Genomic DNA, 57,671 nt, shown 5'->3' with positions numbered 1-57,671 from the left:
AACGTATTGCACGAGTCTTACATAATGACCCGGCAACTGGTGTGATGCGTCATGCTGATGCGGGTTATGATATCGCGATTAATTGTGCGCAAGAACAAGGCCTTAATCTACCAATGATTGCCGCAACTCAAGGGAAGAAAGCATGAAAACAACAATGATACTGCGCCCTGGCCAGATGACTCTGGCTGATTTGCGACATATTTATCAGCATTCCGTACAGATAACTTTGGATGAAAGTGCTTACGCACCTATTCAGCAAAGTGTGGATTGCGTGCAAGCCATATTGGCAGAGAAGCGCACAGCTTATGGTATCAATACCGGATTTGGCCTGTTGGCATCGACACGTATTGCAACGGAGGATTTGGAAAACCTACAGCGCTCAATTGTGCTTTCCCATGCCGCAGGTGTTGGGGAGCCTAATGACGATGCCATTGTACGCCTGATTATGGTGTTGAAAATCAACAGCTTGGCTCGTGGTTTCTCCGGTATCAGACTTAAAGTGATTCAGGCATTGATAACATTAGTTAATGCGCAAGTTTATCCACATATTCCACTAAAAGGCTCAGTGGGTGCTTCTGGTGATTTGGCTCCGCTGGCACACATGAGTCTACTGTTGCTTGGTGAAGGTAAAGCTCGTTATCAAGGAGAATGGCTGGATGCACCTGCGGCATTGGCTAAAGCCGGTTTACAGCCGCTAACACTGGCGGCAAAAGAAGGTCTGGCGCTCCTCAACGGTACTCAGGTGTCCACCGCTTATGCTTTGCGCGGTTTATTTGAAGCTGAAGATCTTTATGCTGCGGCCTCTGTTTTTGGCAGCTTGACGGTGGAAGCTGCGTTAGGTTCTCGTAGCCCATTTGATTCCCGTATCCATGCCGTTAGAGGACAGCGCGGGCAAATAGATGCTGCCAGCACTTATCGTCATTTACTTGGTGAACGCAGCGAAGTCTCTGAATCTCATCGTAATTGTGACAAAGTTCAAGATCCATATTCTCTGCGTTGCCAGCCACAGGTCATGGGGGCTTGTCTGACCCAAATGCGGCAGGCAGCCGAAGTTCTGGCGATTGAGTCGAATGCGGTGTCAGATAACCCACTAGTGTTTGCTGATCAGGGCGATGTGTTGTCTGGCGGGAATTTCCATGCTGAACCGGTTGCTATGGCGGCAGATAATCTGGCGCTGGCGCTGGCAGAGATAGGTTCGTTAGCAGAACGCCGTATTTCGCTATTAATGGATAAACATATGTCGCAGCTACCGCCATTCTTGGTGGAAAATGGCGGCGTAAACTCTGGTTTTATGATTGCGCAGGTTACGGCGGCGGCACTCACCAGCGAAAATAAAGGGCTGGCTTTCCCCTCCAGTGTCGATAGCATCCCAACCTCGGCGAATCAGGAAGACCATGTTTCTATGGCTCCTCGAGCAGGCAAGCGTTTATGGGAAATGGCTGAAAACGTGCGCGGCATTCTGGCTGTTGAGTGGTTGGCAGCATGTCAGGGGCTGGATTTGCGCAAAGGCCTGAAAACATCAGAAACTTTAGAGCCCGCACGCATGTTATTGCGTAAACATGTGGCCTACTACGAGAAAGATCGATTTTTTGCCCCCGATATTGAAGCTGCAAGCCAGCTCATTGCTCAGCTTCATATGAATGAACTGATGCCTCCGCATCTACTACCTAGCCTTTAATAAATAATAATCAGCATTCAATGTATTGATCTATAGGTGATTCCGCTTACCGGAATCACCCTCTCTGAACCCCTGCCCGAAAGGGCACAAATCTTGCGAGAATGTACCATGAAGAATGATTCATCCACGCTCAAACGCGGGCTTAGCGCCCGGCATATCCGGTTCATGGCGTTAGGTTCCGCCATTGGCACTGGCTTATTTTATGGTTCCGCTGAGGCCATCCGTCTGGCTGGCCCCGCGGTATTACTCGCTTATCTGGTTGGTGGCGCTGCTGTATTTATGGTGATGCGCGCATTGGGTGAAATGGCGGTGCATGATCCGGTTGCCGGCTCCTTCGGCCACTACGCCAGCCGCTATCTTGGCCCATTGGCAGGTTTTCTGACCGGCTGGACATATACCTTTGAGATGATCATCGTGGCGCTGGCCGATGTCACGGCGTTCGGTATTTATATGGGGTTGTGGTTCCCAGATGCGCCACAGTGGGTTTGGGTACTGAGTATTATTTTCTTTATTGGTGCGCTAAATCTGTGTTCAGTCAAAGTTTTTGGTGAAATGGAGTTCTGGCTATCACTACTAAAAGTGACCGCGATTATTGTCATGATTGCGGCAGGGCTGGGCATTATGATGTTTGGCTTTGGTGTCGGTCATGAGAGCACTGGGGTCAGTAATTTATGGTCTCATCAAGGGTTTATGCCAAACGGTATTACGGGGGTGATTGCTTCATTTGCTGTAGTGATGTTTGCTTTTGGTGGTATCGAGATCATTGGGGTGACGGCCAGTGAGGCGAAAGACCCGGAAAAGGTATTACCGCGTGCTATCAATACTGTCCCAGTGCGTATTTTACTGTTCTATGTTTTGACCTTATTTGTTTTGATGGCGATTTATCCGTGGAACAGTATTGGACAAAACGGCAGTCCTTTTGTTGAGATCTTCAGTAGTTTAGGAATAAGTTCTGCCGCAAATATTCTGAATCTGGTGGTTATTACCGCGGCTATTTCAGCGATCAATAGTGATATTTATGGTGCTGGTCGCATGATGTATGGCCTGGCACAGGAAGGGTTGGCACCTAAGTGCTTTAGCCGTTTAACCCGCAATGGCGTACCATGGATGACTATTTTAGTGATGGCGATAGCGCTGTTATGCGGGGTGGTTTTGAATTATTTGATCCCGAAGAATGTGTTCTTGATTATTGCCTCGATTGCGACCTTTGCGACGGTCTGGGTATGGCTAATGATACTTATCTCACAAGTGGCTATGCGTCGCTCAATGAGCAAAGAAAATGTTGCCCGCCTGGCTTTCCCTGTGCCTTTCTGGCCAGTGGCACCGATTCTCACTATTATCTTTATGGCTTTCATTATCGCGGTTCTGGGGTATTTTCCTGATACTCGGATTGCCATGTATGTTGGTCTGGTTTGGGTAACATTAATGACACTTGCCTGGTGGGTTTGGTTGCGTAAAGCACCCGTTCATATTATTGCAGATCAAGTGGAAAACAGCGAAGCATAGCCGTGATTACCTCAAGTCAGGCTACTGATAACACTATTATTATCTTTAGCCTGAGTTATTTTTAGATATGGGATCGCGGTGGTGTATTGAGCACCAACTTTTGGTGCAGCTCCAACGCCATACTCTCAAGGCGAGTGGTTAATTGGTTAGTCAGAGTCGTTAATTCGGTATTTTGGCGTAGTAATTCCAGCATTATCTCGGAATTTTGGGCTGCTATCTTTTGTCGTTCCTCATTTGCGATAGCCAAGGCTTCACGGTGTTGTGCAACGGCATCGGAATGGGCTTTATCGCGCTCCGCTTGGCGAGTTTGAGCTAACAAAATAAGCGGTGCGGCATAGGCCGCCTGTAAACTGAAAGCCAAATTAAGCAGAATAAAGGGATATACATCAAACTTGACCACGCCCAGTACATTCAACCCAATCCATATCACGACAATGAGTGTTTGTGCTCCGAGGAAGACCGGCGTGCCAAAAAAACGTGCAAAGGCCTCTGCTTTCAGCGCAAACCAACCATTACCGAAAGGATTAGACAAATGCTCATGAGGGCGATGGAAACGAAGATAATCCACTTTTCGCTGATGCGCGGGTTGTTGTTTGACCATCGGTTCAGTCGTTTTCATAGAATCCCATCCTACAAATGGGCGGTTCTGGCACGAAAGAACCGCAATAAAGTTAAACGGAGTCATTTAATACTATAGTGAAATGAGATGGATAACGGGGAATTAAGCTGTTTAAGGCTATTTCTTTGACAGTAAGAACTGGATGTTAATTTTATTAATATCGCGCTATATACCAAGTTAATACTTTGCGTTTAAAGTAACAGCATGACAGGTGGTGATAAAGTGACCTTAATAATGAAAATTATATATCTACGGAGTAATTACCCATGACAGCTCTAGCCATTAAGCGGTGGATTAAACGGATTATACTGGTCTTGGTGGTCATGTCAGTGACCATACTGGCGATAAGAATTTATGATACACAACGTGGTCCGAAGCTTGAACTTTGGCATACGTTTGTCCCGCATGACATGCGCGCAGCTGAAATTGATAAAGCCAATTGGGCCGATTACATTACAGCTGAAAACAAGATTTTCGATGAAGTTCGGACCAATGTTACCGAGAAACTGGAGCCAAGCACTCAGGTTCCATTAAACCGCTATTATTCTGGTAGCTCGATTTATCCACCTCATTTTAAAAATGACTGGAACCGTTCTTATATTCTACAACCCGATGGTAAACCTAAAGGTGCGGTCGTATTGCTGCATGGCCTGACTGATACCCCTTACAGTTTGCGTCACATTGCTGAAAATTATCGTCAACGTGGGTATGTTGCTGTTGGTATTCGTTTACCTGCACATGGCACTGTTCCTGGCGCCTTGACCGATGTTGAATGGCAGGACTGGTTAGCAGCTACACGGCTGGCTGTTCGTGAGGCCAAAGCGCTGAGCGGCCCCGATTTGCCACTGCATGTTGTTGGTTTCTCTAACGGGGGAGCATTGGCAATGAAATATACGCTGGACTCCCTGGAGGACCCAAAACTGGCAAAACCTGAACGGGTTATCTTGATATCCCCAATGATTGGTGTAACAAGCTTTGCACGTTTTGCCGGTGTTGCGGGTTGGCCAGCTATCTTCCCAGCCTTTGCAAAAGCGGCTTGGTTGGGGATTGTGCCTGAGTTTAACCCATTCAAATATAACTCATTCCCGGTTAATGCTGCTCGTCAGTCTTATTTGCTAACGTCTGTGTTACAGCAGCAAATAGCACGTGATGCCAGAAACAATAAAATGGATGAACTACCGCCAATTTTGACCTTCCAGTCATTAATGGATTCAACGGTCAGTACCCGTGCTGTTGTCACAGCCCTCTACAACCACTTGCCGAAGAATGGCAGTGAGGTGGTGCTGTTTGACTTAAACCGTGCGGCTAGTTTCGGTCCACTACTGAGAACATCTTCTTATACGGCTTTGGCCCGTTTATTGCCGCCGCCACCGCGTAATTACAGCGTAACTGTTATTAGTAATGTTTCGCCGCAGAGTAATGAAACCGTGGCATTAACTACACTGGCGGGTCAAACCAATGAGACTTCAACGCCAACCGGGTTGATTTATCCACCGGATATCTTCTCGTTATCTCATGTGGCGTTACCATTCCCAATGAGTGACTCACTTTATGGACGTTATCCTGAGCCACGTGATCAATATGGTATCAGCCTGGGGACGTTCGCTGCACGCGGTGAGCGGGCCGTCTTGGTGGTTGGATTGGATTCACTGATGCGTATTTCATCGAACCCATTCTATTCATATATGTTGCAGCGGATAGATGACAAGATAGACGCTCCAGCTAAATGATTGTTTTTATAAATGACGGTTTTTCCAAAGAATAGTGTTTCTAAAGCCCCCAATTTGGGGGCTTTTTCATAATGAGTGCCATACTTTCAAATCATACATGCTCTTCATGTTTATTGACCCTGAAAGGAAAGCACTATGTCTATCGAAAAAGTGGTATATCGTGCCAAAGCCAAAGCGACGGGTGGCCGTGATGGTCGGGCAACATCCTCGGATGGCGTATTGGATGTAAAATTAGGTGTCCCTAAAGAGATGGGCGGAGCAGGAGGGGCCGTGACGAATCCTGAGCAGTTGTTTGCTGCGGGATATTCTGCTTGTTTCCTTGGAGCCTTGAAATTTGTGGCATCAAAAGAAAAGGTGAAAATACCCGATGACGCCAATATCGAAGGAACTGTTGGCATTGGTGCTATTCCGACGGGATTTGGCATCGAGGTTCAACTGGATATTAGCTTGCCGGGTGTTGAGCGTAGCGTAGCAGAAGATTTGGTGAAAAAGGCCCATGTTGTTTGCCCATACTCCAATGCAACCCGTGGCAATATTGATGTCACATTAAATATCAAATAAATCATCACCCTCACTCGCCAGCCCATGAGAGTTATCTTGTGGGCATATACTTTTTTCCCATATTAATCGATAAATCAGCAGATATCTCCTGCCTAGACTCTGTGTTAGCTCGAAGACTCAACCACTAAAAATGGTTAAGATAACTCTTGTAGCTGAGATCAATAGCGTGCTTATTAGTTTTGCACTGAACCTGAGGAGGGGTTCACTGTCTGATTGATTCACACCGCAAATAGTGTCTTTGGAGACCTTGCGTTATATGGACAGAGTTAAATTTTTATCCCAACAAAGTATTTCTTTGTTGTTGGCAGTTTATATTGGTGTTTTCCTGAATATCTCTGTCTTTTATCGTCGTTTTGACACCTTTAGCCAAGGTATTCAAGGCATAAAAGTCGTGTCTGCTATCATCGAAGTGATGGCGATTATTCTGTTTACTTTTTTTGTCATGCGCGTTATTTCCCTCGGTGGCCGGTGGTTTTATCGCGTAGCTGCAACCCTTTTGGTGCTGATTTCTGTTGCAGCTAGCTATTACATGACTTTTTTCAATGTCGTGATTGGCTATGGCATCGTCATTTCCGTCTTGACCACAGATACCGATCTTTCGAAAGAGGTCATCGGGTTACATTTTGTCATCTGGATGATTGTGGTCAGCGCACTACCTTTGTTGCTTATCTGGAAAAATACCTTGCGGTTTACCTTACTGGAGCAATTTCGCACTCCGGGCCAGCGCCTCAAACCCCTATTATTGATGGTGGCGGTTGTCGCATTGGTTTGGTTACCGATTCGCTATCTGGATAAAGTACAGCACGCAGATGAACAACTGAAAACTGTGGACTTACCGAGTTATGGCGGGGTGGTTGCTCACTCTTATCTGCCCTCTAACTGGTTGGCTGCATTGGGTTTATACGCTTATACACAATACGACGAAAAGTATGATGCAGCGACATTGTATGATCCCGCAAAACACCATACTTATGTTGCTCCCGCTGGTATTGATGACACTTATGTTGTCTTTATCATTGGTGAAACCACCCGTTGGGACCACATGGGGTTGCTGGGATATTCACGCGATACCACCCCGCGCCTAAGTAAAGAAAAGAATTTAGTCGCTTTTCGTGGCACATCTTGTGATACCTCTACCAAACTTTCATTGCGCTGTATGTTTGTGCGGGAAGGGGGAACAGAAGAAAATCCACAGCGCACACTGAAAGAGCAAAATGTGTTCGCAGTGCTGAAATCCTTGGGTTTCACGTCTGAATTGTTCGCGATGCAGAGCGAAATGTGGTTCTACAATAATGCGAACGTCGATAATTATTCGTTCCGGGAATTGATTGCCTCTGAGAAACGTAACGATGATAAGCCAGTAGATGACATGCTGCTGGTCGACGAACTGAAAGAGTCACTTGGGCGTTATCCCGTTGGTAAGCATTTAGTAATATTGCATACCAAAGGTTCACATTATCTCTATTCTCAGCGTTACCCCCGCAGCTATGCCCGCTATCAGCCTGAATGTATGGGAGTTGATGATTTTTGCAGCAAGCAGCAATTGGTGAATGCTTTTGATAACAGTGTGTTGTACACCGATTCCTTTATTGCGAATGTGATCGATGAAATGCGCGATAAGAAAGCGCTGGTGTTCTATGCCGCAGACCATGGGGAGTCTATCGACGATAACTCCCACTTCCACGGTACGCCACGGGAGATGGCGCCGCCGGAGCAATTCCGTGTGCCATTGATAGTTTGGGCCTCAGATAAGTATCTGGCACAACCGGTGAATCTCACGGCTTTTGAGCAACTGCAAGCCGAACAGCGTATCGGCAAAAGTCACCGTCAGGTTGAGTTGTTTGACTCCGTCCTCGGATGTTTAGGTTATACCTCACCCGATGGCGGAATTAATGCAGAAAATAACTGGTGTCAGGCTCCGGCACGGCATATTCAGCCTAATTAATAAAGGATCATCTGATATAGGGTGATTTTTGATACCAATCGCAGTGTTACCCTAATGTTACGGTATACTTCAGCCTAATTCCCCCGCCGGCTGGAGTCTTCCGTGACTTATCGTGTTGCCTTTATTGATGATCACGACATCGTGCGCTCAGGTTTTGCTCAATTACTTTCTCTGGAGGAAGATATCCAGGTTGTGGGTGAATTCAGCTCCGCGAAGCAGGCCAGAGCTGGATTACCGGGCTTACAGGCGAATATCTGTATTTGTGATATTTCCATGCCTGATGAGAGCGGGTTAGATTTACTGAAAGATCTCCCCTCAGGAATGGGGGTTATTATGCTTTCGATGCATGACAGCCCGGCGTTAGTTGAAATGGCGCTAGAGCGCGGCGCACGTGGGTTCTTGTCTAAACGTTGTAAGCCCGAAGATTTGGTTAATGCTGTTCGCACGGTGGGCAGTGGCGGGGTGTATCTGATGCCGGAAATTGCCCAAAAATTAGCACGCGTTGCGGTTGATCCCTTAACTCGTCGTGAGCGAGAAGTTGCTGTGCTGTTGGCGCAAGGTATGGATGTGCGTGATATTGCCGAGGCACTCGCTCTGTCACCGAAAACAGTTCATGTCCATCGCGCTAACTTATTTGCCAAACTCGGTGTCAATAATAATGTTGAGTTAGCCAAGCAGGTATTGAATCTATGATGCAGCGTGTGATTATGCTGCTGGCATTATTATTTATTTATACCACTGCCGCTTTCTGTTTATGGTCCGTTGGTACTCAACTGGTTGATAGGCCGCTACAGGCCATGCTGTTGTTCCCTTTTGGCCTGCGTATGGGCATTTTATTACAAAGCCCACGGCAATACTGGCCCGGGATTTTGTTGGGTGACGCACTACTCTGGTGGCTGCTAACCGATCAGTTTGGCTACCCCGAGTTATTGTGGTTCTCTATTCCTCTCCTGTTGGCGACCACCTTGTTGGCCGTTTTCACCTCCCCTTGGTTATTGCGTAATCAGAAAAGTGACAGCGAATGGAAATGGCCCTTGATGCAGGGCGCTGTTATTTTTAGTGCGGCGTTGATACAGGCCTTGGGGTGGCAAATTGCCAGTCAGCAGGGGGCGATGGCATTATTATTGGGGTTGGTTGGCGGTTTTACCATCGCACCTATTTGCTTGTTATTGTGGCATTATCTGGCGCGCCAGATCTGGGCTCCATTGGAGCCTGGGTTAATACATAAACCAATTAACCTGCGTTTGAATCATATTATGTGGTACTTGCTGTTGTTTGCCCTGAGTATTTGGCTGCAATATCATATTACTGAGTCGGATTTATATTTATTTGCGCCTTTCTGTCTGGCGATTCCCATTGTATTTATGTCCTACCGCTATGGCTGGCAAGGGGCGGTAGTGGCCACTCTGCTTAATGGCATGGTGTTATTGATTATTACTCCGGCAGAGTTAGATTCTCACCGTGATTTGTTGTTATCACTATTAGCACAAAGCTTAACGGGTTTATTACTCGGGGCTGGTATCCAGCGGCAGCGGGAATTGAATGAACAATTACAAATACGGCTGAATGAAAACCGTGAACTCGCCAAAGCGTTGGTCGTAGCTGAAGAGCATGCCCGGCGTGATGTCGCGCGCGAGTTACACGATGAGGTTGGGCAGACTGTGACGGTTATTCGTACCCAAGCCAGTATTATCAAGCGGTTAACCACACAACCCCAAGTTTCGACCAGTGCCGAAATGATAGAAACTCTGGCTTTGCGAGTTTACGACGGTGTTCATGATATTTTGGCGAAGTTATGGCCCGCAGCATTAAATAACCTTCCTTTATCCGCTGCTGTTGCGACATTGATACGAGAGCTTATTCCACAGGACCAGTCGGTAGTCGGAGTGCTTAATTGGCAGCTCGATGATTCTCCGATAGATGAAACCCTGAAAATTACGCTATACCGCATCTGTCAGGAGGGAGTCACTAATGCCTATCGCCATGGGGGCGCGAGTCGGATTGAGATTAATGCTAAGCAGGATAAGCAGAAGGTATATTTGACCATCCGCGATAACGGTAAAGGCATAGATTTGGCGACATTAACGCCAGGTTACGGCTTGCGCGGCATGCAATCGCGTGTAAGTGCATTAGGGGGAAGCTTTAGTCTCAGTGTGGATCATGGCACCTGCTTAAGTGTGATCCTGCCCACAAATTCTTTGCCAGCTAAGGAAAACTAGGAAATATTCTCGTTTTCTGCAGGTATTTTTCTCATTGGTTTTGTATGCACGAGGAACATGATGACTCTACTTGATAAATTTTCTGAGGTTCACATGTGGTCTTTCCTCAAAAGTCGCGATAACGTACCAGTGGTAACGGATCAAGCGCAAATTGACTCGTCTTATAAATACTGGCGTATTCAATTAATGTGGACGATGTATATCGGCTACGCTGCTTTTTATTTTACCCGTAAAAGCTTCAACTTTATTATGCCGGCCATGCTCAGCGATTTGGGTCTGACAATGTCAGATGTCGGGATTTTAGGTACGCTGTTTTATATCACCTATGGTTGTTCCAAGTTTATTTCCGGGATGATCAGCGACCGCTCAAATCCACGTTACTTTATGGGTATCGGGCTGGTCATGACTGGGATTATTAATATCCTGTTCGGGATGAGCTCTTCATTACTGGTATTTGGCACTTTGTGGATAGTTAATGCATTCTTCCAAGGGTGGGGCTGGCCGCCATGCTCTAAAATATTAACTAGTTGGTATTCCCGCTCAGAACGCGGTAGCTGGTGGGCAATGTGGAATACATCACATAACTTTGGTGGCGCATTAATTCCCTTGCTGGTTGGTTTTATTTCTCTGCACTTTAGCTGGCGCTACGGCATGATTATCCCCGGCATTATCGGGGTGGTCGTTGGTTTACTGATGTGTTGGCGACTGCGAGATAAACCCAGCACCATGGGGCTACCAAGTGTGGGTAAGTGGCGTAATGATGCCATGGAGCTGGTGCAAGAATCTGAAGGCCAGGGGCTTTCAAATAAAGAAATTGTAAAGCGCTACGTGTTAACCAATAAATATATCTGGTTGCTGGCGGTTTCCTATGTCCTGGTTTATATCGTCCGCACCGCGATCAATGACTGGGGAAACCTCTATTTGACGCAAGAGAAAGGCTATTCATTAATGACGGCCAACTCGGCAATTTCATTATTTGAAGTGGGCGGATTTATCGGTTCACTGGTCGCGGGTTGGGGGTCAGATAAGTGGTTCCGTGGGAACCGTGGGCCGATGAACTTAATATTCGCCATTGGTATTTTCCTTTCTGTCGCCTCATTGTGGATTATGCCTGGGGTCAGTTATGTCTTGCAGGCCGGATGTTTCTTTGCCATTGGTTTCTTTATTTTTGGCCCACAGATGCTTATTGGTATGGCTGCCGCTGAATGCTCACATAAAGATGCTGCAGGGGCTGCTACCGGTTTTGTTGGGTTATTTGCCTACTTAGGTGCAGCCTTATCAGGCTACCCTATTGCTCGCATTATGGAGATTTGGCACTGGAATGGTTTCTTTGTAGTTATCTCCATTGCTGCCTGTTTATCTGCTTTCTTCTTGTTGCCATTCTTGCGGGCGCAATCACCGCAGTTGAAACAAGCTGAAGCTTAAAGTATGACGGGTATAACCGTGGGTGATGCTTTTAACAACAGTCACCCGCGAGTTGTTAAAAAGTGATTGACGGCCCAGACGCGTAGCAGTAAGATGCGCCCCGATTCGGCGAGTAGCGCAGCTTGGTAGCGCAACTGGTTTGGGACCAGTGGGTCGGAGGTTCGAATCCTCTCTCGCCGACCAAATTTAAGAACTCTGATAGCAATGTCAGGGTTTTTTTTCGTCTCTATCTTTTGTCTCCCGGCGACATCTCATTTAATCTCATTGCATTCAATTTAAAATTATATTTATATTATCAATAATCTTATTTTATCTCATATGTATTACCAATTTCTGACGATACATGTTTTTTATTCTTCTAATATATTATATATATTTCATCGTGTTGACTTTGTTTTATTTAAAACCGCTAATTGATATCGGTTTCATCGGTGATGTGACCAATATGATAACCACGAGTAACTAATATAATAACCATATTAACTATTCTATAAGAGGAATAATATGATTTTCATCAATGAGAATAACAGAAGAAAATTATCCGCATTACCACTTTCTATCATGCTGTCGTTATGTGGAATGTCCGTATCTCATGCCGCTAATATTATTGCTGATGAGGCCGCACCTGCTGGACAGCAAGCGGATATAAAAATAGAGTCCAATATGTCTTTGTCAGTCCCCTGTCGCTCTATCATGGGTTGTGGTGAAACCACCACAATAAATATCCAGGCACCAGATACAAATGGATTATCGCATAATAAATATACTAAATTCGATGCGCCTCATTTTCAGGATGTTGTTATCCTGAATAATAACTTAATCAAAGAGATTAATGGCAACCCGAATCTGGAAAAGACAACGGCGAAGATTATTTTTAATGAAGTAAGATCCTCGCATGCAAGTCAATTAGCAGGAAATATAAGACTCTCAGGTCAAGATGCCCATGTTATTATTGCTAACCCTTCGGGTATTAATTGTAATGGGTGCTCATTTACCAGTATGCCTCATCTGACCCTAACAACAGGAAAAGCATATTTCAGTAATAATAAGCTACAAGGTTTTAATGTCATTGGTGGAGACATTACTATTAATAACGGAGTATTAAATAACCTCGGATTAAGTCATAAAGGGCAAGATAAAGATCCCGCCTATCTTGATTTGTTCGCTAACTCATTAAAAATAAGAGGTAAAATACAGGCGGATGATCTCTTTATTATTGCGGGGAAAAATAAAATAAGAGTGGCATCCCCGGGTGAGAAAATGGGGTTATCACCGCTAGTCGCTTATTTGAGCACCCCTGATTATTTTGATAGTGTTGATGTCCGTGAGATGGGAGGAATGTATGCTAACAGAATACGCATAATTGCTGAAGGTAATATAAACAATGGCAAACATATCGAATCAACTGGCGCACTCCAAATGGTCACTAGAGGGAATATCAACAATTCTCTGGGCGGGGCGATTACCGGCAGGACAGTACAGCTATACAGTGGTGGCATAGTCCATAATTTACATGGGAAGATAAAAGCTAATATCTCTAGTAATACGTCAGGTGTTTATATAAATGCCGCAGGTTTGAACAATGATGAAGGGAGGATACAGACGCATGGTGGAAGTATAAATATAGTTCTTGATAGCCCGATAGAAAATAATAATGGTGATATATCTATTGTCGGTAAAACAAAAACAAAACAGTTGAAAATTTAATGTTAATCGCCTTGTATTAAAGCCACCTTAAATAATTACGTGGATGTTTTTAAATTAGCCACTCCTCGTGGCTAATTTTCTGTTGGCATTATTCAGTCATGGTTTAATTTAAATGGAGTTTACTGCATGAGATTGATAACAATAAATGAGGTCATTTCAAAACACCATAATAATGCATGGATAATTACCGCCTTATTTATTCTTTTGGTTGTGATATCTAATTTCCCCCTCGCTGCTTATGCGAATATTAACCAAGCTCAAGCCGCTATATTAGAACAACAACACAGAGATTTAAAAAAGAGTCTTATACCACCACTGAAGCATGCACAGATGGATAACCGACCTGTTGCAGCAACAGAAGCAGGTTATTCAGATGACTCGTCATGCTTGGTTATTCAGCGCGTAAAACTGATTAATATTGATGCCTTCCCTAATGCAGGGCGTTTAATGCAATGGGCAAAACAGGTTCAGGGCAGTTGTTTGGATGAGAAAGGGTTATCGTCATTGCATAATACACTCCAGTGGCAACTGGTTGCTGATGGTTATATCACTTCACAAGTGACTTTCACTGAAGACAGCTATGTGGAGGGTACTCTATTCCTGACCTTAATTCCTGGCAGACTAAGCGATATTGGTCACCATGAAGATAGCGATAGCTATGCTCAGTTAAATACCGTATTCCCTGGTAGGCAAGGTGATATGGTTAATTTGCGTAACCTGGAGCAGGGATTAGAAAACTTGCAGCGCCTGCCTTCAGTGAATGCGACGATGGATGTGGTGTTAAATCGTGAGGATTTAACGAGCCGAATTGTGGTGAAACGCCAGCAATCGCGATTTTGGCGGATCAATACTTTTCTCGATAATGCAGGGCATTATGCCGTCGGGCGTTATCGTGCGGGAGCAACACTATTTCTAGATAACCCATTATCTTTAAGCGATTTAGCTTATTTTTCTGCGGGTCGTGATCTGGATAATCATCATGATAAAGGCAACAATAATTTTGCCCTACATTACTCTGTCCCTTTTGGTCATTGGCTATTGAGTATGACGGGCAGTCAAGGAGGCTATTATCAATCTTTGTTGATAGACAATAGTGCGTTTAAATATCACTCACGTTGGCGAACACTGGATATACAAACTCAACGGTTGCTAACGCGAGGCTACAATTATAAAACGGTGGGCCATACTGGGGTCTTAATACGAAAATCCAACCGCTTTTTTGCCAATTCAGAGGTGGAGATTCAGCGATCGGATACCGTTGATTGGCAACTCGGATTGCAACATCTCTATTATGCTCGCTGGGCGACCATGAGAGGCGGGGTTAATTATCAGCAAGGCACCCAATGGTTTGGTGCACGGCCATCACCGGGTAAAGAGTTATTTTCAGCAAGTAAGCTGATTAATTTCACCGCTTCACTGGATATTCCTTTTATATTGGGGGAGCAGCGTTTTCATTATCAACCGACATTTAGCCAGCAATATACTCGTTCAAATATCGCGATACAGGATAATTTTTCTATTGGTGGGAGAAGTTCAGTACGCGGATTTGCCACCGGTAGGGCACTTGTTGGGCCACAAGGATGGTTTTTAAAAAATGATATTGCCTGGATAAATCAGCAGTTCGCCAACCAACTGTATGTGGGGGTGGATTATGGCGAAGTGAGTAAAAAAGGGGGGCAATTTTTATTAGGTAACCGCTTAGTCGGGGGAGTGTTGGGCATTCGGGGCAGTTATCATCAATTTGGCTATGACTTTAATATCGGTTTACCACTTGATAAGCCGAGGGAATTGAGTACTGACCCTATGGTATTTGGTTTCGTGGTGAACTGGCAATATTAGCTTTTATATATAATGGTTCAACATAATTAATATATAGATGTTGTATTTTTAAGGTTGTAGTTATGTATTAATTGCTTGAGTATTAAAATCACTTTATTTTTTATAAAATAGGTGAATGAAATGATTAATGCATATATATACTCTGATCTTAATATTAAAAATGGCATGATAATACCATGTTGTTTTTTATATTTTACAATTCCATTATCATATGCTGAGATTGTTGTTGATAAAAATGCTCCTTTACATCAACAGCCTGGTGTGTCTTCAATATATATAAAATGGAGTGAAACACATTGCAAGGCATTAAATGCAAATTGTCGTGGTGCTAATTATACTGCGATAAATATCCAAACCCCCAATGAGCAAGGCGTATCTCACAATAAATATGTGAAATTTGATGTAATAAATGGGAGTGGATACGATAAAGTATCGCTTAATAATTTTCTCGCTTCGAGTGCGACAGGAAATCCAAATTTAACAACGGTGTCAGCAAAGGTTATTTTGAATGAAGTGACTTCAGGAAATAAAAGTCTATTGAATGGTGAGCTTATTGTTGCCGGTGAAAAAGCACATGTCATTATCGCGAACCCTGCGGGGATAAGTTGTGATGGTTGTTATTTTAGTAATATTGATTATGTGACTTTAACCACTGGGTTACCGGTGTTCAACGGGGAAGGACAGCTTGGTGGTTACCAAGTGAGTAGTGGTGTCATTGATATTGGCACTCGTGGCCTGAAACATAATGACAGTGATGATTCTTATTTAGACCTTTTTGCTCACTCATTAAGAGTAGGAGGAGAAGTAAGGTCAAGTGATATTCTCGCTATTATAGGTAAAAATAGAATAAGTTATGCATCAATAAATGGAACGGTAAATATAAAATCATTAGCGGGTGCTTCCTCAGGTAATAAAGATAATCTGGGCGTCGATGTTTCTCATTTGGGGGGGATGTATGCCAACAAGATTTTTGTCTTTTCTAGAAATAGTGGTATAAAAAACTCTGGAGTTATTTATGCAGAGAATAAAGTAGTCATATCTTCAAACCGGTTTATTAAAAACAATCATGGAAAGATATCTTCTGGAAACGTAACGTTACGGAGTTTAGCCTTAATTGATAATCAACAAGGAACGATAAGAAATATAAAGCCGTATCCAGTTGCTAATACCGAAGAAAAATTAGGCATTAAGATTAAGGGGGGAATTCTTAATAATAAAGAAGGATATATTCACTCAAATATTGGTGATGTGCTTATGACGGCTGATAACAACTTCTATAACAGTGGTGGATTGATAAAAACGGTGGGTTCATATGGTCATGCTGATATTAAAATTAAAGCGAAATTAGTTAATAATTTTAATGGGGTGGTCATCACTTCAAATAATATATTAATCAATACCGATAGCTTAAAAAACAATCAAGGGCGGGTTGTCAGTGCTTTTGGTACTGTGACTCTGCGCTATAAAACGCTAGAGGATACAACGGGGGTATTACACGGGGGAATGGGGGTTAAAAAGACGATAAAATAACAGATAAAATCTGTACTTTTATCTTTCTCAGCATGAGTGCACTGTCTTAGGGCCTCACTATAGTGCGTCATGGCTATGAGCTATGCTCTCTCTGGCTTAGCCGAATGATTAAGCGAGTTTTTCGCTTTTTTAACAGCACGCAAAATGTTTGAGATTCCGGTTGTGTGTGACAAGTTTCACGTCACTTATCGGCTGTCACAGCCGCATTTCTCTCTATTTTCTATCGTTATTACAAAAAAATCTGAATAGATTATCCTCATTTAGCAACAAAGTTTTTTCGTTTGTCATTAGTTGTTACAACTGCTTTATTTTATTTAGCCAGTTTATACCGCTGGATTATTCCTAATAGCATAAATTTTAATGCTGATAATGTTAATGGAAAGTTTTTTTTATGTTTGCATGCTGTTTCTCATTGTCTTAATAAATCCATTCAGACCGTATTGACGTTGTCACCAACTGTTGCCAAATTGGTACTCTCAGGGGTAGTAATCGAGAGCAATTTGGGGTTATTCCATACATTCTACATTGCCGTCGCGATAGCATTTATCCGACATCTCAATCCCGCATCCCTGCGGTAAATAGGCCAAAACGGTACAGTCCACTGACTAAAAAATTATAGGGCCTGGCCGTACACACAACACACATCACCATAATGGAGCACAAGCGATGACGATTTCCTTGGGAAAAACAGGGATACTGAAATTCGGTATTGGGCTGATTGCACTGACCGTAGCGGCCAGTGTACAAGCGAAGACATTAGTATATTGTTCTGAGGGCTCTCCGGAAGGTTTCAACCCACAGCTTTTCACCTCTGGCACAACTTATGATGCAAGTTCGGTTCCTATCTACAACCGTCTGGTTGAATTCAAACTCGGCACCACCGAAATTGAACCCGGTCTGGCTGAAAAGTGGGAAATTAGCGAAGATGGTAAAACTTACACTTTCCACCTGCGTAAAGGTGTGAAGTGGCAAGATAATAAAGACTTCAAACCGACCCGCGATTTTAATGCTGACGATGTAATTTATTCATTCATGCGTCAGAAAGATGATAAACATCCGTACCATAAAGTGTCTGGCGGCAGCTATGAATACTTCCAGGGTATGGGTATGGGTGATTTGATCACCAATATCGTTAAAGTTGACGACAACACAGTGCGCTTCGAGCTGGCGCGTCCAGAGTCTCCATTCCTGGCTGACCTGGCCATGGACTTTGCGTCAATCCTGTCTGCTGAATATGCTGACAATATGCTGAAAGCGGGCACGCCGGAAAAAGTCGATTTGAACCCAATCGGTACCGGCCCATTCCAGTTGCAACAGTACCAAAAAGACTCCCGCATCCTGTACAAAGCCTTTGATGGTTACTGGGGCACCAAACCGAAAATTGATCGTCTGGTCTTCTCTATTACCCCAGATGCGTCAGTCCGTTATGCGAAATTGCAGAAAAATGAATGTCAGGTTATGCCATACCCTAACCCGGCCGACATTGCTCGCATGAAAGAAGACAAAACCATCAACTTGATGGAACAACCTGGCCTGAACGTCGGTTACCTCTCTTTCAACGTTGAGAAAAAACCACTGGATAACCTCAAGGTTCGCCAGGCGCTGACCATGGCTGTTAATAAAGAAGCGATTATCGAAGCGGTTTATCAAGGTGCTGGCCAGGCGGCCAAAAACCTGATCCCACCAACCATGTGGGGCTACAACGATGATGTGAAAGATTATGCTTATGACCCAGCTAAAGCGAAAGAGTTGCTAAAAGAAGCCGGTCTGCCAGAGGGTTTCGCCATCGACCTGTGGGCAATGCCAGTTCAGCGCCCGTATAACCCAAATGCGCGCCGTATGGCTGAAATGATCCAGTCTGACTGGGCGAAAGTGGGCGTGAAAGCCAAAATTGTGACTTACGAGTGGGGCGAATACCTCAAGCGTGCCAAAGACGGCGAGCATGAAACTGTGATGATGGGCTGGACTGGGGACAATGGGGACCCGGACAACTTCTTCGCGACCCTGTTCAGCTGTGATGCGGCCAAACAAGGTTCTAACTACTCCAAGTGGTGTTATAAGCCGTTTGAAGACGTGATCCAGCCAGCGCGTGCTGAGTCTGATCATGACAAACGTATCGCACTTTACAAACAAGCTCAGGTTGTTATGCATGATCAAGCGCCAGCGCTGATTGTTGCTCACTCAACCGTGTATGAGCCAGTGCGTAAAGAAGTGAAAGGCTATGTTGTTGATCCGTTGGGTAAACACCATTTCGAAAACGTGTCCCTGGATTAATTTTAACCTGTTAGTCGACCGGTGAATGTGTGTAAAAGCATATTCACCGGTTTCGCATTTAGGTTAAGACAGATACAGATGTGAGCCATATAAGCCTGGTTGCCCACGAGCAGCCCGGCATTCTACACAGAGAGTTCGGGATATGTTGCAGTTCATACTCCGACGTTTGGGGTTAGTTATCCCAACGTTTATCGGCATTACTTTGCTGACCTTCGCTTTTGTCCATATGATCCCCGGTGACCCGGTGACCATCATGGCTGGGGAACGCGGTATCTCCACCGAGCGCCATGCTCAAATCATGGCGGAAATGGGGCTGGACAAGCCTCTTTATCAACAATACTTCCATTATGTGAATGGCGTATTACATGGCGACCTCGGTATTTCGCTGAAAAGCCGTATTGCTGTCTGGGAAGAATTTGTTCCCCGCTTTAAAGCGACACTGGAACTTGGGATCTGCGCGATGCTGTTTGCAATCGCCGTAGGTATCCCGGTCGGGGTGTTGGCGGCAGTCAAACGCGGTTCAATATTCGATCACACCGCCGTGGGGATCTCCCTGACCGGCTACTCAATGCCCATTTTCTGGTGGGGCATCATGCTGATTATGCTGGTTTCGGTGCAATGGAACCTGACCCCAGTCTCGGGGCGAGTCAGCGACACGGTATTCCTCGATGATAGCTTGCCATTGACCGGCTTTATGCTGATTGACACTCTCATTTGGGGTGAGCCAGGCGATTTCAAAGACGCCGTGATGCATATGATTTTGCCCGCTATTGTCTTGGGCACCATTCCCCTCGCGGTGATTGTGCGAATGACCCGTTCCTCAATGCTGGAAGTCTTGGGCGAAGATTATATCCGCACCGCGCGTGCTAAAGGCCTGAGCCGGATGCGCGTGATAGTGGTTCATGCCCTGCGCAATGCCTTATTGCCGGTGGTCACCGTGATTGGCTTACAGGTCGGCACTATGCTGGCGGGCGCGATTTTGACGGAAACCATCTTCTCCTGGCCGGGATTAGGACGCTGGTTGATGGATGCTTTGCAACGCCGCGATTACCCGGTAGTACAGGGTGGGGTATTGCTGGTCGCGATCATGATTATTTTAGTTAACTTGCTGGTAGATGTGCTCTATGGCGTAGTTAACCCGCGTATTCGTCACAAGAAATAAGGGGCGCAGAATGTCTCAACTTACTGAGTCGACAGTAAAAAGTGCGCCGAAGCCGATGACTCCCTTGCAGGAGTTTTGGCACTATTTCAAGCGCAATAAAGGGGCTGTTATCGGCCTGTTTTACATCATTATTATGCTGGTAATTGCTGCGGGTGCCACCTGGCTAGCCCCACATGGGCCAGCAGAGCAATTTCGCGATGCATTGCTGAAACCACCAGTTTGGGAAGAGGGCGGTAGCTGGAAATTCATTCTCGGCACAGATGATGTGGGGCGCGATGTCTTGTCCCGCCTGATGTACGGTGCCCGACTTTCGCTGTTAGTGGGCTGCCTGGTGGTGGTGTTGTCACTGGTGATGGGCGTCGTTTTCGGCTTACTGGCCGGTTATTTTGGCGGCATAGTGGATGCCATCATCATGCGCGTTGTTGATATCATGCTGGCACTGCCAAGTTTGTTACTGGCATTGGTCTTGGTGGCGGTGTTTGGGCCTTCGATAGTGAACGCCTCATTGGCGCTCACCTTTGTGGCCTTGCCGCACTATGTGCGTTTGACGCGAGCCGCCGTGCTGGTTGAGGTCAATCGCGACTATGTCACGGCTTCTCGAGTGGCCGGTGCCGGTGCGATGCGCCAGATGTTTATCAATATTTTGCCAAACTGCCTTGCGCCGTTGATCGTGCAGGCTTCTCTCGGCTTCTCTAACGCCATTCTGGATATGGCGGCTCTCGGCTTCCTCGGCATGGGTGCGCAACCGCCAACACCAGAGTGGGGCACCATGCTCTCTGATGTGTTGCAGTTTGCTCAAAGCGCCTGGTGGGTCGTGACCTTCCCCGGTGTGGCGATTCTGCTGACGGTTCTGGCGTTTAACCTGATGGGGGACGGCCTGCGTGATGCTCTCGACCCCAAACTCAAGCAGTAACAGAGGTAGAGAGAGATGGCACTTTTAAATGTAGACAAATTGTCGGTGCACTTTGGTGATCAAGGCGCGCCGTTCAAAGCAGTAGACCGCATCAGTTACAGTATTGAGCAAGGTCAGGTGATCGGGATTGTGGGTGAATCCGGCTCCGGTAAATCAGTCAGCTCATTAGCAATCATGGGGCTGATTGATTATCCCGGCAAAGTGATGGCCGATAAGCTGGAATTTAATGGCCGTGACCTGACCAAGATTTCTGAAAAAGAGCGGCGTCAATTAGTGGGCGCGGAAGTCGCGATGATCTTCCAAGACCCGATGACCAGCCTTAACCCGTGCTATACCGTCGGTTTTCAGATAATGGAAGCACTGAAGGTACATCAGGGAGGCAATCGTAAAACGCGTCACCAGCGGGCGGTGGATTTACTGACATTGGTCGGTATTCCCGATCCGGCTTCACGTTTGGATGTCTATCCGCACCAACTTTCGGGTGGGATGAGCCAGCGGGTGATGATTGCGATGGCCATTGCCTGTAAGCCAAAATTGCTGATTGCTGATGAACCGACTACCGCGCTGGATGTGACTATTCAGGCGCAAATTATTGAATTGCTGCTGGAATTACAGCAGCGCGAAAATATGGCCCTGTTGCTGATTACCCATGATCTGGCATTGGTTGCTGAGGCGGCTCATCATATTATTGTGATGTATGCCGGTCAGGTAGTGGAAACCGGTAAATCGGCGGAAATCTTCCGTGCTCCTCGCCATCCTTATACCCAAGCACTGTTGCGGGCATTACCGGAGTTTGCGCAGGATAAAGCGCGGTTGGCATCCTTGCCGGGTGTGGTTCCGGGGAAATATGACCGCCCGGAAGGCTGCTTGCTTAACCCGCGTTGCCCGTATGCGAATGATCGCTGCCGCCGTGAAGAACCTGAACTGCTGGGGCCAGCGGGGCGTCAGGTTAAATGCCATACACCGCTCGATGATGCGGGGAGGCCGACCCTATGAGTCAACCTATTGAAATGAAAAATGAATCACCGGCAACCAAACCACTGTTGCAAGCCATTGATTTAAAAAAATACTATCCGGTCAAAAAAGGGTTATTTGCCCCGGAGCGGTTGGTTAAAGCGCTGGACGGTGTTTCGTTCACTTTGGAGCGCGGCAAAACGCTGGCGGTGGTGGGGGAGTCCGGTTGTGGTAAATCCACCTTGGGCCGCTTACTGACGATGATAGAAATCCCCACGGGTGGTGAGCTTTACTACCAAGGTCAGGATTTGCTTAAGCCCGATGAAAGTGCGGAAAAACTGCGCCGCCAGAAAATCCAGATTGTGTTCCAGAACCCTTATGGTTCACTGAACCCGCGTAAGAAAGTGGGGCAGATTCTGGAAGAACCGCTGCAAATCAATACTAAGCTCAATAGCAAAGAGCGCCGCGAAAAAACGTTGGCGATGATGGCCAAAGTCGGGCTAAAAACTGAACATTATGACCGCTATCCACATATGTTCTCCGGCGGTCAGCGCCAGCGTATCGCCATTGCGCGTGGGTTAATGTTGAACCCTGATGTGGTGATTGCCGATGAGCCAGTATCTGCGCTGGATGTGTCAGTGCGGGCACAGGTATTGAACCTGATGATGGATTTACAGCAGGAACTGGGGCTGTCGTATGTCTTTATCTCTCACGATTTGTCAGTGGTTGAACATATTGCCGATGAAGTGATGGTGATGTACTTGGGGCGTTGTGTTGAAAAGGGCAGTAAAGCGGCTATTTTCAATAACCCGCGCCATCCTTATACGCAGGCATTGTTATCCGCCACACCACGGCTGAATCCGGATATGCGCCGTGAGCGTATTAAGTTGACTGGCGAATTGCCTAGCCCAATGAGTCCACCGCCAGGTTGCGCGTTCAATGCGCGTTGCCGCCGGGCGTTTGGCCCATGTACACAGTTGCAACCACAACTGAAGCAGTACGGCGACCAAATGATAGCCTGCTTTGCCGTTGATCAGGATGAAGCGGAAAAAGTGAGTTAAAGCAGGCATAGCGTCATATAGCATCACTAAAAACGTCGGTTATCCGGCGTTTTTTATTGATTATCAGTATCTGGTCGGCTGGAAATTAATAAAATAATTAGCCTGTAAATAATAACATGTTAATTATTTGCAGGTGAATGATATGGTAATGAAATAACGTAATAGATGGTGGCTATAATGAGTGTGAGAAAATTAAATTAATAGGTCACATATCATTAACAATGAATGCGAAATATGATTTTAATCATTCTATCAAAAAAATTATCTCTATTCGTTTCTGAATAATATTGTCGATATGGTTTATTTGAAACTAATAAAAAAGAGTGCATTAACTGCACTCTTTTTTGCTCAGAAGTGAAACGGGATTATTGGGGATAAGGTACCCAATCACCGCCATTGAGCCGAATATAGGGTTTGCCCTGATATTGCATCACAATAGCATTATCATTTTCTGAAATGACGGCAGTTTCCGGTAAACCTTGTGTCAATGTCTGCCAATCAACACTTGGTGCGGTAAATGCTTTGCCATCAACCATTCGTGACACTAATTCAGAAATAGCCAGATAGCTGCTGGGCGCGCTGACAATCACCGGGCTGGCGGGTTGTGGCGCTTTCATGCCAATCAATTTAATCCCCACCGGGATATGCGTGATGCTAGGGCTTGGGATATCGCGTAGACCAGACATCTGCATTTTATCGCCAACCAAAGCGGCACCGTGCTCTGGCACCACAACCACCATGACTTTCCGACCTGACTTTTCCAACTCTTCAAGGAAGGTGTTCAACTGGTCAAACAGAGTTTGGGCGCGCGCCTGATAATCCGCGGTTTTGTTAGTACCAACGAAGCGGTTGCCATCATGTAAGGGTATGATATTCATGAAAGTTGCGCTGCGGGTATCGCCACCACTCTTCTGCTGCTCCAGCCAGCGGTTAAGCAGTTCCAGATCGTTATAAATCGGCTCGCCATCAAAGGAAGCTAATTGATTACTAATGCCTTTTTGCGACATCATTGGCGCGCGCATATTGCCGTCTTCTTGGATATTTTGCAGATAATTACCAAAGACACCGGAGTGGTCCATCATCAACTGGGAAGTAAATCCAAGTTTGGCTAAGTTATCAAATAGATAGCACTGCTGGTCTTGTGGCTGATACAAGTCTTTATGTGATGACTGGCCGCAACTAGCGCGTAACAGGCGGATAGACGCTGGGCCACTGTAGGCGGTGGCTGAGTTGAAGTTTTTGAACAGAATATCAAACTTACTCCACAGCGGGTGCTTATCCAGTTGAATCGCTTCGATGTCTGACCATGACAATGAACAGATATTAATCACTAATAAATCAAATGGTTGCGCGTCACCAGGCAGTGATGCCGGGAATGTGGTGCGGCGAGTTTTTTCTTGCTCATAAAAAACATTCAAATGGGCGTTCAGGTTAGCATCAGTGGGCGGGCCACCCGCTTCGACAGGGCTGCCCCCGGCTGCGGGTTGCTCTGTACTGGCTGGCGCGGCTGTTGCTGCCGCAGTCTCCACTGTTGGGGCCAGAGAAAATGCCGGCCCGGCAATACCGGCGATATTCAGCCAAATCATGGCTGCGACGACAAAAACAGTGACGCGAATCCATTGCGAAATAAACAGGTAGCCCACCAGAATGGTGAAGGCGGTTCCTATCATGGCCCAGTTAATGAAACGTCCAAATAATTCAATTAGATAGCTAAAGCTAAACCCTGTTACTTGGGAGCCTTGGCTCATGATGCTGTTGATACCCGGCAGCCAGGTATCGTGATAGAGCAAGCCAATACCGATGGGAATGGCTATCCAGTGACGCCAGCGGTGGACGCGGTACGCCGGGATTGGGAACAGCAGAAAGGCCAAAAATACTAAGTTTGCTAAGGGATGGAAATTCAGGTAACCAAACCACAGCAGGGCAAACTTGAACAGGAAATAGATGTTCCATGCGCCCAGACCACGCCAATAGCGCCACGGACTCTGCGATTCTTGCTGTTTATTTTTTGCATTCATGGTGATTTCTTAGTCTGTGAAGAGGAGCCATCACGCAACCAAATCCCTTCTGATTTTAAATAGCGCGCGGATAAGAACAAATGTTGTTTTTTCTCCCACCACCGCGGAAACCAGCGGCGAGCGCTATAGCCCAGCGGGAAAAAGATAATCGCGCCCAGCAACAGAATTTGCCAAATATCATTGAGATTCATGGGTATTCTCCTGACGGTGGCGGGTGGTCAGTGTCAATGGCACGGGTGTGCGCCGGGTGGCTTCCACCTGGTCTGGTGCATCAACTTCTTGTTTATAAGTCTTTTTATCACCAGCAGCTTGCCATGCTTCGGGAGTATTAATCATTCTGTTAACCTCCGAAATAATTTCCTGATCCTGATACCACACCAGCCTATTACTGAATGCTTCGGCCACGGGTAGGCGGAAAATATGACTGAGAGCAGTGTCTAAGTCATTGATGCGGCAAGTGGAAAGGAACAATATCAACCGATTATCAGACACCGTCACCACGTCGCCATAGCGGCGTAAATGGCACAGTGTCAGCGCTTGACGCGCCTGTAACCCCGGCACGGCCCGCAGCGCAACCAATACGCCTTTACCATTTTCCGGTAGCAAGGTGTTGTTCATCAACTGCAACACCGAGTGGCAAAACTCCACCGGTGGTAGATAGCCTTTGAGCTGAAGTGGGCGCAATGCTTCCAGTAACGCATTGATATCTTCGGGAACATGGCGAGAGAATTGCTGCTCTTGAATCCCTTCTAGCATTGTCAGAAAACGCGATAATGGCGCAACCTGTGGGACGATCAGGTTGGCACCGCAGGCCAGTAACAAGCGCTCATCGCTGTAGCGCAGGCTGGCGTGCATTTCGCGTACCACGATTTTCACGCTATTGCCGCGTTGACGGCGAATGTTATGGATTTGATGCGCCATTTCATCAATTTGCTCGCTTTGATTCAGCGCAAAAATCAGTGTTGCGGCATGCGCCGTCATTGCCCGCTGAGCTAAAGCCGCATTGGACTCCAGCAATTGCCAGTGACTAGAAAGCGGGGGGGCGCCTTCCAGAATGTGGGTATGGGCTAAATAGAGATGCTCATCATTGCGCGATTGTGGCAGAGCTTGCTGGACTTCATCCGCCATACTCCAGCCTTGTTCATCGGCTTCGAGCAAGACTAATTGATTGGCGGTCACCCCTTTTGTTGTGCTCCACCAGGCAACCATATATTGCGCATTATCCTGCTGCCATTGCAGATTAGCCAGGCCTTGTAAATAACGGTGCTGACTGACTAACTGATTTTTAACTTTATTAATGCCGGAGCTGTGACAAATCACCAATAATGTGCAGTTCTGGGCCTCCAGCCATTGCTGAATCTGCTGTAGCCACTGCTGCATCTCTTCACTGGTAAAGGTTTGCCACAGGCTAGCGGGAGCAAACAGAATGAAAAGCCGCTGTTGTGGGCGCAATGAACGCATTAAGTCATGGGTTAAAAATTTTAAGGCATTTTTTTGAGCAGGTAATGTAAATAGCGGCAATTTCTTGGGGCCAGAATGGCCGATATTAGTCAGGAGGTTTTCAGGTTTTTGCCCTGAGCAAATCAATGCCGCCCGGGTATCTTCGGGTTGGTTACGAATAACTTGCTGGCAGAATAAGTTGGCATCTATTTGACGTTCAATATTGATCCAATAGAATCCGGGAGCCTGTAATACGGCCAATTCATCCCAGATTTCGCGAACACCTAATGAGAAACATCGTGACATAGATTCATTATCTGCTTTCGTTAAAGTGCTATTGGGCCAATAACTAGATAAAGTTAAAAAACAATTGTAACATTGCAATAAGTATTAACCAATGTCCTTGCCTGAATATTAATCTAAGATTCTTCTTATCAAGTAAAGTATAAAACGATCATTATTATACTTAATTAACATAGTCTATTTTCTCAAGGCGGATAAATGAAGACTATAATAAATCGATTTCATGAAAAAACTTCACTTGAGGCTCAGGATGATCTGCTTGCATTAAGTCAGGCTTTCTCGTTACCCACGTTAAGTTATATCGATATTGTCCGTCAGGAACGATTAATCCAAATGATGGCTCGCTGGCCATTGTTGGCAGAATTAGCGCAATCCACAGGGAGCGAATAGTTTATGCCGGTATTGGCGTTACAAGGCGTAAGGGGGGGCGTTGGTACCACCTCGGTCACTGCGGCTCTGGCATGGGCGTTACAGCAATTGGATGAATCGGTGTTGGTGATTGATTTTTCACCGGATAACTTACTGCGATTGCATTTCAATATGAGTTTTGAGCAATCCCGTGGTTGGGCTAAAGCTGAAATTGATGGTGAAGGCTGGCAGCAAGGGGCCATGCGCTACACCGAGAAGCTGGATTTCGTGCCATTTGGCCAATTAACTCAAGCTGAAAATGAGCAACTCAGCACATTTTTGCAGCAAAATCCGCGTCAGTGGCAGGAGAATCTGTCCACATTGCAAGACCGCGCAGCTTATCGTTGGATTTTACTGGATATCCCCGTTGGCGACAGTGTATTCACCCGTCAGGCATTGGCGTTGGCGGATCAAACCCTGATTCTGATTCATGCGGATGCCAGTTGCCATATTCGCCTGCATCAGCAAAATTTACCGGCTGGCTGTCATTTTTTGCTGAATCAGTTTGCTGCCAGTAGCCGCTTACAACAAGATTTGCATCAGCTCTGGCTGCAAAGTCTGGATAGCTTATTACCGACCTTTATTCACCGCGATGAAGCATTGGCCGAAGCATTGGCGGCCAAGCAGCCATTGGGCGAGTACAGCGCGCAAAGTCTGGCAGCGGAAGAGGTGATGACATTGGCGAATTGGTGCTTGATTAATGTGACGGAAAGTAGCCTATGAATCGCCTGATACGGATGTTATTTCAGACACCGATTTATCAGGCGATGCGGCGGCGCTATCATCTTTATATGCAGCAAGGCTGCACGGTGCTCACGGCCCTTCTCACCACGATGGCGCTGCCACTGTGCTGGGTATTCCTGCGCCTGGAGTCCCCAATCTGGCAGTATGTGATACAGCACCGGACTTACTGGTTCCCGCAGATTTCACCTAATCGCCCGCGCCTGGGGGATGGTTTGCGCTATCTGCTGCAAGGGCTGTGGCTGTTATTCATCCGTCCACAATCAGACCATAATAAAAAACGCCGGCCAGCGGCGGTCGGTAAGGGCTGGGTAAAAAACAAAAGACAGAGCTATATCAGTTGGTTGGGGGAAATTCCCCAGCGTTTTGAACTCCAGCGAATAGAGAAATCAGTTGCCAACCGATTAAGCCAACTACCAAGACGAGCTCGCCGTATCTTGTTTATTATTCTGGGTATTTTCACCAGTATTTTGGCCTTGCTGTGTATTTCGCAACCTTTCGGCATGATGGCGCAATTCGTGTTTGTCTTACTGTTATGGGCCATTGCCATGGTGGTGCGGCGGGTGCCGGGGCGCTTACCTACCCTGATGCTGATTGTGTTGTCGTTAACCGTTTCCTGCCGCTACCTGTGGTGGCGTTATACCGAAACGCTTAACTGGGATGACCCGGTGAGCTTGGTGTGCGGCTTATTATTACTGTTAGCCGAAACCTATGCTTGGGTAGTGCTGGTGTTGGGCTACTTCCAGACGATTTGGCCGCTAAACCGCCAGCCGGTGCCTATGCCGGAAGATATCAATAGCTGGCCAACCATTGATTTGATGGTGCCGACTTATAATGAAGACCTCGGTGTGGTCAAACCGACCATTTATGCGGCATTGGGTATTGATTGGCCGAAAGACAAAATTAACATCTATATTTTGGATGATGGTAACCGGCCCGCTTTTCGCGATTTTGCCGCCGAAGTCGGGGTGCACTACATTGCCCGTCCCACTCATGAACACGCCAAAGCCGGTAATATCAATAATGCGCTGAAACAGGCCACTGGTGAGTTTGTCGCTATCTTTGACTGCGACCATGTGCCGACCCGCTCTTTCCTGCAATTGACCGTCGGCTGGTTCTTTAAAGATAAAAAGCTCGGCATGATTCAAACGCCGCATCACTTTTTCTCTCCCGACCCCTTCGAGCGAAATCTGGGGCGTTTTCGTCAAACACCGAATGAAGGCACCTTATTCTACGGCCTGGTTCAAGACGGTAATGATATGTGGGATGCGACTTTCTTCTGTGGCTCCTGTGCCGTTTTACGCCGTAGCGCCTTAGATGAAGTGGGCGGGATCGCGGTGGAAACTGTCACCGAAGATGCCCACACTTCATTGCGCCTGCACCGCAAAGGCTACACTTCCGCTTATATCCGCATTCCGCAAGCCGCCGGGTTGGCAACGGAAAGTTTGTCAGCACACATCGGGCAGCGTATCCGCTGGGCGCGGGGCATGGTGCAAATCTTCCGGCTGGATAATCCGCTGCTGGGCAAAGGGCTAAAACTTGTCCAGCGCTTGTGCTACGCCAACGCCATGTTGCACTTTTTATCGGGCATTCCGCGGTTGATCTTCCTGACAGCTCCGCTGGCATTCCTGCTGCTGCATGCTTACATCATTTTCGCGCCAGCACTGGCGATTGCACTTTATGTGCTGCCGCATATGATTCACGCCAGTCTGACTAACTCCCGTCTACAAGGTAAATATCGCCACTCATTCTGGAGTGAAATCTATGAAACCGTGCTGGCCTGGTATATTGCCCGCCCGACCACGGTGGCACTGCTCAATCCTCACAAAGGGACATTTAATGTCACGGCAAAAGGCGGTTTGGTTGAAGAGCAACATGTGGACTGGGTGATTACCCGCCCTTATATGGCGCTGGTTCTGCTCAATCTGGCGGGGTTGATTGCGGGCTTGTGGCGCTTGGGCTATGGCCCGGCCACTGAAATCATGACCGTGGTCATTAGCTTGGTGTGGGTCATTTATAATATGACAATTTTAGGTGGAGCGGTGGCGGTGGCAGTTGAAGCTAAACAAGTGCGCCAGTCCCACCGGGTCGAAATTGCCATGCCCGCTGGGGTCGCACGGGCTGATGGTCACTTATTCTCCTGTACTCTGCGCGACTATTCCGATGGTGGGGTGGGGATTGAGATGCGCGAAGCCGGGTTACTGAAAGATGGCGAAGCCGTGCATTTGCTGCTTAAACGCGGCGCACAGGAATATACCTTCCCGTGTGAAGTCACCCGCGCTTTTGGCACTAAAGTCGGCATGCGGATGCATCAGCTGACTGTAGCCCAACATATTGATTTTATACAGTGTACCTTTGCTCGCGCTGACACATGGGCGCTGTGGCAGGATAGCTTCCCAGAAGATAAACCGATTGAAAGCCTACGCGATGTCTTGGCGCTGGGCTTTAGAGGCTATGTTCGGATGGCCAGCTATGCTCCGCCGGTGATTCGAAATGTATTGATAGGATTTACCTCCCTGATTGCCTGGATTGCCTCATTTGTACCCCATGGCGTGGATAAAAATCAGGCTCCGAGTAGCCAGGGCCAGACAATGGCTCAACATTGATGATGATATGATGACGAGAAAAATAACCTGGTTTACCGCACTGGCTTTGGGGTTAGCACCATTTACCCAAGCCGAAACATTGGCTGTTCCGGCAATTCAATCGGCGGACTCGACACCTGCCGCTGAAGCAACCGTGGAGCTGGCCCCTGCCGCCCCGACGGTACAGCCGAATGTGCCGGTTCGCGATGTGAGTTACACCTTTGCGAAAATTGCCCCGCCACCGGGGACATTCGCCTTGCGTGGCACTAATCCTGAAGGGGTGATTGAATTTGGCGTGCGCAGTGATGAAGTGGTCACTCATGCCATGTTAAATCTCGAATTTACTCCGTCGCCGTCACTGATTCCGGTGGAGTCGCAGGTCAAAGTCTTCCTGAATGACGAGCTGATGGGCGTCACGGCGATCACTAAAGATCAACTGGGTAAACCCACGCGGATCCAGTTGCCGATTGATCCGCTTTATATCAGTGATTTCAACCGATTGCGGTTAGTGTTTGTCGGCCATTATCAGAGTATTTGTGAGAACCCGGCCAGTAATACGCTGTGGCTGGATATCAGTAAATCCAGCTCGTTGGATTTGCGCTATCAATCATTGTCAGTCAAAAATGATTTATCCCATTTCCCTGAGCCTTTCTTTGATGCGCGGGATAACCGCCCGCTGACTTTGCCGGTGGTGTTTGCTGCGGTGCCTGATGTGGCCCAACAGCGTGCGGCCTCTATTCTGGCATCCTGGTTTGGTGACAAAGCGCAATGGCGTGGGCAGAGTTTCCCTGTTTTATATAATCAACTGCCCACTCAACATGCGGTGGTGTTTGCGACAAACACCCAACGCCCTGATTTCCTGAAAGATTACCCGCCGGTCAAAGCACCGACGGTGGAAATCATCAGCCATCCGGATGATCCGTATGTGAAGCTGTTGCTGATTTTGGGGCGCGATGACAATGACTTAATCACGGCGGCGAAAGGGATTGCGCAAGGTAATATTCTATTCCGCGGTCAGAATGTGACGGTGGATAACGTCGAGCAACTGGCACCAAGACAGCCCTATGATGCGCCAAACTGGGTGCGTACCGACCGGCCAATGACCTTTGCTGAGTTACAGCAATATCCGGATCAGTTGCAAACCACCGGTTTGTTGCCGCCGCCTATTTCCTTATCACTGAACCTGCCGCCGGATTTATTCCTGATCCGCAGTGCGGGCATTGATATGCGCTTGAAATACCGCTACACCTCAACGCACCTGATGGATGGTTCTCGCTTAAGTATCAGCTTGAATAATCAATTTGTGCAGGACTACCCGCTGTCGCCGAATATGCCGCAAGACAATAAAATCCTGCGGCTGCCGCTACTGCAAGGTTTACAAGATTCAACCAAGCAGTTAACCATTCCGGCATTGAGACTGGGGGCCACCAACCAACTGCGCTTTGATTTTGATTACAGCACCTTGCTGGCGAGTGGCGCGGAAGGGCGCTGTGAAACTTACTCTACCGCTCCGAACCACGCGGTGATTGACAGTAACTCCACTATCGACTTCTCCGGCTATCGCCACTTTATGGAAATGCCGGATTTACGGGCATTTGCCAATGCTGGCTTCCCCTTCAGCCGGATGGCGGATCTCTCCGAAACCCTGGTCTTAGTGCCGCCAAAACCTGCGCCGTCACAGCTGACGACGCTGTTGAATGCGGTGGGAAATATCGGGGCGCAAGTGGGTTACCCGGCGGTGGGTATCAACATTACCGATGACTGGTCACAGGCGAAAGACAAAGACGCCGATGTGCTGATTATCGGCCCGATCCCGCCAGAACTCCGTGATGATCGGCAGATTAACCTGCTGGTGGATCAAACCCAAAGTTGGGTAAAAATGCCAAACCGCCAAACGGGCTTGCCCGGCATGATGGCACCGGATTCGGACTGGGTTGCGGATAGCAAAGCGACCATCAGCTCTGAAGGGGCGATGTCGGCGATTATCGGAGTGCAGTCACCGAACTTCCCACAGCGCAGTATTGTGGCATTATTGGCGGATAGCCCACGGGGCTATAACTTGCTGAATAATGCTTTGCTCGACAGTGGCAAACGCGAGGCAGTATTTGGCTCGGTGGCGGTTATTCGTGAGTCGGGTGTCAATAGCTTGCGGGTCGGCGAAACTTATTATGTCGGCCACTTACCTTGGTGGGAGCGCATCTGGCATACCTTATCCACCCATCCGGTAGTGCTGGCCGGTGTCGCCGTGTTGGTGGTTGTTATCGCCGCAATGATGGCTTGGCGCTTGCTCCGTCTGATTAGCCGTCGTCGGTTATCACCTGATGAGAGAGATTAATTTTGATGGTCGTCATGTTTAAACGGCTGGTATGCATCCTGCTGCTGGCCAGCTTTGGTTCGACAGCCGCGTGTGATTGGCCTGCATGGCAGCGGTTCAAACAAGACTATATCAGTGAAGGGGGGCGAGTTATCGACCCCAGTAACCCGAGGCAAATAACCACGTCGGAGGGGCAGAGTTACGGCTTGTTTTTTGCTCTGGTGGCCGATGACCGGGAGACATTTGACCGGCTATTAAGTTGGACAGAAAACAACTTATCGGCGGGGGATTTAACCGCCCGCCTACCCGCCTGGTTATGGGGACAACGCAATGGAAATAGCTGGGATATTTTGGACCCCAATTCGGCTTCGGATGCTGATTTATGGATTGCTTACAGTTTGTTAGAGGCCGGCCGGTTGTGGGATATCCGTCGTTATAAGACCATGGGCACCTTGTTGCTGCAACGCATTGCTAAAGAAGAAGTGGTGAATATTCCGGGCCTCGGTGAAATGTTATTGCCTGGCAAAATTGGTTTTAGTAATGAAGACCGCTGGCGGCTCAATCCAAGCTATTTGCCACCGCAATTGCTGGCGCGTTTTGCTTCTCTGGCGGGGCCGTGGAAAGAGATGGTTGATGCCAATCAGCGGTTATGGTTGGAAACGGCACCTCATGGTTTCAGCCCTGATTGGGTTGTGTGGCAAAAGGATAAAGGCTGGCAGCCGGATGAAACCCAGCCGAACATCGGCAGCTATGACGCGATTCGCAGTTATCTGTGGGCCGGAATGTTGCCCAATGATAGCCCGCAAAAGACCGCACTCATCCAGCGTTTCCAGCCAATGGCGGAGATTACCCAGCAACAGGGCATACCACCGGAGAAAACGGATGCCCTCACCGGCAAAACCAGTGGTGATGGGCCGGTCGGATTTTCGGCAGCATTATTACCGTTTTTAGCCAGCAACCCCGCGCCATTTAATCAGCAGGTGCTTAGCGAGCAACAAAAACGTGTGCAAGATTCACCTCCGGGCGCTGATGCCTACTACAGCGCGGTGCTGACATTGTTTGGTCAGGGATGGACAGAGCATCGCTATAGCTTTAATCGTCAGGGGGAACTTCAGCCTTCATGGAACAGTCAATGCGCAACATTAAAATAAACTGGCTATTAAGTTTGGTGTTATTGCCTCAAGCCTTTGTCGGTATGGCGCAGGGGGCTGAAGCTGTGTCGCCGACTCAATTTTTACTCGAGCAGGTGCGATTGGGGGAGGCGACCAATAAAGATGAGTTGGTGAAGCAATCCCTGTATCGCCTAAACATGATGGACCCGAATAATCCGGATGTTATCGCGGCAGGAATTCGCCAGGCGCTACGGCAAGGGAATCTGGCCGAAGCACAAAAACAACTGGATAAGTTGCAACAATTGGCACCCGACACTGAAGTATATCGCCGCGCTAAGTTGATGTTAGCCATGACAAAACCTGAAGTTCGTCAGCAATTGCAGGAGGCCCGTCTACTGGCAACGGCGGGGCGGGTTGCTGAAGCTAAAGTTAAATATGATCAATTGCTGCAAGGCAATCCACCGACTCTGGATCTGGCGGTTGAGTATTGGCGGCTGGTGGCGCGACTACCCGGTCAGGAAGCCCTTGCGACCCAGAAACTCGCCTCTCTGGACCAACAATATCCCGGCAATGTTGCCCTGCGCATGGCGCTGGCGCGTATGTATTTCAGCCAACAAAAGGCCGTACTTGGCTACGCCATGTTGGAAAAAGTGGCCGCAGACCCTACCGGGGCTTCAGATGCTGCTGATTTGTGGATGGACACCACCAAAGCGATGACCGTCAGCCCGCAAAGTGTTGCCGCATTGACCCATTTTCTTGACGTTTTTTCCACCGGCCCTCAAGCGGATGCTGCTCGTAAAGAGTTGGCTAATCAGCAGGTTACATTGGTTGATCCGGCCTATCAGGCGCGGTTGAGCGGGCTGGAAAAAGTCGACAGTGGCGAAGGGACGGGTGCCATCCCTGCATTGAAACAAGCATTGGCCGCCTCACCCAATGACCCGGAAATTCTGGGCGCGCTGGGTCTGGCGTATGCTCGCGGTGGCGATCGCGCGCAAGCATTACAGTTATTTGAACAGGCGCAAAAATCGGATAAAGACGGCCTGAAAAGTGATAAATGGGCCAGTTTGATCAAAACCAACCGTTACTGGCTGCTGAATGATGCCGGTGATAAGGCGCTGAAAGCCGGTAACACTGCGTTGGCACAGCAAAAATATCAACAAGCGCGGCAAATCGACGGCAGCGACAGTTATGCATTAATTGGTTTGGGTGATGTGGCAGTGGCCCGTCATGATGATAAAAGTGCCGAGCAGCATTATCAGCAAGCATTGCGTCTCGATCCCAGCAACAGCAGCGCGGTGCGCGGGCTTGCCAATATTTATCAGCGGGAATCACCACAAAAAGCACTGGATTACCTGAATAACTTGCCCCGCAGCCAACAAGCCAAAATGCGCGACACATTAGATAACTTGCAATTAGAGAGTCTGAAACAGCAAGCCGAAACCTTGGCGGCACAGCAGCAGTGGCAGCAGGCAGCAGAGAAATATCGGCAGGCGCAACAGAGAGCGCCGGACGATGTCTGGATAACTTATCGGCTGGCACAAGCATTGGCGCAAGAGGGCCAGACGGCGCAAGCGGATGCACAATTCCACCAACTGGCCAGCCGTAAACCGGGCGATCCTGAACAGGTCTATGCCTATGCGCTTTACCTTTCCAGCACCGAGCGGGATAGTCAGGCATTGGCGCATTTAACCACACTGCCCACGGCGCAATGGAATGATAATATTCGTGAATTAGACCAGCGCTTGAAATTGGGTCAAGTGCTGACTTTGGCCCGCCAATTGCGGGCAAGTGGTGATGAAGCGGGGGCCATCACCGCCTTGCGCCAGCAACCCGCTAACACACAAATTGACCTGACACTGGCAGATTGGGCGCTGGAGCGCGGCGACTACAGCGCAGCGCTGGCGGGTTATCAGCATGTCCGGGCGCGTGAACCGCAAAATCCTGATGCGCGTTTGGGCGAGATTGAAGCCTATATCGCCGAGGGCCGCCTCAGCGAGGCGCGTCAGCATTTGCAAACTGAGCCACTGACGGGCGACGGGGCGAGCTTAAATACTCAGCGGCGGGTCGCCAATGCCTGGAGTGGTGTGGGTGAACCACACAAAGCGGCAGATATTTTCCAGCGGTTAAAACCAGCCGCCGCCAAAGGCACCCCATCACAGGATAATGCTTTAATATTCCGTGATTCGGCTCGGCTGGCGCAATTACAGGGCCAACCCGCTGCCGCTCAGGATGACTTCAAGCAGGCGATGGTGGCCAGCGGCATAGCGGCTAAGCTTCCAGCAGATAATGACAGTTATACTTTACTGACTCGTAATCAAGCCACGGATGATTGGCTCAAACGCGGGATTCGTGCTGATGCTGCGGATCTGTATCGTCAGCAGGATACCCGCGTCACATTGGATCAAGACTATCTGCATTCAAGTGGCACTGAAGGGATTTCAGATCTCAGCGCCTACAACACCATGCTGCAAGTGGATACTTCGCTAGCTGATGGTCGGGTGTTCTTCCGCACTGACACCGTGCATATGGATGCTGGCACCTTTGACAAAAATACCCGTTATAAAGCAGGCACTTGCTACAAAACTGAGATTCCTTGTCAAACGAATTTACATCAACGGGCCACTGGCACCAGTGTCGCGGTGGGGTGGCAAAATGACAGTTGGGCCACAGATATTGGCACCACGCCGATGGGCTTTGAGGTGGTCGATGTGGTGGGGGGGCTGGCGTACAGCAACAGTTGGGACCATATTGGTTGGACGGCAACGGCTTCGCGGCGGCCGATATCCAACTCATTATTAGCTTTTGCCGGTAGCAAAGACCCCAATACCAATATCACTTGGGGGGGCGTGCGCGCCAGTGGTGTCAGCTTGGGAGCCAGTTATGACCGCGGGGAAGCTAACGGGGTCTGGAGTGATTTGAGCTATTATTATCTCACCGGGAAAAATGTGGCCGATAACCAGCGGCTGCGCTTTATGACTGGCTACTACTACAAGCTAATCAATGAGGATAACCGCCGTTTTACCGTCGGTTTGAATGGCATGTGGTGGCATTACCAAAAAGATCTCAGCGGCTACACGTTGGGCCAGGGCGGGTATTACAGCCCACAAAAGTATCTGTCACTGGCTATCCCGGTAAATTATCGGGAGCGGACAGATAACTGGTCGTGGGAATTGGGTGGGTCGGTGTCTGTTTCACACTCTGCGACCAATGATCGGGCGCGTTATCCACTGCAAAATCTGCTCAATAATAGCTTGCAGCCTATTCCAGATCGCGGTGATCCCGATTATGGTGACAGCAGCAATGGCGTGGGTTACACCTTGCGAGCTTTGATTGAGCGCCGCCTGAGTTCGCACTGGACACTGGGGGCCGGAGTTGATATCCAGCAAGCTAAAGATTATACCCCAAGTCATGCGCTGATTTACCTGCGCTACTCTATGGCGGGGTGGCAAGGTGACTTGGATATGCCGCCTCAGCCATTGGTGCCTTACTCCGACTTTAAGTAACAGCCAGTGGCGCTTTTTTAGATAAAAAAGCAACTTTACAGTGATAAATAGCACTTTGAAGTTGCTTCCCTGATAGGAAAAGACTGAAACCCACGGTATTCTTCCCAACCGGTTTGGTTTCATAAGATAAAATCTCAGGGCGATCGAGTATACTCGGACAGCATCGATGAGTCGCCGCATCACTGTGGCAACCATTTTATTTTATTCAGTCGGAATGGGTGGGAGTGAGTTTGCGGGTAAGGCGTTCATTAACGATTAAGCAAATGGCGGCGGTGGCAGTGGTTGCCCTGGTCACCATCTGTATTTTTATCGTCATTCAGTTATTCCACTTTGTGCAGCAGCGCAAGGACGATTACGCCAAGCAGTTGGAGAGTATCGCCTATTCAGTTCGCCAACCGCTGTCTGCGGCAATCTTGAGTGTCGATATCCCCCAAGCCAAAAATATCCTCAATAATTTACTCCCCATTGGCATCCTTAGCCGTGCCGATGTGATTTTACCTAATCAAATTCAGGTATTACACGCAAACTTCCCCACGGAAAGGCCCGTACCCCGCTGGGCTAAACGTATTTTTTCCCTGCCGGTGCAGATAACGGTGCCGTTATATTCTCTGGAGCGGGTATCCGCCAATCCGCAGCCACTGGCACATTTGGTGTTACGGGCCGACTCATTTCGCATGTATCAGTTTATCCTCAGCACCTTGTCGGCGATGCTCTCGACTTATTTGCTGCTGGCATTGGTACTCTCTGTATCACTCGCCTGGTGTATTAATCGCCTCATTATTCACCCACTGCGTGCGGTGGCCAAAGAGCTGGAAAAGATAGGTCAGCAAGGGGTACTGAATCACCAACTGACTTTACCTGCTCATCATCAGGATGATGAACTGGGTATGTTGGTTCACAATTACAATCGCAATCAACAATTGTTAGCTGAGGCTTATGCGGGCATGAGCTGTCCGCTGGGGACTGAATTACCTTTACTACATAAAACCCCGCAACAGTTGGCGCAGGAAAAAGACATTTTGCGGGCGATTGCAAATCGTGATTTCGTCCTGTTTTTACAGCCGCAATGGGATATGGAAGAGCCGCGGATTATTGGTGCTGAAGCATTGCTACGCTGGCGGCAGACGGATGGTAGCTATCGTCAACCTTCAGAGTTTATCACTGACGCAGAAGAAAGTGGCGCGATGATGCCGCTGGGTCATTGGGTGCTCGAGGAAGCTTGCCGCATTCTGGCTGACTGGAAAGCACAAGGAATTACCTTGTCACTGGCGGTCAATATTTCCGGCTTACAAATTCAATGTGAGAGTATTCTAACGCACCTGCAAACCATTATTAGCCGCAATAACATTGACCCACACCAATTGGTGTTGGAGATTACTGAGACTGCGCGTATTCAGAATCTCGATAAAGCGTTCATGTTATTGCGCCAGTTACAGGGGCTTGGCTTGTCTATCGCCCTGGATGATTTCGGTACCGGGTATTCAGGCCTGCAATATCTCAATCACCTAAAAAGCTTGCCGATCAATATCATTAAACTGGATAAAAGTTTTGTGAAGCATTTGCCCGAAGATGATGCGATGGCGCGAATCATTAGCACCATCTCCGACGTGCTGAAACTCCGAGTCATGGCTGAAGGTGTCGAGACGGATGAGCAGCGGCAATGGTTGTTAAAACAGGGTATTCAATGTGGGCAGGGCTTTTTATTTTCGGAGCCGTTACCCCGTGAGGAGTTTGAAGCCCGTTTTACCCTGCGCCCTTGACGCCACCGCGGTGTTAGCTTCCCTCACTGACCCGAATCACTGACTGCCCGTTGACCTTAAAATAAATAGACTCATCGGGATTCATTCATTTGCTGCCTTACTGTAACGCCAATAGCTTGGGTAATATTTTTCGCCCTTGATGCTAGAGCGGTGTTAGCGGCATTTATTAATAATACCCATAAGTAAATATTCTGTTGGCATCTATTTTCTTATTTAAGTCGCGCCTACAATATTAACACCTATCTCGTCAAGATTATTTAATTCGAAATAAAACCCCTCCGAAATAGCCTTAATCCCTTACTACACCTGCGATAGAACAAAAAAAACCACAGTGTCAGTGCATTAGTTAAAACTATTTACTTTGAACTAAATCACATAAATGGATATTGGTTTTATTAATTTCGAACTATCAGTCATAGATCTCGGAACTTAATATCAAAATAAATAGAATGATGTTTCATAAATGGAGTCTGTATTTATCATAATAATTAATTTTATTTATTAAAATAAGGTATCTGTAATGAAATTTAAATTATTATCTCTGGCAGTGGCATCACTTATCAGCACCAGCGCAATGGCCGTTACTATTGACTATCGTCATGAAACACAAGATCAAAGTGGTAATAATCACAAAGACCGCTTATTAATGTCCCACCGCTTTGCTAATGGCTTCGGATTATCTCTGGAAGGCAAGTGGAAAAGTGCCAGTGACAAGGATAAACCATTCCATGAAGGTGTGAGTAATGGTACTGAAGTGGTTGCCAGCTATGTGTATAAAATTGATAAAACATTCTCTATCGAACCGGGTTTCTCATTAGATTCAAGCTCGAGTGCTAACAGTTATCGCCCTTATTTACGTGGTAAGGCAAATATCGTTGATGATCTCTCTATCTCATTACGTTATCGCCCTTATTACAAGCGTACTAGCGCCAATATTAATACAAAAAAAGACACGTCTGAAAATGGTTATAATCTGACGAGTGTTCTCAGTTATAAAATCAACAAAGAATTCCAATTAGACTACGAGCTGGATTACAAACAAGCTAATAAAGCCGGGGTCACTCTAGCGGATAACGAAAATTACGATTGGACCCATGATTTTAAATTGACGTATAAGTGGGATAAGAACTGGTCCCCTTATATGGCTGTCGGTAATGTCTCTGGCAGTAAAAATACCGATGAACGCCAAACTCGTTATCGCGTAGGCGTCAAATACAGTTTCTGATCCATTACTGAAGTCATTACATTCTGACCTTTGGGGTCACACCTCGCTATAACGATTTTTGACAGGTAACGAAGTCATGAAAAAAAGAGCGTTATTTTTGAGTATGGCAGCACTAGCCACGCTATATATTCCCGCCGGACAGGCCGCGGATACCGACCGCCTGACAGTGGTAAAACAGTATGTCGATAATGTATTAAATAAGGCATCCGATACCTATCACGGTGATAAACCTAGCCCGCTATTGGCGGATGGTGTTGACCCCCGCACTGGGCAGCAACTGGAATGGATATTCCCTGATGGCCGCCGGGCAGTATTATCAAATTTCTCAGCACAACAAAATCTCATGCGCGTTATGAGTGGGTTGAGCGAGCTGAGTGGCGATCCCCGCTATCAGAAGCGCGCTGAAGATATTGTTCGCTATCACTTCCAGAATTATCAAGACCCAAGTGGTTTACTGTATTGGGGCGGCCACCGGTTTGTTGATCTAAAAACGCTTCAACCAGAAGGGCCAAGCGAAAAAGAGATGGTGCACGAGCTGAAAAATGCTTATCCCTATTATGATCTGATGTTTAGCGTCGACAGTGATGCAACAGCGCGGTTTATTCGCGGCTTTTGGAATGCCCATGTTTATGATTGGCGCATTCTTGAAACCAGTCGCCACGGTGAATATGGCAAACCGATGAGCGCACTGTGGGAAAGCAAATTTGAGCAGCAGCCACCTTTCTTTGCTACCAAAGGACTGAGTTTCCTCAATGCGGGCAATGACCTGATTTATTCTGCGTCCTTGCTCTACAAACACCAGCAAGAACCCGGCGCATTAGTCTGGGCTAAGCGCTTGGCTGATCAGTATGTTTTGCCGCGTGACGCCAAAACGGGCCTTGGCGTTTATCAGTTTACTCAAGCTCTGAAACGCGAAGAGCCAACGGATGATGCCGATACCCATTCCAAATTTGGCGATCGCGCTCAGCGCCAGTTTGGGCCGGAGTTCGGCCCGGCAGCATTGGAAGGCAACATGATGCTCAAAGGGCGTACCAGCACCCTTTATTCTGAAAATGCCTTGATGCAGTTGCAGTTGGGCAAAGATTTGGGGCCTCAGGGCCAGGATTTATTGAAGTGGACAGTGGATGGTCTGAAAGCATTTGCTCAATATGCCTATAACGATCAAGACAATACCTTCCGCCCGATGATGGCCAACGGGCAAGATTTATCAAATTATACCCTCCCACGTGATGGTTATTACGGTAAAAAAGGCACGGTGATCAAACCATACAAAGCAGGTAATGAATTCCTGATTTCTTATGCGCGTGCTTATGCTATCGACAATGATCCGTTGCTGTGGAAAGTTGCCCGCGGTATTGCTAATGACCAAGGGTTGGGCGATATCGGTACTGCGCCGGGCAAAGATGTCAAAGTGAAAATGGATACCACCAACAGTGATCCTTACGCTTTGTTTGCTTTGTTGGATCTTTACCAGGCCAGCCAGGTAGCAGATTATCGGCTATTGGCAGAGAAAATCGGCGATAACATCATTAAAACGCGTTATATAGACGGCTTCTTCATGGCTTCTCCTGACCGCCAATATGCTGATGTTGATGCCATAGAACCTTACGCTCTGCTGGCTCTGGAAGCATCATTGCGCAATAAACCCCAGGCAGTGGCACCTTTCCTGAATGGTGCGGGCTTCACTGAGGGGGCTTATAGAATGGACGATGGTTCGGCGCGAATTTCAACTCGTGATAATGAACTGTTCTTGCTCAATGTGGGCGAGAAGCTACAACCGAACGGCCGTAAATAGTCCCGACAGCGGCCCGTGCTGGGGCCGCTGTTGGTAAAAAGTGCCGAGCAGCGGCTTCCCAGGGCCTGTTTGCTCGGTGCTTTTACCCACGGGTTTTCATCGTCGTATTAAACCGCCCCCTTGATTTCACCCTCAAAAAGGGGGCTACCGCCCACTCAATGTTCCGCTCAAAAATCATTCACTCCTTGCATACTTCACAACCGTAAATTGCTTCTTTTTTATCCTTTCTTATTGCTAATCATTTTGGGTTAATTGTCTGGTTGATTTGACCGTATTCCGATTGTTGCTGCCGCTTGAAGCGTTTCAGTTCTTAATTTCGCATTTAGGGTGCAATCCAGTGCAACTAATAATTTCCATATTGTTATGAGGGTGTTATTTTCCGCGCAAGCACGGATAAAAAAGAAGTGTCACTCAATTATCACAGAGAGCAAAGCGACAGGCTGCCGTGTATTACTCCAAAAGGACATAGTTATGAAAGCTTCAGTGTTTAAAAGTCTTTATTTTCAGGTGTTAACGGCGATTACTTTGGGTGTGTTACTGGGGCATTTCTACCCGGAACTCGGTGCTCAGATGAAACCTCTGGGTGATGGGTTTGTTAAACTAATTAAAATGATTATCGCACCCGTGATTTTTTGTACTGTTGTGACCGGTATCGCGGGGATGGAAAGTATGAAAGCCGTGGGCCGCACTGGTGCCATTGCGCTACTCTATTTTGAGATTGTCAGTACCATTGCGCTACTGATTGGCTTGGTGATTGTTAATGTGGTGCAACCCGGTGCAGGTATGAATATCGACCCTGCGACACTGGATGCAAAGGCGGTTGCACTTTATGCTGAACAAGCTTCGCAGCAAGGGATTGTGCCATTCTTGCTAGATATCATTCCCAGCAGCGTAGTCGGCGCTTTTGCCAGCGGCAATATTCTGCAAGTCCTGTTGTTTGCTGTGCTGTTCGGTTTTGCCCTGCACCGCCTGGGTGAAAAAGGTCAGATTATCTTTAATGTTATTGAGAGTTTTGCCCGCGTTATCTTCGGCATTATCAATATGATCATGCGCTTGGCACCTCTCGGGGCTTTCGGGGCCATGGCCTTTACCATCGGTAAATATGGTGTGGGTAGCTTGGTGCAACTGGGCCAGCTCATTATCTGCTTCTATATTACCTGCGTGTTGTTTGTGGTGGTCGTGCTGGGGTCCATTGCGAAATTTAATGGTTTTAACATCTTCAAATTCATCCGCTACATAAAAGAAGAATTGCTGATCGTGCTCGGGACATCCTCCTCGGAGTCTGTGCTACCGCGTATGCTGGATAAGATGGAGAAAGCCGGGTGTAAGAAGTCCGTGGTGGGCTTGGTTATTCCGACCGGTTATTCGTTTAACCTGGACGGCACCTCTATTTATCTGACCATGGCGGCGGTATTTATTGCTCAGGCAACCAATACCCAAATGGATGTTATTCATCAGGTTACCTTACTGGTGGTGTTGTTGCTCTCCTCAAAAGGTGCGGCAGGGGTCACGGGCAGTGGCTTTATTGTCTTGGCCGCCACCATTTCTGCGGTTGGGCATTTACCATTAGCAGGTTTGGCGCTGATTCTGGGTATCGACCGCTTTATGTCTGAAGCTCGTGCGCTGACCAATCTGGTGGGTAATGGGGTTGCAACTATCGTGGTAGCGAAATGGTGCAACCAATTGGATAACGACCAACTGCAAGCGGTATTATCAAATAAAACCTTACCGAATAATGAGATAAAGAATAGCGTTTCTCCGTCTTAATACCCCGCTAACTCTCTACATTCTAAAAACTACCGGTGGCGAATTGTCACCGGTAGCATCTCTTCATTATGCCCCTTGATAGCCTTTATTGTGTTAATTACCATTTAGATACTATTTTTTACTCTGATGAGTGACATCGGCAAAAGCATGCGGTCTAACAGAATGGTACACTCCCAGCTTCAGTTTTTACGCGAGTGATAACCGTTGATTTTTCGCCCAATAATGACGGCATAACGATGCGTGTTTGAAAGCTGGACTTATTTATTTATGTTTTCATGATTACCCTATTGCATGACGCCGCTATGTTACTCATTGGCGGTTGGTGTGAAAGTACAGATGGCTTACATGAATGACATGACGTTGCATCGTTTTAACATTGGATAGTTTATTAAGTAGGGGTTCACATGCAGGGCACCAGAATTCGTCTTATAGTTGGTGGGTTATTGCTGGCCGCCGCCAGTAGTAATGTGCAGGCTGAAGCACTACAACCCGATCCTGCCTGGCAGCAGGGGAAATTAGAAAACGGGTTTTCATGGCAGTTGTTGGCAACGCCACAGCGCCCTAGCGACCGGATCGAGTTACGTCTGGTGGTTAATACAGGCTCATTAGTTGAGAGTGCGCCGCAAATTGGCTTTGCCCATTTGTTACCGCAACTGGCATTAATGAGTAGCGCGAGTTTTACTCCTGCCCAACTTCAGTCGCTATGGCAACAAGGGGTCGATAAAGATCGTCCGTTGCCACCGGCTATTACATCTTATGATTTCACTTTATATAGCTTGAGCTTGCCCAATAACCGCCCTGACTTGCTGAAAGAAGCTTTGGCATGGTTGTCCGATACCAGTGGCAAGCTGGCCATCAGTGAACAGACCGTTAATGCGGCGCTGAATAGTGCTACCGATCCTATTGCTACGTTCCCACAAAATATTCAGGAACCTTGGTGGCGTTATCGGCTAAAAGGCTCTTCTCTGATGGGGCATGATCCCGGCCAGCCAGTGGCAAAACCGGTAGATATTGAGAAGCTAAAACAGTTTTATCAGCAATGGTATACCCCGGATGCCATGACATTGTATGTCGTGGGGAATGTCGACAGCCGCAGTATTGCCGCCCAAATCGGCAAAACATTCTCTGAGTTGAAAGGGAAGCGGGCGACACCAGCACCTGTCGCGATGTTAGCGCCATTGCCGCCAGAGCCGGTGAGCTTGATGAATGAGCAGGCGACGCAAGACACGTTATCACTGATGTGGGATACCCCTTGGCATCCGATTCAGGATTCTATTGCGTTAAGCCGTTACTGGCGCAGTGATTTAGCCCGTGAGGCATTGTTCTGGCATGTTCAGCAAGTGCTGGAAAAAAGTGATCAGAAAAACCTGAAATTGGGCTTTGATTGCCGGGTGCAATATCAGCGCGCTCAATGTGCCATTCATTTGAATACACCGGCAGAAAATCTGACATCGGGTATGAATTTCATTGCTCGTGAACTGGCGAGCTTGCGCGCCAATGGCCTGAGTCAGGCAGAGTTTGATGCTTTGATGGCGCAGAAAAACGATCAGCTCAGTAAGTTGTTTGCCACCTATGCCCGCACAGATACTGATATTTTGATGAGCCAACGTCTGCGTTCACAACAAAGTGGTGTGGTGGATATCGCCCCGGAGCAGTACCAGAAGCTACGACAGGCTTTCTTGTCAGGTCTGACTTTGACGGTACTGAATCAGGAATTGAAGCAGCAATTATCACAAGATACCACGCTGATTCTGACGCAGCCAAAAGGCGAGCCAGAAGTGAATGTAAAAGTATTGCAGGATGCATATAACGCAATTATGACACCACACACAGTGGTGCCAGAAGATGCTGCGCCTACAGTGGCTGCTGCGGAGACGGCACCGCCGACACCCACAACAGCTCAATAAGTAAAATATTGAGTCGTCATGAATAAGCCCGGACACTATGTACCGGGCTTATTGGTGTTGTCCTGAAAGAAGGGGAAGCGCCCCTAGGTGCGATAAATCCGTCGGACTGAATGCTGAATCACACCGCTGGCATTGCCGCCAGTGGGATGATTGCCCCACGATATTGAATCACGGTGCTGGCGGTTAAATGTCCGCGCACAGCGGCGTCATGCGCACTGCCACCGGTCAGGCGAACTGCCAGATAACCGGCACTGAACGAATCCCCAGCCGCCGTGGTATCCACCACTTTCTCTTTCGGCAGTTTAACCGCCGGAACATCATACTGGTGGGCTTCAAAGCCCTCTTTCACCCAGACGATGCAGGAATCTGCGCCGCGCTTGATAACAATTTCGCTTACGCCTAAATCCTGAGTGCGTTCAATCACTTGCTCTATTGGCGTCTCGCCCCACAGCATATCTTCATCGTCCAATGTCAGGAAAGCGATATCCGTGCAGGCCAACATGTCGCGATAGGCTTCTTGTGTCTCTTCTTTGCTCTGCCACAGGCGAGGGCGGTAATTGTTATCAAAGATAACTTTGCCCCCGTTAGCCCGACAGGCGCGCAGCAATGTCAGCAAACGCTGGCGAGAAGCACTGTCGAGGATCGCCAGGCTGATGCCGCTGAGATACAGATAATTAAATTTTTCAAGGCGTTGGCAGATTTCATCCGCCTGTGGGCTGGTCAACCAAAAACGTGCGGCGGCATCATTACGCCAATAATAGAAAGTGCGCTCACCGGTGCTATCAGTTTCAATGACATACAGCCCCGGCAATTTATTATCCAGACGCTGAATGAGAGAGGTGTCGATGTTCTCTTGCTGCCAGGCGGCCAGCATCTCGTTACTGAAATTGTCAGTCCCCAGCGCCGTGACGTAATGTACATTCAAGTCCTGCTTGGATACCTGACGGGCAACATACACCGCAGTATTCAGCGTATCGCCGCCAAAGCCCCGGCTAAGGTCGGTACCTTTTTGTGACAGTTCAATCATGCATTCGCCGATAACGGCAATATTTTTGCTGGTCATGGAAAGCTGGCCTGTGAGTCAATAATGAAGATAAGGTTAGTCTCACTGCTGGCTTAGTCTGAGTCAATAGTATTAAAACGATGTTTTAAATTTTTTATGATGTAAGTCGGGAAACTGACAAGTTTCCCGTTATTCTGAACACATTTATGGCCCTGAAAACCTTCACTCTAAAAACAATGATGCTGAAAATAAGTATTCTAAAAACAATTAGGATGACTTTCTCAGGTCGGTCACACTATGGCCGCCAATCCCCCAGTTATCGGTATCGACTTCATCAATCACCACCACGGTAGTGGCCGGGTTTTTACCCAGAGTGTCGACTAATAGCTGGGTGACACCGGCGATCAGCTGTTTTTTCTGCTCCGCCGTCGCCCCTTCGCGCGTAATTTTAATATTGACGTAAGGCATGTTCATCTCCATTAAGTTATTGGGTATGGCATTGATTAACAACTATAGATGGCTTAAATGTGCCGCACCAGCTCGCTTAGGAGGAATAATCTATCATGCCGCTATATAAAGTTCTGGTCGCCTGAGTCGATAACATCTACAGAAGAAAAACCGTTTATCACCGGGTGCCCCCAGTTGTTGGCAATCCCTATTGCCGTAGCTGTTTGATGCCCTAAAATATGGCGACTAAACTGATGATGACCAATAAAATATCAGGTTTGCTTGCGCCATCCTTTGCCGCTATTGATCGAAATAAAGGACAGAGCTTCTGGCGGCAATGTCAGCGTCGGTATACTTTTCAACCTATCTATCGTACCTCTGGTGCGCTGCTGGCTATCGAGTTGCTTACGGCGGTTTTTCATCCCTCATCACCGGATACCCGTTTGAATCCGGAGGATTATTTTAGTGCCATTAGTATCCGTGCCCGTTTGGATGTGGTGCTCGAGCAGTTGAGTATGGTTAAGCAGTGGCATGAGATATTTGTACATCACTCGGTGTTGGTCTCAATCAACATTGATGGTCAGGCGCTAATGGCAATGCAGGATGATCAGCAGGCTAAGGCGTTAATTGATGCTATGCCTTACATTCGTTTTGAATTGCTGGAGCATGTCGACACCTCTCTTGATACCCCTTTTGCACGTATTGCCGAGGCAGACCGGTTATGGCTGGATGATTTTGGCAGCGGGCTAGCGAATTTCACATCATTCATTAGTTGGCGCTATGAGTACATCAAAGTTGCCCGAGACTTATTTATCGTGCTGCAAGAAAGTGATGTCGGGAATCAGCTATTTTTCAAACTGGTGACCTTAATGGGCAGCTATAGCAAAGGGGTGATTGTTGAAGGGGTGGAAACCTCACAAGAATGGGCGATGGTGCAGCAGTCTGACGCCGTTGCCGCGCAAGGTTATTATCTCTCCCGACCGACGTCATTTGACCGTTTACAGTCCCTCCCAATGCTGTTCTGTGGCTAATCTTTAGGGTTAATAAATGCCCATCCCCCTCCTCTAACCCGCCTTCCTTCGCTATTCTCGACTATGGTTAAAGTGGTTTTTTAATTTAAGATCATGAGTATTGGCATGGAGCTGTTATGACCAAAACCGGAAAAGTGCTGACGGGCATTGGCGGGGGTATTGTGCTGCTGCTGGTCGCCGCCATCGTGTTTATTATGACTTTCGACTGGAATCGCCTAAAGCCAACTATTAATGAAAAAGTCTCGACTGAGTTGCAACGGCCTTTCGCCATCCGAGGCAATCTCGGGGTGGACTGGTCACGCAAAAGTGATGAACCGGGTTGGCGGGGCTGGGTGCCGTGGCCGAATATCCACGCTGAAGACTTGGTGCTGGGTAACCCGTCAAATTTAGTCAGTGAGAAAACCGCGGATAAAGCTAATGCCACTGCGGGCACCGCGGAATCTACCGCATTCCCTGCCGGGGAAATGATCACTTTAAAACGGGTCGATGCCAGCATTGCGCCGTTGGCATTACTGGCGAAAGAAGTTTGGATACCGCGTATCTGGCTGACCCAACCGGATGCCCACCTGCTGCGGCTGGCGAATGGCGAGAATAACTGGACATTTAATCTGGCGAATAGCTCTGCGGATGATAAGAGCGCCGCTTCTGATTGGTCGGTTAATATTGATGATATTGTCTTTGATCGCGGCCAGATAAACCTGAAAGATGCGGTGCTGAAAGCAGACTTGGAGGCGGTGATTGACCCGCTGGGCAAGCCGTTGCCGTTTGCTGAAGTGACGGGCGCACGTAATGAGAAAAAAGATAAGCAACCGGCTGAAAAGGCAAAGAATAATGCGCCTGATTTTATCTTTGGTTGGAAAGTTGACGGTAAGTATCAGGGCCAGCCTTTAACCGGCAGTGGCAAAATTGGCGGCATGTTGTCGATGAATGATGCCAGCACCCCTTTCCCCTTGCAGGCGGATATCCGTTCTGGTACTACCCGAGTGGCGGTGGCGGGCACATTAACGGACCCCGGCAATCTGGCGGGGTTGGATCTGCAATTGAAATTATCCGGTGCCAGTTTGGGTAATCTCTATCCACTGCTGGGCGTGTTATTGCCGGCCACCCCCCCTTACAACACTGATGGCCGTTTAATCGCGAGTCTCAAGCAGGTCGGTGGGGCGGTTTATCGCTACGAAAACTTTAACGGCAAAATCGGCGACAGTGATATTCATGGCAACTTGGCCTATACCGCCAGCCAACCACGGCCAAAATTAACCGGCAACATGTCATCGGAAAAATTACGTTTTGCTGACTTAGCGCCGTTGATCGGGGCGGATTCCAATCAGGAAAAAGCCAATCGCGGTGAGCGCAGCCGACAACCCAGTAATAAGGTGTTGCCGACTGAAAAATTTGATACTAAAAGCTGGGGCGTGATGGATGCCGATGTCACCTATGCAGCTAAACGTATCGATCGGGATAAATCATTGCCATTAACCGACCTGTCGACTCACGTAGTGCTCAATAATGGTGAGTTGCTGCTCGACCCGCTGCGATTTGGCATGGCAGGGGGGAATCTCAATGCCATTCTGCGGCTGAATGGCAATAAAAACCCCATGCAAGGTAAGGTTGATTTACATGCCCGCCGCTTGCAACTAAAAGAGCTATTGCCGCAGGTGCAGGCGATGCGCAACAGCTTGGGGCAATTGAATGGCGATGCATCATTTACCGCCAGCGGCAACTCGGTTGCAGCTCTGTTGGCAACCAGTAATGGTCATCTGCGTTTGTTACTCAATCAGGGGCTAATCAGCCGCAGCTTGATGGAGTTACTCGGCCTGAATGTCGGTAACTACTTGGTGGCGAAGCTGTTTGGTGACGATGAGGTCAAAATTAACTGCGCGGTGGCTGATGTTCAGTTACGCAATGGTTTGGCGACGCCACGGCTGTTTGTGATTGATACTGAGAATGCCATTATCAATATTAGCGGAAATATCAATTTTGCTACCGAGCGGCTGGATTTATCTATTGATCCGGAAAGCAAAGGGCTGCGAATTTTAACCCTGCGCTCACCGCTGTATGTGAAAGGCACATTTAAACGCCCAGATGCGGGAGTCAAAGCCGGGCCTTTGTTGGCCCGTGGCGCGATTGCTGCGGTGTTAGGTGTGGCCTTCACTCCTGCCGCCGCATTACTGGCACTGATTTCCCCCAGTGAAGCTGAAAAAAATCAGTGCACGCCATTGCTGCAAAAAATGAAGCAAAAGAAATAGCGCGTTAATGTATCGGTGGTTGGGGCAGCCGTTGGCAACGGTGATCTTGCAGCTCCTCCACCGATGCCCGATGTAGCGTTATCAGCCGGGCTTTACTGGCGAGCAATAAAAATTGCCCATCGGGCAATGCCGTCATGGCGAGACCATAGCGGCCCATGTCATCTTTCGCGCCCGGCACTTCATCCGCTAACAAGCGAAATGCCCCTGATTGCTGTAATTCTGCCGCCGTCGTCCGCCGCACCAGATAATCATGCCCCAATAAACCGCCGGGTAGGGGCTGCCATTGTTGGTGAAAATCGGCTTCCTGTGCCGCCAAAGCGGTTTTGACTGCTGGTTTTAGGCAAGAAATATGAATATGTAAATGGTCCTGACTGCGGCCATATTTTGAATTGATGGTTAGCGAAATATCCGCATCATCAATGGGTGCGCCGTATTTATCCGCCATAAAGTGGCGGGCTTGCCAGGCATCAAGGAAGTAGTTGGGGCTGCTGGTAGCTAATAACTGCGGGCTTTCTATGCCGCTGATTTTTGCCGTCGGCATCAACAAATACTGTAATGGCCCGTGAATATCTTTGTACACCACGAACCCGGCGAGGGTATCAACCTCTGCACAAGGTTGCGGATTATGTGCCGTTTCCATATGGGGAACACATTGCTGACTCACAATCTTCCACAGCGCATCCGCATTGCTGAAGCGCAATTTATAGCCAATGCCCAGCAGGATAATGACCAGCAATATCAGTAAAAACCACGGCTTTTTTAGATAACGAAACATTGGCTTCCTTTCACTTTCCATGATGAGCCACTAGTGTAGTGAGATATCCGTGGGGCGGGCAAACCCCATAATGCTTATTTATCATTATGGGGTGTTGACCTTAAACCGGAATGTAGGGCTATTGTGGGTTTTTATTGCCCGGTTCTGAGGGCAGAGTGCCGTCTTCGGCATAGCGGGCGGTCGCTATCCAGGCGGCGCAAAATAAGGTCAGACGGGCGAAAAAGTAGAAAAAGGCCATTAAACCAATCACTGAACCAAAGGCCGCCCCTGAGGGGGAGCTGGCAAGGCGCGGCAGCATCATGGTCATGATAAATTTTATGATTTCAAAGCCAATTGCCGCAATCAGGGTGCCCCGCAATAGCGCTTTTTTCTTCGGTTTATGTCGCGGAAGAATCCAAAATATCCATAAAAATAATAGATAGTTGGCAGCTATAGAGATAGACAGAGCAATCAGTGTCATCACGGGCCGCAACCACTCGATCCCCCCTAATCCTAATGCATTAACAATCGCGGATTGCGCCGCTCCGGCGATAGATGTCAGCGAAAGAGTAATAATGAGCGCGATAACTAAGCCAGTGAGTGACATAAAATCACGGGCATAGCGGTAATAGAATTTTTCCTGATCCTGTGGATTGCGCTCCCAGACATCGCGCGACTGGGCACGAATGGCTTCGCGCAGATTTCCCATCCAACTAATACCGGAATAAAGCGCAATCGCCAAACCGGTTAACCCGACGGTAGTGCGTTGCTGAATAGCGGTATTCACCGTGTTTTTAAGGGTGGCCGCCAGACTTGGGTCACTGATGGTATTAACAATTTTGTTAATTAATTCAGCCAATAAGTCGGGGTTAGAGGCCAGCACAAAACCCACTGTGGCAAAAGAGACCATCAAAATAGGGATCAGTGATAAAAATGAAAAATAAGTAATAGCAGCGCCAAACTGGCTGCCCAGCCGGTCATTGAAGCGGTCTGTGGCGCGGATAATATGGGCAACAGGGGGGTAAGCTTTCACACGGTCAATTATTTTCATCATAGGTCAACTTCCCGTGCCATAAAGGAAATTGCTTTTTTACCCGTTTCAATTCCAGCAGTCAGCGGTGCTGGGTTGTCTCGCGGTGCGTTCGGCATAATTCTCCTTGAGTATGTTAATCCATGCTTTATGCAGATGATTATGCTAAAGAATATGACATAAAATAGCCGCTAATCTGTTGATGATAGCAGAGTCGAGGTCTATCACAACCTCACGAGCCAATGGCGGACGCCTGCGCGAAAGTAAAAAATATTCTTGAGGATAATATTCAAGACAATAAAAAAGGCTACAAACCCTGCGGTTTATAGCCTTTTAAGGTTTTTTAATAAACCTTAGCGCATAGTAACAAACTCTTCGGCGGCCGTCGGGTGGATAGCGACCGTGTTGTCGAAATCTTTCTTGGTTGCGCCCATCTTCACGGCGACCGCGAACCCTTGCAGGATTTCATCCATACCAAAGCCGATACCATGAATACCGACAATCTTCTCTTCCGGCCCTGCGCACACCAGTTTCATCCGGCATGGCTGGCGGTGCTGAGTGACGGCGCTGTACATTGCGGTGAAGGACGATTTGTACACTTTCACTTGGTCGTCGCCAAACTTCTCACGCGCTTGCGGCTCAGTCAGGCCAATAGTCCCGATTGGCGGGTGGCTGAACACCACGGTCGGAATATTGCTGTAATCCAGATGCTCGTCCGGCTTGTTATTGAACAGGCGCTCGGACAAACGGCGACCCGCAGCAACCGCCACCGGGGTTAGCTCAACGGCACCGGTATTATCGCCGACGGCGTAGATGCCTTTAACGTTAGTATTCTGGAACTTATCAACCTCGATATAGCCTTTTTCATTGGTTTTAACACCGCTGGCGGCCAGATTCAGGTTATCTGTTGCTGGTTCACGGCCAATGGCCCAAATCAGATGGTCGACAGTCACTTCAGTGCCGTTTTCCAGTTGCAGTGTCAGGCTGCCATCTGCATTTTTAATTACAGCTTTCGGTACTGCTTCAGTATGCAGCTTCGGCCCTTCGGTGTTCATCACTTCCAGCAGGGTTTCAACAATCAACGGATCAAAAGTACGCAGTGGCGCGTGCTTGCGCACAAATAAATGCGTTTCTGTGCCTAAGCCATTGAGAACGCCCGCGATTTCGACCGCGATATAACCGGCACCCACCACAGCAACCCGTTTTGGCATCTCGTCTAATTCGAAGAAACCATCGGAATCGATACCATACTCAGCCCCTGGAATATCCGGGTGACTTGGGCGGCCGCCGGTGGCGATCAGAATGTGATCGGCAGTAATCTTCTCACCGTTAACTTCCACGGTATGCGCATCAAGAAAACGCGCAAAACCATGAATAACATCAACTTTATTATTACTTAAACCACGGTCATAAGACTGATGGATACGATCGATGTAAGCAGTACGATTGGCAATCAGCGTTTTCCAATCGAAATGATTCACGGTGGTGTCGAATCCGTAATCCGGGCCATACAATTTAATTGCTTCTGCAATTTGGGCTGCATGCCACATCACTTTCTTCGGTACACAACCGACGTTTACACAGGTGCCACCGAGCTGTTTAGCTTCAATTAGCGCGCATTTTTTGCCATACATGGCTGCCCGGTTGATAGACGCGATCCCGCCACTGCCACCGCCAATTGCCAGATAGTCGTAATGTTTGGTCATCAGGATTTCCCATGAGAGTCGTTTAAAAAATTGCCTTACAGTTTAGCGTTTGAAAGTGTTTTGTGCATCAATGGCTCTGATAGGCTATTCGTTCAGAAAAAAATTATTCCAGTGATATCTATACCCAAAATAATTCGAGTTGCAGGAAGGCGGCAACTGAGTAAATCCCCAAGAGCTTACACAAGTAAGTGACTGGGGTGAGCGAAAGCAGCCAACGCACGTGCAGCTTGAAGTATTATTCCGGCACGACCCATTTCACCAGCGTATGGCCATGGCCAGACGGCACCAATATTTTGTGCAGCCACGGCAGTAGCGTATTCATTTGCTGTTCCAGCTTCCATGGCGGGTTAATCACAATCATGCCAGAGGCGGTCATGCCGTGTTGATCACTGTCTGGGCGGACGGCCAATTCAATTTGCAGAATACGGCGGATGCCCGTGGCTTCCAGATCCCGCAATAACCGTTTGACTTGCTGGCGTAAAACCACTGGATACCATAACGCATAGGTGCCCGTTGCGAAGCGTTTATAACCCTCCTGAATACCTTTCACCACATCCTGATAATCAGTTTTCATTTCATACGGTGGATCGATAAGAATCAAACCACGGCGTGATTGCGGCGGCAACTGTGATTTAAGTTGCTGATAACCATCAGCTCGCTGGACTTTAGCGCGCTCATCTTTGGCAAATTCATTGCGCAACAGCGGGTAATCACTCGGGTGCAGCTCAGTCAGATGGATTTTGTCATATTCACGCAGTAAATGGCGGGCAATCAACGGTGAGCCGGGGTAATAACGCAATTTCTCACCACGGTTAAAGTAATTGATTGCACTCATATAAGGTGCTAAATCAGCGGGTAAGTCATCGCGTTGCCACAGTTGGCCGATACCCTCCAGGTATTCACCGGTGCGTTCAGCATGCTCGCCGCTTAATTGATAGCGGCCAGCACCGGCGTGGGTATCCAGGTAAAGGAACGGTTTTTCTTTTTCTTTCAAAGACTCAATAATCAGACTTTGAACAGTATGTTTAAGAACGTCGGCATGGTTGCCAGCGTGAAAACTATGGCGGTAACTGAGCATTTTATTTTAACCAATTGATATTTAGCACATTGCGGCAGTGTTTCTTGCGGCCTTTCTCGGTGGATGCGACAAAGCATCGCCGTCAGAAACCGCAGCCAACACATTATGGCAACTAGTATAAACTGTCTGGTGGATAAAAAGTGAAAAGCATTAATTTGTGGTGACGACCGCCCTCGACACAATGGATATAATCATGGCAGTTAAGCCGCCAGCCATTGATTTTCATGCTGGCAGACCTCATGTTATTTGTTCATCCATAGATTCATACATAATCTATTATTCGTCGCTGGACTGCTTCTGGCGCTGATATTCAAAAAAATAATCAGGACAACCCTATGACAAATCCGCTGTTGACCCCGTTCTCCCTGCCGCCATTTTCTGCTATTCGCCCTGAAGATATCGTGCCGGCGGTGAAATCCGCTCTGGATGAATGCCGTCAAGCGGTGGAGCAGGTCGTCGCCCAGCCAGGCCCTTTTACCTGGGAAAATCTGTGCCAGCCATTGGCGGAGTCCGATGACCGCTTATCGCGCATTTGGTCGCCCGTTGGGCATTTAAATTCAGTTAAAAACAGCCCGGAATTGCGCGCGGCTTATGAACAAAGCTTGCCGCTACTGTCGGAATACGGCACTTGGGTCGGGCAGCACAAAGGTTTGTATCAGGCCTATGTCAGCTTGAAAGAAGGGCCGGGGTTTGCTGCTTTAAGTGCGCCACAGCGCAAAGCGGTAGAAAACGCGCTGCGTGATTTCCAGTTATCTGGCATTGGTCTGGAACCAGAACAACAAAAACGTTATGGCGAAATCGTGGCCCGCTTGTCTGAGTTGGGCTCGACTTACAGCAATAACGTGCTCGATGCCACCATGGGCTGGAGCAAATTGATTACTGATGTCGAACAACTGAAAGGCTTGCCGGAAAGTGCATTGGCCGCCGCTAAAGCCATGGCCGAAGCCAAAGAGCAGGATGGCTGGTTACTGACGCTAGATATGCCGAGCTACTTGCCGGTGCTGACTTACGCCGACAATGCTGAACTGCGCGAAGAAATGTACCGCGCCTTTGCCACCCGTGCTTCTGATCAGGGGCCGAATGCGGGCAAATGGGATAACAGCGAAATCATGGCCGAAATTCTGACCTTGCGCCATGAATTAGCCCAATTGTTGGGCTTTAGCAGCTATGCGGATAAATCGCTGGCAACCAAAATGGCCGAAAATCCACAGCAAGTGCTGGGTTTCTTAAATGATTTGGCAAAACGCGCGCGCCCACAAGCAGAAGAAGAACTGGCGCAGTTACGTGCTTTTGCTGAAAAACATTACGGTGTCAGTGAGTTAGCCGCCTGGGATATCACTTATTATTCCGAAAAACAAAAACAGCATTTGTTCTCCATCAGTGACGAGCAATTGCGGCCTTACTTCCCAGAACAGCGCGTGGTTGAAGGGCTATTTGAGGTGGTGAAACGTATTTACGGCATTACCGCCAAAGAGCGTCATGATGTCGACACTTGGCATCCAGATGTGCGTTTCTTCGAACTTTATGATGCCAGCGGTGAACTGCGCGGTAGCTTCTATCTGGACTTATATGCCCGTGAACACAAGCGCGGCGGGGCCTGGATGGATGATTGTGTCGGCAGCCTGCGGTTGGCAAATGGCCAATTACAAAAGCCGGTCGCTTATCTGACCTGTAACTTTAATGGGCCAGTCGGCGGCAAACCGGCGCTGTTTACTCATAATGAAGTGACCACCTTGTTCCATGAGTTCGGCCATGGTTTACATCATATGCTGACCAAGATTGATACAGCGGGTGTTTCCGGCATCAATGGTGTGCCGTGGGATGCGGTCGAACTGCCAAGCCAGTTTATGGAAAACTGGTGCTGGGAGCCGGAGGCGCTGGCGTTTATTTCCGGCCATTACGAAACCCATGAGCCATTGCCACAAGAGATGCTGGATAAACTGCTGGCGGCGAAAAATTATCAGGCGGCGCTGTTTATCCTACGCCAACTGGAGTTCGGCTTGTTTGATTTCCGCATGCATTATGAGTTTGATCCGCTGACCGGCGCGCAGATTTTGCCTGTTCTGTATGAAGTGAAAAAACAGGTGGCGGTGGTGCCATCGCCAACTTGGGGCCGCTTCCCACATGCCTTTAGCCATATCTTTGCCGGTGGCTATGCTGCGGGTTATTACAGCTACTTGTGGGCGGAAGTGCTCTCGGCAGATGCTTTCTCGCGCTTTGAAGAAGAAGGGATTTTCAATGCGGCAACTGGGCAGTCATTCCTCGACAATATTCTGTCCCGTGGCGGTTCCGAAGAGCCAATGACCCTGTTCAAGCGCTTCCGTGGCCGTGAGCCGCAGTTGGATGCTATGCTGCGCCATTACGGTATTAAGGGC

Annotated in this window: 40 protein-coding genes, 1 tRNA gene and 1 pseudogene (2 of these 42 running past the window's edge); 32 read left to right on the top strand and 10 right to left on the bottom strand. The window is 48.0% G+C overall.

Translation table 11 applies throughout. The annotated features are described in order from the left end of the window. From hutU to OVO64_RS06250, 3 genes are all read left to right on the top strand, one after another. Positions 1-146, top strand: the 3' portion of a protein-coding gene (gene hutU / locus OVO64_RS06260; protein WP_038637511.1) for a urocanate hydratase. Its footprint begins 1,546 nt before the window's first position; the window shows 146 of its 1,692 coding nt (coding positions 1,547-1,692); the start codon falls outside the window, past its left edge; the stop codon is at positions 144-146. Further along, positions 143-1,678, top strand: coding sequence for a histidine ammonia-lyase (gene hutH / locus OVO64_RS06255; RefSeq protein ID WP_145509558.1), 1,536 nt, complete (start codon positions 143-145; stop codon positions 1,676-1,678). Before hutU ends, hutH begins: the two co-directional genes overlap by 4 nt. Before the next feature lie 108 nt (positions 1,679-1,786). Beyond that, the gene (locus tag OVO64_RS06250; RefSeq protein ID WP_038637506.1) at positions 1,787-3,184 is read left to right on the top strand and encodes an amino acid permease; all 1,398 of its coding nucleotides are present in this window, start codon (positions 1,787-1,789) and stop codon (positions 3,182-3,184) included. 61 nt (positions 3,185-3,245) lie between these two features. On the opposite strand, the gene OVO64_RS06245 is transcribed toward OVO64_RS06250, so the two are convergent. Then, positions 3,246-3,803 carry a DUF1003 domain-containing protein gene (locus tag OVO64_RS06245; RefSeq protein ID WP_120011569.1) on the bottom strand — a complete coding sequence of 186 codons (558 nt, stop codon included), beginning with the start codon at positions 3,801-3,803 and terminating at the stop codon, positions 3,246-3,248. A gap of 266 nt (positions 3,804-4,069) precedes the next feature. Here OVO64_RS06245 and OVO64_RS06240 point away from each other — a divergent pair, with 266 nt between their 5' ends. The 15 genes from OVO64_RS06240 to dppF all read left to right on the top strand — a co-directional run bounded on the left by OVO64_RS06240 (position 4,070) and on the right by dppF (position 23,123). After that, complete coding sequence (locus OVO64_RS06240; RefSeq protein ID WP_267248672.1) at positions 4,070-5,533, top strand: alpha/beta hydrolase; 1,464 nt, start codon at positions 4,070-4,072, stop codon at positions 5,531-5,533. A gap of 135 nt (positions 5,534-5,668) precedes the next feature. After that, positions 5,669-6,094 carry an organic hydroperoxide resistance protein gene (locus OVO64_RS06235; RefSeq protein WP_004388898.1) on the top strand — a complete coding sequence of 142 codons (426 nt, stop codon included), beginning with the start codon at positions 5,669-5,671 and terminating at the stop codon, positions 6,092-6,094. A gap of 256 nt (positions 6,095-6,350) precedes the next feature. After that, the gene (gene eptB, locus OVO64_RS06230; protein WP_267248671.1) at positions 6,351-8,039 is read left to right on the top strand and encodes a kdo(2)-lipid A phosphoethanolamine 7''-transferase; all 1,689 of its coding nucleotides are present in this window, start codon (positions 6,351-6,353) and stop codon (positions 8,037-8,039) included. A 102-nt stretch (positions 8,040-8,141) separates the two neighbouring features. Next, complete coding sequence (gene uhpA / locus OVO64_RS06225; protein ID WP_032819077.1) at positions 8,142-8,732, top strand: transcriptional regulator UhpA; 591 nt, start codon at positions 8,142-8,144, stop codon at positions 8,730-8,732. After that, positions 8,729-10,258, top strand: a complete 1,530-nt coding sequence (gene uhpB / locus OVO64_RS06220) for a signal transduction histidine-protein kinase/phosphatase UhpB (RefSeq protein WP_032819078.1) — start codon at positions 8,729-8,731, stop codon at positions 10,256-10,258. Before uhpA ends, uhpB begins: the two co-directional genes overlap by 4 nt. 93 nt (positions 10,259-10,351) lie before the next feature. Then, positions 10,352-11,683 (top strand): MFS transporter, encoded by a 1,332-nt coding sequence (locus OVO64_RS06215; protein ID WP_004388901.1) that lies wholly within the window; start codon positions 10,352-10,354, stop codon positions 11,681-11,683. Between the two features lie 106 nt (positions 11,684-11,789). Next, a tRNA-Pro gene (locus OVO64_RS06210) sits at positions 11,790-11,866 on the top strand. 321 nt (positions 11,867-12,187) lie between these two features. Continuing rightward, positions 12,188-13,390, top strand: a complete 1,203-nt coding sequence (locus OVO64_RS06205) for a filamentous hemagglutinin N-terminal domain-containing protein (RefSeq protein ID WP_004388902.1) — start codon at positions 12,188-12,190, stop codon at positions 13,388-13,390. A gap of 126 nt (positions 13,391-13,516) precedes the next feature. Continuing rightward, the gene (locus tag OVO64_RS06200; RefSeq protein ID WP_145509555.1) at positions 13,517-15,229 is read left to right on the top strand and encodes a ShlB/FhaC/HecB family hemolysin secretion/activation protein; all 1,713 of its coding nucleotides are present in this window, start codon (positions 13,517-13,519) and stop codon (positions 15,227-15,229) included. 120 nt (positions 15,230-15,349) lie between these two features. Continuing rightward, complete coding sequence (locus tag OVO64_RS06195; RefSeq protein ID WP_145585890.1) at positions 15,350-16,759, top strand: filamentous hemagglutinin N-terminal domain-containing protein; 1,410 nt, start codon at positions 15,350-15,352, stop codon at positions 16,757-16,759. Positions 16,760-17,425: 666 nt separating this feature from the next. Beyond that, positions 17,426-19,033 carry a dipeptide ABC transporter periplasmic-binding protein DppA gene (gene dppA / locus OVO64_RS06190; RefSeq protein ID WP_145585892.1) on the top strand — a complete coding sequence of 536 codons (1,608 nt, stop codon included), beginning with the start codon at positions 17,426-17,428 and terminating at the stop codon, positions 19,031-19,033. Positions 19,034-19,175: 142 nt separating this feature from the next. Then, entirely contained in the window at positions 19,176-20,195 is a 1,020-nt protein-coding gene (dppB, locus tag OVO64_RS06185; protein WP_032819080.1) for a dipeptide ABC transporter permease DppB, read from the top strand. 10 nt (positions 20,196-20,205) lie between these two features. Beyond that, positions 20,206-21,108, top strand: coding sequence for a dipeptide ABC transporter permease DppC (dppC, locus tag OVO64_RS06180; RefSeq protein ID WP_004388908.1), 903 nt, complete (start codon positions 20,206-20,208; stop codon positions 21,106-21,108). 15 nt (positions 21,109-21,123) lie between these two features. Continuing rightward, complete coding sequence (gene dppD / locus OVO64_RS06175; protein ID WP_004388909.1) at positions 21,124-22,104, top strand: dipeptide ABC transporter ATP-binding protein; 981 nt, start codon at positions 21,124-21,126, stop codon at positions 22,102-22,104. Between the two features lie 14 nt (positions 22,105-22,118). Beyond that, positions 22,119-23,123, top strand: a complete 1,005-nt coding sequence (dppF, locus tag OVO64_RS06170; protein WP_267248679.1) for a dipeptide ABC transporter ATP-binding subunit DppF — start codon at positions 22,119-22,121, stop codon at positions 23,121-23,123. Positions 23,124-23,488: 365 nt separating this feature from the next. Here the strand turns inward: dppF and bcsG are convergent, their stop codons facing one another. The 3 genes from bcsG to bcsE are packed head-to-tail and all read right to left on the bottom strand — an operon-like array spanning position 23,489 to position 26,887. Beyond that, complete coding sequence (gene bcsG, locus OVO64_RS06165) at positions 23,489-25,141, bottom strand: cellulose biosynthesis protein BcsG (RefSeq protein ID WP_267248670.1); 1,653 nt, start codon at positions 25,139-25,141, stop codon at positions 23,489-23,491. Then, a complete protein-coding gene (gene bcsF / locus OVO64_RS06160; protein WP_038637471.1) occupies positions 25,138-25,332 on the bottom strand; it encodes a cellulose biosynthesis protein BcsF in 195 nt (64 codons plus the stop codon). The genes bcsG and bcsF overlap by 4 nt, the downstream gene beginning before the upstream one ends. Then, positions 25,319-26,887: a cellulose biosynthesis protein BcsE gene (bcsE, locus tag OVO64_RS06155; protein WP_145585894.1), complete on the bottom strand. Its 1,569-nt coding sequence runs from the start codon at positions 26,885-26,887 to the stop codon at positions 25,319-25,321. The genes bcsF and bcsE overlap by 14 nt, the downstream gene beginning before the upstream one ends. 195 nt (positions 26,888-27,082) lie before the next feature. On the opposite strand from bcsE, the gene bcsR reads away from it, so the two are divergent. From bcsR to OVO64_RS06100, 11 genes are all read left to right on the top strand, one after another. After that, positions 27,083-27,274 (top strand): cellulose biosynthesis protein BcsR, encoded by a 192-nt coding sequence (gene bcsR, locus OVO64_RS06150; protein WP_145509402.1) that lies wholly within the window; start codon positions 27,083-27,085, stop codon positions 27,272-27,274. Positions 27,275-27,277: 3 nt separating this feature from the next. Continuing rightward, the gene (gene bcsQ, locus OVO64_RS06145) at positions 27,278-28,015 is read left to right on the top strand and encodes a cellulose biosynthesis protein BcsQ (protein ID WP_267248669.1); all 738 of its coding nucleotides are present in this window, start codon (positions 27,278-27,280) and stop codon (positions 28,013-28,015) included. Beyond that, the gene (bcsA, locus tag OVO64_RS06140; protein WP_267248668.1) at positions 28,012-30,639 is read left to right on the top strand and encodes a UDP-forming cellulose synthase catalytic subunit; all 2,628 of its coding nucleotides are present in this window, start codon (positions 28,012-28,014) and stop codon (positions 30,637-30,639) included. The genes bcsQ and bcsA overlap by 4 nt, the downstream gene beginning before the upstream one ends. A gap of 10 nt (positions 30,640-30,649) precedes the next feature. Further along, complete coding sequence (bcsB, locus tag OVO64_RS06135; protein WP_267248678.1) at positions 30,650-32,953, top strand: cellulose biosynthesis cyclic di-GMP-binding regulatory protein BcsB; 2,304 nt, start codon at positions 30,650-30,652, stop codon at positions 32,951-32,953. A gap of 5 nt (positions 32,954-32,958) precedes the next feature. Continuing rightward, a complete protein-coding gene (gene bcsZ, locus OVO64_RS06130; protein ID WP_267248667.1) occupies positions 32,959-34,083 on the top strand; it encodes a cellulose synthase complex periplasmic endoglucanase BcsZ in 1,125 nt (374 codons plus the stop codon). Beyond that, positions 34,065-37,547, top strand: a complete 3,483-nt coding sequence (gene bcsC, locus OVO64_RS06125) for a cellulose synthase complex outer membrane protein BcsC (protein WP_267248666.1) — start codon at positions 34,065-34,067, stop codon at positions 37,545-37,547. Before bcsZ ends, bcsC begins: the two co-directional genes overlap by 19 nt. A gap of 230 nt (positions 37,548-37,777) precedes the next feature. Beyond that, on the top strand, positions 37,778-39,307 hold the full coding sequence (locus tag OVO64_RS06120; RefSeq protein ID WP_072089167.1) for an EAL domain-containing protein: 1,530 nt from the start codon (positions 37,778-37,780) through the stop codon (positions 39,305-39,307). Positions 39,308-39,827: 520 nt separating this feature from the next. Further along, the gene (locus OVO64_RS06115) at positions 39,828-40,532 is read left to right on the top strand and encodes an oligogalacturonate-specific porin KdgM family protein (protein ID WP_038637449.1); all 705 of its coding nucleotides are present in this window, start codon (positions 39,828-39,830) and stop codon (positions 40,530-40,532) included. A gap of 76 nt (positions 40,533-40,608) precedes the next feature. Continuing rightward, positions 40,609-42,327, top strand: coding sequence for a pectate lyase (locus OVO64_RS06110; RefSeq protein WP_038637446.1), 1,719 nt, complete (start codon positions 40,609-40,611; stop codon positions 42,325-42,327). A 471-nt stretch (positions 42,328-42,798) separates the two neighbouring features. Further along, a complete protein-coding gene (locus OVO64_RS06105) occupies positions 42,799-44,094 on the top strand; it encodes a dicarboxylate/amino acid:cation symporter (RefSeq protein WP_038637443.1) in 1,296 nt (431 codons plus the stop codon). Positions 44,095-44,498: 404 nt separating this feature from the next. After that, positions 44,499-46,001, top strand: coding sequence for a M16 family metallopeptidase (locus OVO64_RS06100; RefSeq protein WP_038637441.1), 1,503 nt, complete (start codon positions 44,499-44,501; stop codon positions 45,999-46,001). Between the two features lie 118 nt (positions 46,002-46,119). Here the strand turns inward: OVO64_RS06100 and OVO64_RS06095 are convergent, their stop codons facing one another. Together OVO64_RS06095 and OVO64_RS06090 are read right to left on the bottom strand one after the other, a co-directional pair. Further along, positions 46,120-47,064: a sugar kinase gene (locus tag OVO64_RS06095; RefSeq protein WP_038637439.1), complete on the bottom strand. Its 945-nt coding sequence runs from the start codon at positions 47,062-47,064 to the stop codon at positions 46,120-46,122. Between the two features lie 207 nt (positions 47,065-47,271). Next, positions 47,272-47,472 (bottom strand): 2-hydroxymuconate tautomerase family protein, encoded by a 201-nt coding sequence (locus tag OVO64_RS06090; RefSeq protein WP_004388926.1) that lies wholly within the window; start codon positions 47,470-47,472, stop codon positions 47,272-47,274. A 218-nt stretch (positions 47,473-47,690) separates the two neighbouring features. Between OVO64_RS06090 and pdeH the strand changes: the two genes are divergently transcribed. Together pdeH and OVO64_RS06080 are read left to right on the top strand one after the other, a co-directional pair. Next, positions 47,691-48,482, top strand: coding sequence for a cyclic-guanylate-specific phosphodiesterase (gene pdeH, locus OVO64_RS06085; RefSeq protein ID WP_038637436.1), 792 nt, complete (start codon positions 47,691-47,693; stop codon positions 48,480-48,482). A 116-nt stretch (positions 48,483-48,598) separates the two neighbouring features. Continuing rightward, on the top strand, positions 48,599-50,728 hold the full coding sequence (locus tag OVO64_RS06080) for an AsmA family protein (RefSeq protein ID WP_038637433.1): 2,130 nt from the start codon (positions 48,599-48,601) through the stop codon (positions 50,726-50,728). 4 nt (positions 50,729-50,732) lie between these two features. Here OVO64_RS06080 and OVO64_RS06075 read toward each other — a convergent pair whose 3' ends face one another. The 4 genes and pseudogenes from OVO64_RS06075 to OVO64_RS06060 all read right to left on the bottom strand — a co-directional run bounded on the left by OVO64_RS06075 (position 50,733) and on the right by OVO64_RS06060 (position 55,296). Further along, positions 50,733-51,524 carry a CDP-diacylglycerol diphosphatase gene (locus tag OVO64_RS06075; protein ID WP_267248665.1) on the bottom strand — a complete coding sequence of 264 codons (792 nt, stop codon included), beginning with the start codon at positions 51,522-51,524 and terminating at the stop codon, positions 50,733-50,735. Positions 51,525-51,621: 97 nt separating this feature from the next. Further along, a pseudogene (gene yhjD, locus OVO64_RS06070) lies at positions 51,622-52,631 on the bottom strand (inner membrane protein YhjD). Between the two features lie 234 nt (positions 52,632-52,865). Then, a complete protein-coding gene (gorA, locus tag OVO64_RS06065; RefSeq protein ID WP_038637429.1) occupies positions 52,866-54,218 on the bottom strand; it encodes a glutathione-disulfide reductase in 1,353 nt (450 codons plus the stop codon). A 235-nt stretch (positions 54,219-54,453) separates the two neighbouring features. After that, positions 54,454-55,296 carry a 23S rRNA (adenine(2030)-N(6))-methyltransferase RlmJ gene (locus tag OVO64_RS06060; RefSeq protein WP_038637426.1) on the bottom strand — a complete coding sequence of 281 codons (843 nt, stop codon included), beginning with the start codon at positions 55,294-55,296 and terminating at the stop codon, positions 54,454-54,456. A 335-nt stretch (positions 55,297-55,631) separates the two neighbouring features. On the opposite strand from OVO64_RS06060, the gene prlC reads away from it, so the two are divergent. Then, positions 55,632-57,671, top strand: partial view of an oligopeptidase A gene (gene prlC, locus OVO64_RS06055; protein ID WP_038637423.1) — the 5' portion only. 3 nt of this gene lie beyond the right edge of the window; the window shows 2,040 of its 2,043 coding nt (coding positions 1-2,040); its start codon is at positions 55,632-55,634; its stop codon lies beyond the right edge, outside the window.

The organism is Yersinia sp. Marseille-Q5920 (assembly GCF_946902935.1).
In the GTDB taxonomy this organism is placed as follows: domain Bacteria; phylum Pseudomonadota; class Gammaproteobacteria; order Enterobacterales; family Enterobacteriaceae; genus Yersinia; species Yersinia rochesterensis.
This window is presented reverse-complemented; position numbering and strand designations above follow the sequence as displayed.

Bases quoted from the DNA above. Each gene is read 5' to 3' on its own strand.
- pdeH (WP_038637436.1), top strand. From the start codon at position 47,691: ATGGCGACTAAACTGATGATGACCAATAAAATATCAGGTTTGCTTGCG.
- uhpB (WP_032819078.1), top strand. From the start codon at position 8,729: ATGATGCAGCGTGTGATTATGCTGCTGGCATTATTATTTATTTATACC.
- bcsB (WP_267248678.1), top strand. From the start codon at position 30,650: ATGACGAGAAAAATAACCTGGTTTACCGCACTGGCTTTGGGGTTAGCA.
- bcsQ (WP_267248669.1), top strand. From the start codon at position 27,278: ATGCCGGTATTGGCGTTACAAGGCGTAAGGGGGGGCGTTGGTACCACC.
- OVO64_RS06080 (WP_038637433.1), top strand. From the start codon at position 48,599: ATGACCAAAACCGGAAAAGTGCTGACGGGCATTGGCGGGGGTATTGTG.
- bcsR (WP_145509402.1), top strand. From the start codon at position 27,083: ATGAAGACTATAATAAATCGATTTCATGAAAAAACTTCACTTGAGGCT.
- OVO64_RS06110 (WP_038637446.1), top strand. From the start codon at position 40,609: ATGAAAAAAAGAGCGTTATTTTTGAGTATGGCAGCACTAGCCACGCTA.
- dppD (WP_004388909.1), top strand. From the start codon at position 21,124: ATGGCACTTTTAAATGTAGACAAATTGTCGGTGCACTTTGGTGATCAA.
- dppB (WP_032819080.1), top strand. From the start codon at position 19,176: ATGTTGCAGTTCATACTCCGACGTTTGGGGTTAGTTATCCCAACGTTT.
- OVO64_RS06090 (WP_004388926.1), bottom strand. From the start codon at position 47,472: ATGCCTTACGTCAATATTAAAATTACGCGCGAAGGGGCGACGGCGGAG.
- eptB (WP_267248671.1), top strand. From the start codon at position 6,351: ATGGACAGAGTTAAATTTTTATCCCAACAAAGTATTTCTTTGTTGTTG.
- OVO64_RS06240 (WP_267248672.1), top strand. From the start codon at position 4,070: ATGACAGCTCTAGCCATTAAGCGGTGGATTAAACGGATTATACTGGTC.
- bcsG (WP_267248670.1), bottom strand. From the start codon at position 25,141: ATGAATGCAAAAAATAAACAGCAAGAATCGCAGAGTCCGTGGCGCTAT.
- OVO64_RS06215 (WP_004388901.1), top strand. From the start codon at position 10,352: ATGTGGTCTTTCCTCAAAAGTCGCGATAACGTACCAGTGGTAACGGAT.
- OVO64_RS06115 (WP_038637449.1), top strand. From the start codon at position 39,828: ATGAAATTTAAATTATTATCTCTGGCAGTGGCATCACTTATCAGCACC.
- OVO64_RS06235 (WP_004388898.1), top strand. From the start codon at position 5,669: ATGTCTATCGAAAAAGTGGTATATCGTGCCAAAGCCAAAGCGACGGGT.
- dppA (WP_145585892.1), top strand. From the start codon at position 17,426: ATGACGATTTCCTTGGGAAAAACAGGGATACTGAAATTCGGTATTGGG.
- bcsE (WP_145585894.1), bottom strand. From the start codon at position 26,887: ATGTCACGATGTTTCTCATTAGGTGTTCGCGAAATCTGGGATGAATTG.
- dppC (WP_004388908.1), top strand. From the start codon at position 20,206: ATGTCTCAACTTACTGAGTCGACAGTAAAAAGTGCGCCGAAGCCGATG.
- bcsF (WP_038637471.1), bottom strand. From the start codon at position 25,332: ATGAATCTCAATGATATTTGGCAAATTCTGTTGCTGGGCGCGATTATC.
- OVO64_RS06060 (WP_038637426.1), bottom strand. From the start codon at position 55,296: ATGCTCAGTTACCGCCATAGTTTTCACGCTGGCAACCATGCCGACGTT.
- dppF (WP_267248679.1), top strand. From the start codon at position 22,119: ATGAAAAATGAATCACCGGCAACCAAACCACTGTTGCAAGCCATTGAT.
- OVO64_RS06250 (WP_038637506.1), top strand. From the start codon at position 1,787: ATGAAGAATGATTCATCCACGCTCAAACGCGGGCTTAGCGCCCGGCAT.
- OVO64_RS06200 (WP_145509555.1), top strand. From the start codon at position 13,517: ATGAGATTGATAACAATAAATGAGGTCATTTCAAAACACCATAATAAT.
- OVO64_RS06075 (WP_267248665.1), bottom strand. From the start codon at position 51,524: ATGGAAAGTGAAAGGAAGCCAATGTTTCGTTATCTAAAAAAGCCGTGG.
- hutH (WP_145509558.1), top strand. From the start codon at position 143: ATGAAAACAACAATGATACTGCGCCCTGGCCAGATGACTCTGGCTGAT.
- OVO64_RS06100 (WP_038637441.1), top strand. From the start codon at position 44,499: ATGCAGGGCACCAGAATTCGTCTTATAGTTGGTGGGTTATTGCTGGCC.
- OVO64_RS06195 (WP_145585890.1), top strand. From the start codon at position 15,350: ATGATTAATGCATATATATACTCTGATCTTAATATTAAAAATGGCATG.
- bcsZ (WP_267248667.1), top strand. From the start codon at position 32,959: ATGGTCGTCATGTTTAAACGGCTGGTATGCATCCTGCTGCTGGCCAGC.
- OVO64_RS06205 (WP_004388902.1), top strand. From the start codon at position 12,188: ATGATTTTCATCAATGAGAATAACAGAAGAAAATTATCCGCATTACCA.
- OVO64_RS06095 (WP_038637439.1), bottom strand. From the start codon at position 47,064: ATGACCAGCAAAAATATTGCCGTTATCGGCGAATGCATGATTGAACTG.
- OVO64_RS06245 (WP_120011569.1), bottom strand. From the start codon at position 3,803: ATGAAAACGACTGAACCGATGGTCAAACAACAACCCGCGCATCAGCGA.
- OVO64_RS06105 (WP_038637443.1), top strand. From the start codon at position 42,799: ATGAAAGCTTCAGTGTTTAAAAGTCTTTATTTTCAGGTGTTAACGGCG.
- bcsC (WP_267248666.1), top strand. From the start codon at position 34,065: ATGCGCAACATTAAAATAAACTGGCTATTAAGTTTGGTGTTATTGCCT.
- gorA (WP_038637429.1), bottom strand. From the start codon at position 54,218: ATGACCAAACATTACGACTATCTGGCAATTGGCGGTGGCAGTGGCGGG.
- bcsA (WP_267248668.1), top strand. From the start codon at position 28,012: ATGAATCGCCTGATACGGATGTTATTTCAGACACCGATTTATCAGGCG.